55 protein-coding genes, 3 tRNA genes and 1 pseudogene are annotated in these 57671 nt (G+C 41.3%); 30 read left to right on the top strand and 29 right to left on the bottom strand.

What is annotated here, in order from left to right; translation table 11 throughout:
* Window positions 1-734: 734 nt before the first annotated feature.
* The 4 genes from glnA to B2W49_RS06015 all read left to right on the top strand — a co-directional run bounded on the left by glnA (window position 735) and on the right by B2W49_RS06015 (window position 4193).
* Entirely contained in the window at window positions 735-2150 is a 1416-nt protein-coding gene (glnA, locus tag B2W49_RS06030; RefSeq protein ID WP_291335466.1) for a type I glutamate--ammonia ligase, read from the top strand.
* A 205-nt stretch (window positions 2151-2355) separates the two neighbouring features.
* On the top strand, window positions 2356-2844 hold the full coding sequence (locus B2W49_RS06025; RefSeq protein WP_291335464.1) for a chorismate--pyruvate lyase family protein: 489 nt from the start codon (window positions 2356-2358) through the stop codon (window positions 2842-2844).
* Window positions 2845-2858: 14 nt separating this feature from the next.
* Window positions 2859-3737, top strand: a complete 879-nt coding sequence (gene ubiA / locus B2W49_RS06020) for a 4-hydroxybenzoate octaprenyltransferase (protein WP_291335461.1) — start codon at window positions 2859-2861, stop codon at window positions 3735-3737.
* 198 nt (window positions 3738-3935) lie between these two features.
* Window positions 3936-4193 (top strand): hypothetical protein, encoded by a 258-nt coding sequence (locus B2W49_RS06015; RefSeq protein WP_291335459.1) that lies wholly within the window; start codon window positions 3936-3938, stop codon window positions 4191-4193.
* A 37-nt stretch (window positions 4194-4230) separates the two neighbouring features.
* Here the strand turns inward: B2W49_RS06015 and B2W49_RS06010 are convergent, their stop codons facing one another.
* The 7 genes from B2W49_RS06010 to B2W49_RS05980 all read right to left on the bottom strand — a co-directional run bounded on the left by B2W49_RS06010 (window position 4231) and on the right by B2W49_RS05980 (window position 7309).
* Window positions 4231-4653: a DUF2726 domain-containing protein gene (locus B2W49_RS06010; RefSeq protein ID WP_291335457.1), complete on the bottom strand. Its 423-nt coding sequence runs from the start codon at window positions 4651-4653 to the stop codon at window positions 4231-4233.
* Between the two features lie 79 nt (window positions 4654-4732).
* Window positions 4733-4808 (bottom strand) — tRNA-Asn (locus B2W49_RS06005).
* A 116-nt stretch (window positions 4809-4924) separates the two neighbouring features.
* On the bottom strand, window positions 4925-5227 hold the full coding sequence (locus B2W49_RS06000; protein ID WP_291335455.1) for a hypothetical protein: 303 nt from the start codon (window positions 5225-5227) through the stop codon (window positions 4925-4927).
* A gap of 214 nt (window positions 5228-5441) precedes the next feature.
* Window positions 5442-5517: transfer RNA gene (locus B2W49_RS05995), tRNA-Asn, on the bottom strand.
* A gap of 6 nt (window positions 5518-5523) precedes the next feature.
* Window positions 5524-5599: transfer RNA gene (locus B2W49_RS05990), tRNA-Asn, on the bottom strand.
* A gap of 145 nt (window positions 5600-5744) precedes the next feature.
* Entirely contained in the window at window positions 5745-6371 is a 627-nt protein-coding gene (locus tag B2W49_RS05985) for a superoxide dismutase (protein WP_291335453.1), read from the bottom strand.
* Between the two features lie 179 nt (window positions 6372-6550).
* Window positions 6551-7309, bottom strand: a complete 759-nt coding sequence (locus B2W49_RS05980) for a Nif3-like dinuclear metal center hexameric protein (protein ID WP_291335451.1) — start codon at window positions 7307-7309, stop codon at window positions 6551-6553.
* Window positions 7310-7475: 166 nt separating this feature from the next.
* Here B2W49_RS05980 and B2W49_RS05975 point away from each other — a divergent pair, with 166 nt between their 5' ends.
* Window positions 7476-8654: a S1C family serine protease gene (locus B2W49_RS05975; protein WP_291335449.1), complete on the top strand. Its 1179-nt coding sequence runs from the start codon at window positions 7476-7478 to the stop codon at window positions 8652-8654.
* A 344-nt stretch (window positions 8655-8998) separates the two neighbouring features.
* On the opposite strand, the pseudogene B2W49_RS05970 reads toward B2W49_RS05975, so the two are convergent.
* The 3 genes and pseudogenes from B2W49_RS05970 to B2W49_RS05960 form a co-directional block, all read right to left on the bottom strand.
* Window positions 8999-9981 (bottom strand): annotated as a pseudogene (locus B2W49_RS05970) (Tim44 domain-containing protein).
* Window positions 9982-10096: 115 nt separating this feature from the next.
* Entirely contained in the window at window positions 10097-11488 is a 1392-nt protein-coding gene (gene radA, locus B2W49_RS05965) for a DNA repair protein RadA (protein WP_291335447.1), read from the bottom strand.
* A gap of 157 nt (window positions 11489-11645) precedes the next feature.
* On the bottom strand, window positions 11646-13001 hold the full coding sequence (locus B2W49_RS05960) for an alanine/glycine:cation symporter family protein (RefSeq protein ID WP_291335445.1): 1356 nt from the start codon (window positions 12999-13001) through the stop codon (window positions 11646-11648).
* A 331-nt stretch (window positions 13002-13332) separates the two neighbouring features.
* Between B2W49_RS05960 and B2W49_RS05955 the strand changes: the two genes are divergently transcribed.
* The 12 genes from B2W49_RS05955 to serC all read left to right on the top strand — a co-directional run bounded on the left by B2W49_RS05955 (window position 13333) and on the right by serC (window position 27251).
* Window positions 13333-14736: an amino acid permease gene (locus B2W49_RS05955; RefSeq protein ID WP_291335443.1), complete on the top strand. Its 1404-nt coding sequence runs from the start codon at window positions 13333-13335 to the stop codon at window positions 14734-14736.
* A 417-nt stretch (window positions 14737-15153) separates the two neighbouring features.
* The gene (gene lptM / locus B2W49_RS05950) at window positions 15154-15357 is read left to right on the top strand and encodes an LPS translocon maturation chaperone LptM (RefSeq protein WP_291335441.1); all 204 of its coding nucleotides are present in this window, start codon (window positions 15154-15156) and stop codon (window positions 15355-15357) included.
* Between the two features lie 24 nt (window positions 15358-15381).
* Window positions 15382-16626, top strand: a complete 1245-nt coding sequence (lysA, locus tag B2W49_RS05945) for a diaminopimelate decarboxylase (protein WP_291335440.1) — start codon at window positions 15382-15384, stop codon at window positions 16624-16626.
* Between the two features lie 12 nt (window positions 16627-16638).
* Window positions 16639-17484 carry a diaminopimelate epimerase gene (gene dapF, locus B2W49_RS05940; RefSeq protein WP_070154088.1) on the top strand — a complete coding sequence of 282 codons (846 nt, stop codon included), beginning with the start codon at window positions 16639-16641 and terminating at the stop codon, window positions 17482-17484.
* A gap of 131 nt (window positions 17485-17615) precedes the next feature.
* Window positions 17616-18254, top strand: coding sequence for an alpha/beta fold hydrolase (locus tag B2W49_RS05935; RefSeq protein ID WP_291335437.1), 639 nt, complete (start codon window positions 17616-17618; stop codon window positions 18252-18254).
* Window positions 18254-19168, top strand: a complete 915-nt coding sequence (gene xerA, locus B2W49_RS05930) for a site-specific tyrosine recombinase/integron integrase (protein WP_291335435.1) — start codon at window positions 18254-18256, stop codon at window positions 19166-19168. The genes B2W49_RS05935 and xerA overlap by 1 nt, the downstream gene beginning before the upstream one ends.
* 281 nt (window positions 19169-19449) lie before the next feature.
* Window positions 19450-19821 carry a hypothetical protein gene (locus tag B2W49_RS05925; RefSeq protein WP_291335434.1) on the top strand — a complete coding sequence of 124 codons (372 nt, stop codon included), beginning with the start codon at window positions 19450-19452 and terminating at the stop codon, window positions 19819-19821.
* Between the two features lie 544 nt (window positions 19822-20365).
* Window positions 20366-21115: an electron transfer flavoprotein subunit beta/FixA family protein gene (locus B2W49_RS05920; protein ID WP_291335432.1), complete on the top strand. Its 750-nt coding sequence runs from the start codon at window positions 20366-20368 to the stop codon at window positions 21113-21115.
* 18 nt (window positions 21116-21133) lie between these two features.
* On the top strand, window positions 21134-22066 hold the full coding sequence (locus B2W49_RS05915; protein WP_291335430.1) for an electron transfer flavoprotein subunit alpha/FixB family protein: 933 nt from the start codon (window positions 21134-21136) through the stop codon (window positions 22064-22066).
* A gap of 403 nt (window positions 22067-22469) precedes the next feature.
* Window positions 22470-25472: a DNA gyrase subunit A gene (gyrA, locus tag B2W49_RS05910; RefSeq protein ID WP_291335428.1), complete on the top strand. Its 3003-nt coding sequence runs from the start codon at window positions 22470-22472 to the stop codon at window positions 25470-25472.
* Between the two features lie 89 nt (window positions 25473-25561).
* A complete protein-coding gene (locus B2W49_RS05905) occupies window positions 25562-25999 on the top strand; it encodes a DUF3887 domain-containing protein (RefSeq protein ID WP_291335516.1) in 438 nt (145 codons plus the stop codon).
* Between the two features lie 172 nt (window positions 26000-26171).
* Window positions 26172-27251: a 3-phosphoserine/phosphohydroxythreonine transaminase gene (gene serC / locus B2W49_RS05900; protein ID WP_291335426.1), complete on the top strand. Its 1080-nt coding sequence runs from the start codon at window positions 26172-26174 to the stop codon at window positions 27249-27251.
* Window positions 27252-27343: 92 nt separating this feature from the next.
* Here serC and B2W49_RS05895 read toward each other — a convergent pair whose 3' ends face one another.
* Together B2W49_RS05895 and B2W49_RS05890 are read right to left on the bottom strand one after the other, a co-directional pair.
* A complete protein-coding gene (locus B2W49_RS05895; protein ID WP_291335424.1) occupies window positions 27344-27484 on the bottom strand; it encodes a hypothetical protein in 141 nt (46 codons plus the stop codon).
* Window positions 27485-27965: 481 nt separating this feature from the next.
* On the bottom strand, window positions 27966-28898 hold the full coding sequence (locus B2W49_RS05890) for a hypothetical protein (RefSeq protein ID WP_291335423.1): 933 nt from the start codon (window positions 28896-28898) through the stop codon (window positions 27966-27968).
* Between the two features lie 239 nt (window positions 28899-29137).
* Here B2W49_RS05890 and B2W49_RS05885 point away from each other — a divergent pair, with 239 nt between their 5' ends.
* Together B2W49_RS05885 and B2W49_RS05880 are read left to right on the top strand one after the other, a co-directional pair.
* Window positions 29138-29605 (top strand): YaiI/YqxD family protein, encoded by a 468-nt coding sequence (locus B2W49_RS05885; RefSeq protein ID WP_291335422.1) that lies wholly within the window; start codon window positions 29138-29140, stop codon window positions 29603-29605.
* A 12-nt stretch (window positions 29606-29617) separates the two neighbouring features.
* Window positions 29618-30529, top strand: a complete 912-nt coding sequence (locus tag B2W49_RS05880; RefSeq protein WP_291335420.1) for a DMT family transporter — start codon at window positions 29618-29620, stop codon at window positions 30527-30529.
* A 73-nt stretch (window positions 30530-30602) separates the two neighbouring features.
* Here the strand turns inward: B2W49_RS05880 and B2W49_RS05875 are convergent, their stop codons facing one another.
* Complete coding sequence (locus B2W49_RS05875; RefSeq protein WP_291335418.1) at window positions 30603-31166, bottom strand: PilZ domain-containing protein; 564 nt, start codon at window positions 31164-31166, stop codon at window positions 30603-30605.
* A gap of 26 nt (window positions 31167-31192) precedes the next feature.
* On the opposite strand from B2W49_RS05875, the gene B2W49_RS05870 reads away from it, so the two are divergent.
* From B2W49_RS05870 to B2W49_RS05860, 3 genes are all read left to right on the top strand, one after another.
* Window positions 31193-32428 (top strand): lipoprotein-releasing ABC transporter permease subunit, encoded by a 1236-nt coding sequence (locus tag B2W49_RS05870; protein WP_026438219.1) that lies wholly within the window; start codon window positions 31193-31195, stop codon window positions 32426-32428.
* The gene (lolD, locus tag B2W49_RS05865; protein WP_291335415.1) at window positions 32421-33104 is read left to right on the top strand and encodes a lipoprotein-releasing ABC transporter ATP-binding protein LolD; all 684 of its coding nucleotides are present in this window, start codon (window positions 32421-32423) and stop codon (window positions 33102-33104) included. Before B2W49_RS05870 ends, lolD begins: the two co-directional genes overlap by 8 nt.
* A gap of 135 nt (window positions 33105-33239) precedes the next feature.
* On the top strand, window positions 33240-35675 hold the full coding sequence (locus tag B2W49_RS05860) for a DNA internalization-related competence protein ComEC/Rec2 (RefSeq protein ID WP_291335413.1): 2436 nt from the start codon (window positions 33240-33242) through the stop codon (window positions 35673-35675).
* Here B2W49_RS05860 and B2W49_RS05855 read toward each other — a convergent pair.
* Window positions 35632-36630, bottom strand: coding sequence for a lysophospholipid acyltransferase family protein (locus B2W49_RS05855; protein WP_291335412.1), 999 nt, complete (start codon window positions 36628-36630; stop codon window positions 35632-35634). The two genes, B2W49_RS05860 and B2W49_RS05855, sit on opposite strands and share 44 nt — an antisense overlap.
* A 127-nt stretch (window positions 36631-36757) precedes the next feature.
* On the opposite strand from B2W49_RS05855, the gene sppA reads away from it, so the two are divergent.
* Window positions 36758-37780, top strand: a complete 1023-nt coding sequence (gene sppA, locus B2W49_RS05850) for a signal peptide peptidase SppA (RefSeq protein ID WP_291335410.1) — start codon at window positions 36758-36760, stop codon at window positions 37778-37780.
* On the top strand, window positions 37777-38595 hold the full coding sequence (locus tag B2W49_RS05845) for an alpha/beta fold hydrolase (protein WP_291335408.1): 819 nt from the start codon (window positions 37777-37779) through the stop codon (window positions 38593-38595). Before sppA ends, B2W49_RS05845 begins: the two co-directional genes overlap by 4 nt.
* 90 nt (window positions 38596-38685) lie before the next feature.
* Here B2W49_RS05845 and purN read toward each other — a convergent pair whose 3' ends face one another.
* Together purN and purM are read right to left on the bottom strand one after the other, a co-directional pair.
* Window positions 38686-39315, bottom strand: a complete 630-nt coding sequence (gene purN, locus B2W49_RS05840; protein ID WP_291335406.1) for a phosphoribosylglycinamide formyltransferase — start codon at window positions 39313-39315, stop codon at window positions 38686-38688.
* Window positions 39316-39325: 10 nt separating this feature from the next.
* Window positions 39326-40396 carry a phosphoribosylformylglycinamidine cyclo-ligase gene (purM, locus tag B2W49_RS05835; RefSeq protein ID WP_291335404.1) on the bottom strand — a complete coding sequence of 357 codons (1071 nt, stop codon included), beginning with the start codon at window positions 40394-40396 and terminating at the stop codon, window positions 39326-39328.
* A gap of 134 nt (window positions 40397-40530) precedes the next feature.
* Here purM and cxpE point away from each other — a divergent pair, with 134 nt between their 5' ends.
* From cxpE to B2W49_RS05815, 4 genes are all read left to right on the top strand, one after another.
* Entirely contained in the window at window positions 40531-41751 is a 1221-nt protein-coding gene (gene cxpE, locus B2W49_RS05830) for a chloramphenicol efflux transporter CxpE (RefSeq protein ID WP_291335402.1), read from the top strand.
* Between the two features lie 14 nt (window positions 41752-41765).
* A complete protein-coding gene (gene hda / locus B2W49_RS05825; protein WP_004971812.1) occupies window positions 41766-42470 on the top strand; it encodes a DnaA regulatory inactivator Hda in 705 nt (234 codons plus the stop codon).
* Between the two features lie 122 nt (window positions 42471-42592).
* Complete coding sequence (gene rbtA, locus B2W49_RS05820) at window positions 42593-44410, top strand: rhombotarget A (protein WP_291335400.1); 1818 nt, start codon at window positions 42593-42595, stop codon at window positions 44408-44410.
* A 48-nt stretch (window positions 44411-44458) separates the two neighbouring features.
* On the top strand, window positions 44459-46882 hold the full coding sequence (locus tag B2W49_RS05815) for a CSLREA domain-containing protein (protein ID WP_291335398.1): 2424 nt from the start codon (window positions 44459-44461) through the stop codon (window positions 46880-46882).
* Between the two features lie 103 nt (window positions 46883-46985).
* On the opposite strand, the gene B2W49_RS05810 is transcribed toward B2W49_RS05815, so the two are convergent.
* From B2W49_RS05810 to B2W49_RS05790, 5 genes are all read right to left on the bottom strand, one after another.
* A complete protein-coding gene (locus B2W49_RS05810; protein ID WP_236162184.1) occupies window positions 46986-47387 on the bottom strand; it encodes a DUF3106 domain-containing protein in 402 nt (133 codons plus the stop codon).
* Window positions 47377-47697 (bottom strand): hypothetical protein, encoded by a 321-nt coding sequence (locus tag B2W49_RS05805; RefSeq protein WP_291335395.1) that lies wholly within the window; start codon window positions 47695-47697, stop codon window positions 47377-47379. Before B2W49_RS05805 ends, B2W49_RS05810 begins: the two co-directional genes overlap by 11 nt.
* Complete coding sequence (locus tag B2W49_RS05800; RefSeq protein WP_236162309.1) at window positions 47694-48308, bottom strand: RNA polymerase sigma factor; 615 nt, start codon at window positions 48306-48308, stop codon at window positions 47694-47696. The genes B2W49_RS05805 and B2W49_RS05800 overlap by 4 nt, the downstream gene beginning before the upstream one ends.
* Before the next feature lie 156 nt (window positions 48309-48464).
* Window positions 48465-49241, bottom strand: a complete 777-nt coding sequence (locus B2W49_RS05795; protein ID WP_291335393.1) for a TrmH family RNA methyltransferase — start codon at window positions 49239-49241, stop codon at window positions 48465-48467.
* Between the two features lie 50 nt (window positions 49242-49291).
* On the bottom strand, window positions 49292-50266 hold the full coding sequence (locus tag B2W49_RS05790) for a class 1 fructose-bisphosphatase (RefSeq protein ID WP_291335391.1): 975 nt from the start codon (window positions 50264-50266) through the stop codon (window positions 49292-49294).
* A gap of 177 nt (window positions 50267-50443) precedes the next feature.
* Between B2W49_RS05790 and B2W49_RS05785 the strand changes: the two genes are divergently transcribed.
* Complete coding sequence (locus B2W49_RS05785; RefSeq protein ID WP_004971800.1) at window positions 50444-50629, top strand: NF038105 family protein; 186 nt, start codon at window positions 50444-50446, stop codon at window positions 50627-50629.
* A 155-nt stretch (window positions 50630-50784) separates the two neighbouring features.
* Here the strand turns inward: B2W49_RS05785 and pal are convergent, their stop codons facing one another.
* From pal to ybgC, 6 genes are all read right to left on the bottom strand, one after another.
* Window positions 50785-51354: a peptidoglycan-associated lipoprotein Pal gene (gene pal / locus B2W49_RS05780; RefSeq protein ID WP_291335388.1), complete on the bottom strand. Its 570-nt coding sequence runs from the start codon at window positions 51352-51354 to the stop codon at window positions 50785-50787.
* Between the two features lie 69 nt (window positions 51355-51423).
* Window positions 51424-52707 carry a Tol-Pal system beta propeller repeat protein TolB gene (gene tolB, locus B2W49_RS05775; RefSeq protein ID WP_291335513.1) on the bottom strand — a complete coding sequence of 428 codons (1284 nt, stop codon included), beginning with the start codon at window positions 52705-52707 and terminating at the stop codon, window positions 51424-51426.
* A gap of 199 nt (window positions 52708-52906) precedes the next feature.
* Window positions 52907-54196 carry a cell envelope integrity protein TolA gene (gene tolA, locus B2W49_RS05770; RefSeq protein ID WP_291335386.1) on the bottom strand — a complete coding sequence of 430 codons (1290 nt, stop codon included), beginning with the start codon at window positions 54194-54196 and terminating at the stop codon, window positions 52907-52909.
* 3 nt (window positions 54197-54199) lie between these two features.
* A complete protein-coding gene (gene tolR, locus B2W49_RS05765) occupies window positions 54200-54649 on the bottom strand; it encodes a protein TolR (RefSeq protein WP_291335384.1) in 450 nt (149 codons plus the stop codon).
* Window positions 54649-55347, bottom strand: a complete 699-nt coding sequence (gene tolQ / locus B2W49_RS05760; protein WP_230244146.1) for a protein TolQ — start codon at window positions 55345-55347, stop codon at window positions 54649-54651. Before tolQ ends, tolR begins: the two co-directional genes overlap by 1 nt.
* Window positions 55348-55374: 27 nt before the next feature.
* On the bottom strand, window positions 55375-55782 hold the full coding sequence (gene ybgC / locus B2W49_RS05755; RefSeq protein WP_004971791.1) for a tol-pal system-associated acyl-CoA thioesterase: 408 nt from the start codon (window positions 55780-55782) through the stop codon (window positions 55375-55377).
* 228 nt (window positions 55783-56010) lie between these two features.
* Here ybgC and B2W49_RS05750 point away from each other — a divergent pair, with 228 nt between their 5' ends.
* Window positions 56011-56589 (top strand): hypothetical protein, encoded by a 579-nt coding sequence (locus B2W49_RS05750; protein WP_291335379.1) that lies wholly within the window; start codon window positions 56011-56013, stop codon window positions 56587-56589.
* Window positions 56590-56683: 94 nt separating this feature from the next.
* On the opposite strand, the gene B2W49_RS05745 is transcribed toward B2W49_RS05750, so the two are convergent.
* Both B2W49_RS05745 and B2W49_RS05740 read right to left on the bottom strand, forming a co-directional pair.
* The gene (locus B2W49_RS05745) at window positions 56684-57070 is read right to left on the bottom strand and encodes a hypothetical protein (protein WP_168417781.1); all 387 of its coding nucleotides are present in this window, start codon (window positions 57068-57070) and stop codon (window positions 56684-56686) included.
* 76 nt (window positions 57071-57146) lie between these two features.
* On the bottom strand, window positions 57147-57671 hold a 525-nt coding region (locus tag B2W49_RS05740), incomplete at its 5' end, for a Holliday junction DNA helicase RuvB C-terminal domain-containing protein (protein WP_291335375.1).

Genomic DNA, 57671 nt, shown 5'->3' with positions numbered 1-57671 from the left:
AGGTGGAATAAGGAAGCACTGATCATCATAGCAAATAATAAGCATTTTCTGCTGACTATTTATATGATAATCCCTGTTAAAGCTTATCAGCGCATTCATCATTTCAAAGCTTGTTGCGCATTATTCAGGTTTGGTCTGAAAGAAAAGATCATTTGATCAAACTGGGTCATTCAGCAGTCATATTTTAGCTTCACACTTAAGATAGCATTCAAAAATGCGCCAAAAAGTAGCATCCTGACGCATGCTATTGTGGCTCAAGTCGGTTGGTTTGGTTGCAGCGTTTCGATAGAAAATACAAATCCGCAGTATAGGTATTTTTAATCGGGTTGCTCAAAAGAATGCAGATTTAGAATTGTTAAACGATTTTATTATTTTTGCTCAATAAAAAATAAAATGTATTTAATATTGTTGGACCAAGCATAACACCGCAAAAATGGCTGCGTAGTTACAGGTTGAGCTATTTTTTGATCTACAATTCAACAGAAACAAAACATAAATGCACCAAAATAGTGCTATATTTTGCAATTTTAAATCAAATCAAATGAACAGTGTTTGAATATGGTGCAAATCATATTTCTGACAGTATAATAGCGACAAAGCAATTTTTTAAATGATGTATTCTCATACGGAATTCATGGTTTTAGCTTTGCTTTTAAAAGTTGGTACGCTAATTGCTTTATAACTGCCAACTACTAACACGCACTTTCGGGTGCAACAAAAAACATCGGAGCAAAATGAGCATGGCGAACAAGGTCCTTCAACTCATCCAAGAAAGTGGCGCAAAATGGGTAGACTTCCGTTTTACAGACACTAAAGGTAAAGAGCAACACGTGACTTACCCAGCAGACACTATTGATGAAGATACATTTGAAGACGGTAAAATGTTCGATGGTTCTTCAATCTCTGGTTGGAAAGGCATTGAAGCGTCAGACATGATTTTACGCCCAGATGCTGAAACAGGTTTTATCGACCCGTTCTTCGCTGAGCCGACAGTTGTTGTGACTTGTGATGTCATTGAACCTTCAACTGGCCAAGGTTATGACCGTGACCCACGTTCAATCGCTCGCCGTGCAGAAGAATACCTGAAATCTACAGGTATTGGTGATACTGCTTTCTTTGGCCCAGAACCAGAGTTCTTCGTATTTGACGAAGTAAAATGGGACATCGATATGTCTGGCGCGCGCCATACATTAATCGCTGAAGAAGCTGCATGGTCTACAGGTAAAGACTATGAAGCTGGTAACTCTGGTCACCGTCCACGTGTGAAAGGCGGTTATTTCCCAGTACCACCAGTCGATTCTTCTCAAGATATGCGTGCAGATATGTGTGCAAAAATTGAAGAAATCATGGGTCCTGGTCGTGTAGAAGTACATCACCACGAAGTTGCATCTTGCCAGTTAGAAATTGGTGTGAGCTTTAATACCATGGTGCGTAAAGCTGACGAAGTACAACAGTTTAAATACGCAGTTTGGAACGTTGCGCATCAATATGCAAAAACTGCAACCTTTATGCCTAAACCAATGGTAGGCGATAACGGTTCTGGTATGCACGTTCACATGTCGATCTCTAAAGATGGCAAAAACCTGTTTGCTGGTGATGAATATGCAGGCCTTTCAGAAATGGCATTGTACTTCATCGGTGGTGTGATCAAACATGCTCGTTCATTGAATGCGATCACTAACCCATCTACAAACTCGTACAAGCGTTTAGTACCGCACTTTGAAGCACCAATTATGTTGGCTTATTCTGCGCGTAACCGTTCTGCTTCTATTCGTATTCCATACGTTTCTAGCCCGAAAGGCAAACGTATCGAAGCACGTTTCCCTGATCCAATGATGAACCCGTACCTAGGTTTCGCTGCATTATTGATGGCTGGTATTGACGGTATCCAGAACAAGATCCATCCAGGTGAAGCTGCAGACAAGAACTTGTATGACCTTCCACCTGAAGAAGAAGCAAAAATCCCAACTGTGGCACACAACCTAGAAATGGCGCTTGATGCTTTGAAGGAAGATCATGACTATTTGTTAAAAGGTGGTGTATTCACCAAAGACATGCTTGATGCTTATATCGAATTGAAAACTGAAGATGTACGCCGTTTGAACACGACAACTCACCCAGTTGAATTTGATATGTACTACAGCTTGTAATACTCGAAAATTTCAAACTTGAAAACCCGCTTCGGCGGGTTTTTTGTTTTAGATTGGGCAATCATGATTTGAATTGGTATGGATTTTATCAAAATATAAGAAATCGCTTAATTTATTATGGATAATTGCAGGAAATTACGCCCTCGGTCACAAAACTTTGCCTAAATTTGGGCTAAACTAGGCTGTCTTGTTAAGGTGGCAGAACATGCGAACACAGCCTATTTTTCCCAAACAGGCAAATCTGCCTGCTGAATTAAAAACATGGCTCTATGCAGCAGGTTCTTTGACCCAACAACTGACTCAGCTCGCAGCTGGACAATTTAAAGTTGAACCACTGCAGCAATCTTTTCAGCGTTTAAATTTACAAGATGCCCAGTGGATGCAAATGCCACATTGGCACATTTCATGGGTACGTGAAAGCTATTTATATGGCTGTGATGAACAGCCGTGGGTCAAAGCCAAAAGTATTTTTCCGATTCTAAGTTTACAAAGCAAAGCCCGTTTATTTCAGCATATTGGCAATAAACCGATTGGCTGGTTTTTGTTTCAGCGCACCAATCCGCTATGTCAAAGGCGTGTGGTTTTGCTCGATGAAGGCTGGACACGGCAAAGTTGCTATACTTGGCATGGCTGTAAGTTTATTGTGCAAGAAACTTTCTTACCGCGTTTTGAGCAATTTATTCAACAACATTAAGATACGAGATTGGTATGGCATTGGCACAGCAGATCACGTGGCGTGAGCGTTTAGAAGCATATTATTATTTGTGTCGTTTCGATAAACCAATTGGCACAGAACTGGTGTTTTGGCCTACAATGTGGGCCTTGTGGATTGCCAATCAGGGCATGCCATCTATCGGGATATTAATCCCTATGATTCTAGGCACAATTTTTATGCGCGCCGCAGGTTGTGCCATTAATGACTTTGCTGACCGTAATGTAGATGGTCATGTGGAACGTACCAAAACACGTCCTTTAGCGACGGGTGTGATTAGTGCCAAAGAAGCCATTTATGTATTCTTAGATTTAGTTGCACTTAGTGCAGCCATGTTGTTGTTCTTACCGATTGAAACGTTTTATTGGTCGTTTGGGGCATTGTTTTTAGCGTTTATTTATCCATTCATGAAACGCTACACCCATTTGCCACAAGTGTTCTTAGGGGCGGCATTTTCATGGTCTATTCCCATGGCTTATACCGCTGTTGGCGCAACGCCTGATCTCACTTGCTGGTTATTGTATTTTGGCAATTTGGCATGGACTGTGGCGTATGACACCCAATACGCAATTACAGACCGTGAATATGATTTAAAAATTGGAGTGAAATCTACCGCAATTTTATTTGGTCGCTACGACATTCCAATTATTTCATTGTTGCAAGCGGGCAGTGTGCTTTTGATTGGTACGGCATTGTGGTTAGAAAATTTACTGATTCCATTTGGTTTGGCAGCGTTGTTGGTGGTGGTGGCAGACTTTATATATCAATGGCGTAAAACCAAAGATAAAGACCCGCTACGCTGTTTTTGGGCATTTCGTCATAACCGTTGGGTTGGGCTGATTATTTTTGTAGGAATTGTATTGGCTTTAATGTAAATATTTTTGTGCGATAAAAAACTGAGTAAAGCATCTGATGGTATTGTGCGGCGGGTGCTTTTTTATTAGATGGCTGATCAATTTTTTCTGTTAAAAAATAAACTGAGCATTAGAACGTACATACCTGATGTACAAAGCACTATCAGCATTATTCTGATATATTGAGCGTCATTTTGAAGTTAGAATTAGGAAAAGATGATGTCACAGTCTGAACAGCAAGCAGCTGCAAAAAAGCCAAGCCTAAAAAAGATGATTTTTTTGGCAAGCTTAGGTTTATTGATTCCTATTTTCTTGGTCAGTATGGCATTTTTAGCAGTTAATAGTGATGCTAAAAATCAGGAAAAATATAAACAACAGCAGGCAGAAATTATTGCGCGTATTGAAGCGCGTAAAGCTGCAGAACAACAAGCAAAGCAGGCCAGTCAGTTACAAGCCGCTTCAGAAGCTACACCTTAATATCGAGTTGAAGATTTTAGCTCAAATCTGATTGCAATTATCTGATACTTGGAATTTCGGTGTATCGGACAACGCGATAACCTGCCTCGTGAAACATTGCGTCCCGTTCTGCATCTTCCTGTTCTTTGCCAATATGTGAATGATCATCTAACTCTATAATTGCAATAACGTGCATGTCTGCATTTAAGATTACAAAATCAGTCACTTTACGATTAAACAGCGCACGAATTTTGTAGTGGCTATTGGTGATTAATGCGCTAAATGCCACTTGCGCCAAGATGTGATACTCAGGAAAAGCCTGTTTTAAACGCATAAACATTCTGCGTTCAAAAGCCGTCATCATCGGTTTGGGATAAAAATTTTTCTTGGGAAAAAATAATGGCTGAAAAACTAAGATAAACAGGGCAAGGCTCGCCAAGCTGCCAATAAGCAAAAAAGTCGATTGACTGGATTCAAACATAGATGATGCAGTGTCGTTAGACCCTAAGCAGCAGGAATAAAAAACCCACGTCATGCTGCGTGGGTTTTTTTAAGTAATTTGGCTCTCCCACCTGGGCTCGAACCAGGGACCTGCGGATTAACAGTCCGTCGCTCTACCGACTGAGCTATGGGAGAATCTGTCACGCATTCTATGTGGGTATCTGTTTTTGGTCAAGCTGGAATTGAAAAAAAACCGTAATTATTGATTAACTGCTTTAAAAATAATCGTCTAGCTTTGTTGTATAACAGTTTTAGAGTGTTTGAATGGCTTTGATATAATCTTCGCGTGTCGGTTGAGGGTTAGTTTTGCGACATAAATTAATTAATCGCAGCATCTCTTGCTGGGTCAGATCTGATTTCACTTGGCTTTGAATTTGTTTTAATGTTGCTTTTTGCTGCACGTTCAGATCACGACTGCATTGATACAGACGTTCATACATGAGTGTCGCGGCAGTTTTATTGCTTTCAGATTTTTGCGTACATTGAAAAATTGCAAAAATCACCACAATCAGAATTGTCCAAAAAATCAGGGATTTTAACCAAGGCGCTTGCATGGGCTTTCAAGTTTTATTGTTGTTGATGAACTTAAGGTAGCGAAAAAATAGAGGCATCACAAGAAGAGCTCCCCGATCTTCATCGCATTTTTTAATCTTAATTTAAGGGGAGAGTTGGGCATGTTCAATTCGCTTAGAACATCATATCCACTATAAAAACGATAAAAATAGCCAAAAAAATCCCACGTCATGCTGCGTGGGATTTTTTAGAATTTGGCTCTCCCACCTGGGCTCGAACCAGGGACCTGCGGATTAACAGTCCGTCGCTCTACCGACTGAGCTATGGGAGAATAGATTGGCTCTCCAACCTGGGCTCGAACCAGGGACCTGCGGATTAACAGTCCGTCGCTCTACCGACTGAGCTATTGGAGAATCTGTGGGCATTTTAGGGATGAAAGTTTAAGTCGTCAACACGTTCATCATCAGAAATGTATTGTTTGCTTTATAAATATTCATTTCATCTGCAAAAATAAAAAAACTGCCCATAAAGAGCAGTTTTCCTACAGAAAAATAGAAATTATTTTTCTACACCAGCTTCTTGACCTGCGTATTTCGCATTTGCGTAATCCCAGTTTACAAGGCTTTCTAAGAAAGTTTTGATGTAAGCAGGACGTGCATTACGGAAGTCGATGTAGTAAGCGTGTTCCCAAACGTCAATTGTCAATACTGCAACTTTGCCGTGTGCCATTGGTGTGTCAGCATTTGAAGTTTTCATAATAGAAAGTTTGCCATTTACTTCGTCAGCCACTAACCAAGCCCAACCTGAACCGAATTGAGTGGTTGCTGCAGCAGCAAATTCTTCAGCAAATTTTTCGTAAGAACCAAAATCTTCATCAATTTTAGCAGCCAAAGCACCAGTCGCTTTACCACCACCGTTTTTCGCCATACAGTTCCAGTAGAACGTGTGGTTCCAAACTTGTGCAGCGTTGTTGAATACGCCAGCTTTAGCTGCATCACCCGCAGTAGCTTTGATGATTTCGTCTAAAGTTTTACCTTCAAGCTCTGTACCTACGATTAGGTTGTTTAGATTTACCACATAAGTATTGTGGTGTTTGTCGTGGTGGAATTCTAAAGTTTCTTTACTGATGTGTGGAGCAAGATCTTCGTAACCGTATGGTAAAGCTGGTAAAGTAATGGTTGTCATGTTTTCAATTCCTTGCATTTGCTGGGTTTTAACATTAAGTGGCTCTATTGTAATAGATTTCAAGCCAAATTGCGCATTGTGTATAAATAACAATACAGAATAAGTCCTGAATGTATACATCTAAAGACCATGTCAAACACAGATGTCATTTATGTGAAACCGTAGAGTGCAACTAGGCATTAAATCGGATTATTTAATTCCAAATAACTATACTCAATATTAAACTGTTCTGAAATAGCTTTTGCGAGTCTTTGTACGCCATAACGCTCAGTTGCATGGTGTCCGCAAGCGTAATAATGTACGCCTAATTCTTTGGCTTCATAATAGGTGCGTTCACTGACTTCGCCCGAAATAAAGGCATCACAGCCTTGTTCTGCTGCTTTGCTAATAAAATCTTGTGCTGCACCTGTGCAGAACCCGACTTTTTGAATATGACTTTGTTCAGCAGGAAGGTGAATCGCATTAAAACCTAAACGTGCTGTTAAATAGTCGCGAAATTCTGTTGCACTCATGGCGTGCTTTAAAAAACCAATATTGCCAATAGGATGACGTTCACTTGGGTCTAATGCTTGCAGATTTTCTAATTGTAAAAGTTCTGCAATGGCAGCGTTGTTGCCTAGACTTGGATGTGAATCGAGTGGTAAATGATAACCCACCAAAGAAATATCATGCTGGATTAAACTTTTGATGCGTTTACCGCGCATGCCTGTAATTGGGTAAGGTTCGCCTTTCCAAAAATAACCATGATGCACCAATAATAAGTCTGCATTTTGGGCAATCGCGGCCTCAATAGCCTCTTGGGAGGCGGTTACTGCACAAAGAATTTTTTGAACGTCCGACCTGCCTTCAATTTGTAAACCGTTTGGCGCGTAATCTTTAAATTCATGTGTATTTAAAGTTTCATCACACCATTGAATAATCTCTTTTAATTGCGCCATAATTCTCTCAAATTGCTCGTATTTAGCGAATATCAAAACATATGTTGTATTGTAACTAAAGCAAGACAAAACTCTTGGGCTTTTTTATGTTTCTATTTGTGTTTCGTTTTACAATAGCTCATTCAATGAGTGAATCATCAAAAAAATTTATTTAGAGGTACATAACGTGCGCCGGACCTTTACCTGGTTACCTTGGGTGTTACTCATTCTAGTCATTATTGGCTTTGTGACTTGGCAACAACTGCAAAAACCGAAAGCGCCTGTAGCTGCAGATGGGGTCAAAATGCCTGCCGAAAAAGTTGAACCATTAATTGATTCAACACGCATGGGTGGGGTGGTGTCGTATAGTGCTGCGGTTAAAGTGGCAGCGCCTGCGGTGGTGAATATTTTTACTACACAAAAAGTCAAACAACTGGATCACCCATTGCTGAACGATCCAGCGTTTCGCGAGTTTTTTGGTAACCAGTTGCCAGATCAATTTCAGCAAGGTCCAAATGAAAACAGTTTGGGTTCAGGGGTCATTGTCCGTCCAGATGGTTATATTTTAACAAATAATCACGTGATTGCGCAGGCTGAGCAAATTGTGGTGGCTTTGCATGATGGGCGCCGTGCGGTTGCAAAAGTCGTTGGAACTGACCCAGACACAGACTTGGCGGTAATTAAAATTGACCTAGAAAAACTGCCTGTATTGCCATTTAAACTTAGTAGTAATGAAGTGGGCGATGTCGTGCTTGCGATTGGCAACCCATTTGGTGTGGGACAAACCGTGACTCAAGGTATTATTTCTGCGACAGGACGTTCTGACTTGGGCATTAATACCTATGAAGATTTCATTCAAACCGATGCAGCAATTAACCCAGGTAACTCAGGCGGTGCATTGATTGATGTGGCAGGGAATTTGATTGGGGTAAATACCGCAATTTTCTCGCAATCGGGTGGTTCATTGGGTATCGGCTTTGCAATTTCTGCGCGAGTCTGTCAGCAGGTTTTAAACTCGATTTTAAAAGAGGGACGTGTGGTTCGTGGCTGGTTAGGCATTAGTTTATTGCCTGTGCAACAAGACAATATTTTAGAACCAACACAAGGCGGTGTAGTGGTGGCCGATGTACTACGCGGCGGCCCCGCAGCAGAGGCTGGTTTAAAACGTGGCGATAAAATTTTAAAAGTGAATGATGAAGCGATTACTTCAACCTCGCATTTAATTAATTATGTTGCCGCACAAGCACCGGGTACGACGGTGACTGTTTCAGTTGAACGTGGTGAAGAAGCCTTAGAATTGCAAGTCGTAGTCGGTGAGCGCCAAGTTCAAAATACCGATAAGCAATTTATTCCATTGCCTGAATAATAGAGTCATCCACAACAAAAAAGCCCTGCCCGTTTGCAGGGCTTTTTTGTTGGCTAAGTAAATAAAGGTCGACTGTAAATAACCAAAGTGATATGGATAACGTGAATTGATTCATCTCAGGCTAGATAGAAAGGGGACGTGGCTAATAAACTGTATTGATAAATGATGAAACTTTTTGATAGATCTAATCAATCGAGTGCTTGGCGTTGGTGTGGCAGGTGTGGATGTATTCGGTGTTGATGTTATAGAAAAGTTAAACGAGCTGTTTTAAACGGATTGAACTCAACTTAAATAAAGACAAAAAAACAGCAACCGAAGTCGCTGTTTTATTAGATCAACTAAAATCATTGCTCTTGTTGAATGCCTGCTACCAACCAGTCTTGATTAGAACCTGTAAGTTTTACAAAGTGCCAAATTTCTGTAAATGGTTGCGGTAGGCTGTTCAGATCTTCGCTCACTGTACCAGTAAAACGTACGCTTACAATATATTGACCATTTTCAGTTGCAGAATCGATCACCATGGCATTCAAGTTAGAAAACTCAGCCACATCTTGATCTTGGTTCGCCATAATATCTTGATACATCGACTGATATAAATCAGGGGTTAAATAACGCTGAATTTCTGCGATATTACTGGCGGTGTTCATGGACTGAATATGGTTAAAACGCTGACGCGCTAAACGTAAAAATGTTGCAGGCTCTGAACCATCAGGCAATTGATTGCCACTGTTGGTATAAGCTGCACCAATTGGCGCGTTATTGGCAGTTTGACCAAAAGGCGTTTGAGTAGAAGCCGCAGAACCCCCAACAGATTGACCAAAAATATTGGTGTTGTCGTTACGTGGTGCTGCAGCAGGTGGTGTTTGCGCAAACGGTGCTTGATTGGCACCGCTATTTGGCGCATACGGATTAGGCGTTACTTTTTTTTTGCGCCCATCTTACGGAAAATAAAGAAGGCAACAGCAGCAGCGAGTAAAATCCAAATCCAGCTTGGAATACCGCCTTTTTCCTCTTGCGCTTCGGCAGCACTTGCAGCTTGATCATCGGCCAAGGCATTGGCAGCAACCGCACCAATTGCCGCACCTGCAACACCGGCAGCAACCATACCACCTACGCCTGGACCAGATTTTTGCTGTGCTGGTGCAGTTGTTGGTTGTTGCGCTGGCGCTGTTTGACGAGGTTGTTGGTAAGACTGAGTTGGAGCAGCCGAACGACTCACGCCATGGCTTTTACCGCCACCTGCACGTTTTGCTTCTGCTGCTAACGGAGCTACCAATAAAGTCGCTGTGAGTATTGCTGCGATCAAACCACGCTGTCGAACTTCCATCAAATTTTCCTGTATTAAAATAAAGTTAAGCTCTATATTTATGCAGGCATTTGCTGCGAATTTCAATATAAATATGATATTTTTTCTTGAAACTGAAAAAATATTATCCAAGCGTTTAGCTTAAATTTTCACTTAAATTCATGGCTTCGGTTAAGGCCTCATGTAAACGAGCCACCGCAATAATTTGCACATCTGCAATGGCTTTTTGTGGAGCATTGCCACGCGGCACAATAATGTATTTAAATCCGTGTTTAATTGCTTCTTTTAAGCGTTCTTGACCATTCGGCACAGGACGAATTTCACCCGATAAACCGACCTCACCAAATACTGCCAATTGTTGTGGTAGCGCTTTGCCACGCAAGCTAGAGGCACAGGCAAGCAGTACTGCAAGGTCTGAACCTGTTTCGGTAATTTTTAAACCACCCACCACATTCACATATACATCTTGCCCTGAAGTTTGCACGCCACCATGCCGATGCATCACTGCCAATAGCATATTCAGACGGTTTTGTTCCAGACCTAAAGCCACACGTCTAGGCTGAGCATGTGCATCATCTACCAGTGCTTGTACTTCAACTAAAAGTGGTCGCGTTCCTTCGCGGCTAATCATGACAATAGAACCCGGAATTGCCTCATCATAACGGCTTAAAAATATCGCAGATGGATTGGCAACTTCGCGTAAGCCTTTATCGGTCATCCCAAAAACGCCTAGCTCGTTCACTGCACCGAAACGGTTTTTGACTGCTCGAATCATTCGGTAGCGTGAGTCTGACTGTCCTTCAAAATACAAGACGCAATCGACCATGTGTTCAAGGACGCGCGGCCCAGCCAATGCCCCTTCTTTGGTCACATGACCGACAATAAACAGCGCAGTGCCACTATTTTTGGCAAAACGGGTCAGCAAGGCAGCTGATTCACGAATTTGTGAAACACCACCTGGAGCTGACTGTAAGGTTTCGGTATATAAAGTTTGAATTGAGTCAAGAATGGCCACTGCAGGGCGTTCATGTGCCAAAACTTCACAAATTCGTTCAACACAGGTTTCTGCCATGACTTTAAGCTGATCGGTGGGTAAGTCTAAGCGTTGAGCGCGTAACGCCACTTGCGAAAGAGATTCTTCACCTGTGATATATAAAGCGGTGTTATTGGCAGCCGCCATGTGAGTCGCTGTTTGTAGCAAAATGGTCGATTTCCCGATACCAGGATCACCACCAATCAGTACCACAGAGCCCGTAACCAAACCGCCACCCAAAACACGGTCAAACTCCCCAATGCCTGTTGTTAAACGGGTTTCGTGCGATACAGATACTTGATTGAGCGTGGTTATCGCAGCCGCTTGTCCTGCATAGCCACCGCCCATTTTAGGTTGGGCACGATGCGTCACCGTTGGGGCAATACTAACCTCATGGAGTGAGTTCCATTCCCCACATTCTGAACATTGACCTGCCCATTTAGGATGATCTGCACCACATTGTTCACAGCGATAGACACTTTTTACTTTTGCCATAACCCAGTCATTGCATCAATTAAAAATTGACTACAGCATACAGAGGAATGTTCGGGAAATGAATGTTATCTGGATTTTTCATGGAAAATCATACAACCACGTGGGTGATTGTATGATTCACGATTTGAAGGGATTAATTCAATGAATTGGGCTTTTTTTAATACAATTCGCCCGACTTGCGTTTCGCAATAAAGTCTTTGGATTCTTTGGCAATCACACCAGACAGTAACAATAAAGCAATTAAGTTTGGTACAGCCATTAAACCATTAAAGGTGTCGGCAAATAACCAAACTAAATCTAGGGTGGCGATGGTACCAATGAACACCGAAGCAATATAAATTAAGCGGTAAATCAACACGTATTTTTCGCCGAATAAATAAGTACAGCATTTTTCACCATAATAGCTCCAACCGAGAATGGTGGAATAGGCGAAGAAGATGATCCCGAAAGTGACGACCCAACCACCAAAGCCCGGCAATAACTGGTCAAAAACCTGTGTGGTGAGTACTGCGCCTGTTGCACCACCAAAGCTATTGCCTGCCATAATGAAGCCCATCACCAAAACAATCCCCGTGATGCTACAGACAATAATGGTATCAATGAAGGTACCTGTCATAGACACCAAACCTTGACGCGCAGGGTGATCAGTTTTGGCAGCCGCCGCAGCAATTGGGGCAGAACCCATCCCTGCTTCGTTAGAGAATACGCCACGTGCCACCCCGTAACGAATTACTGCACCAATTGCCCCACCTGCAACGGCTTCACCAGTAAAGGCATCACGTAAAATCAGTTCAAATGCAGGAACAACGAGGTGCAGATTGTTTAAAATAATAATCAGGCCGCCTGCGACATACAGAATGGCCATAATTGGAACAATCACCGAAGACGCTTTAGAAATAGAGGTAATTCCACCTAAAATGACGAGCGCTGAAAATACAGTAATCACTATACCTGTCATCCAGGTTTCTACGCCCATACTATTTTGTACAGCCAAAGCTACCGTGTTGGATTGCACCGAACTGCCAATACCAAATGAGGCAACAGTACCAAAGAAAGCAAAGATAATCGCCAGCCATTTCCACTTTAAACCGCGTTCGATGTAATACATCGGGCCACCGTTCATCTCACCTTTTTCGTTTTTAACACGGTATTTGACTGCGAGCACACCTTCACCATACTTGGTGGCCATACCAAATAATGCAGTCATCCACATCCAGAATACGGCGCCTGGGCCACCGAGTACACAGGCTGTTGCAACACCTGCAATGTTACCAGTACCAATGGTGGCTGAAAGTGCAGTCATCAGGGATGCGAAATGTGAAATATCGCCATCGTGTGATTTGGCATGTTCATGTTTACCAAAGACCTGTTTAAAGGCCAAAGGCAACATACGGAACTGCCAAAATAATAAACGGAAGGTAAGGAAGACACCTGTGCCTACAATGAGCACCAACATGTATGGGCCCCAGACCCAACCACTAAGTGTCTCCATGATTTTATGTAAATTTTCCATAGTATCTTTCTTCTTATTCGCCCTGAGTGAATGAATGCTTCGTTTCAGTAAAATGAAGCAATTGACATGCCATTGTTTAAACTTCCATGATTTATCGAGCATGTTTTTATCGTTTGAGAAATATTTTTTACATGAAATTTAGCTTTTTACAAGCAAAATGTTGTTTTATTGATCAACTGAAAAAACGGTTTTTACTGCTGCTTTATATATAAGAAAAATAAATTAATTTTGTAAACTAATTCGAAAATATAGATGGTGATAAATATTTTTGTATTTTCTTAAATTTTTACGTTAATTTGTCGCCATTGGAACGCGAAGTTGAATTAACAATATGTCTAATGAAATTCATGGATCGCCAGAAACAAGTGGTGATTTGAAACGAAGCTTGTCCAACCGACACCTACAATTAATTGCAATTGGTGGTGCGATTGGTACAGGTTTATTTATGGGGTCAGGAAAGACCATCAGTTTAGCTGGCCCTTCCATTTTAATTATTTACATGATTATTGGTTTCATGGTTTTTCTCGTCATGCGTGCATTGGGGGAGTTATTACTATCAAACCTTGCGTATAAATCATTTATCGATTTTGCGACCGATTTAATTGGTCCTTGGGCTGGTTATTTCGTAGGATGGACCTATTGGTTATGTTGGATCACGATTGGTATCGCAGATTTATCAGCCATTATTTATTACTTACAGTTCTTTAATGGAGGTAACCCGTTCTCGCCAGAAGAAGGGGTGATGATCAGTATTGCTGCCATTGTCTTTATCATGGGCTTGAACCTCGTTACTGTGAAACTCTTTGGTGAGCTTGAGTTCTGGTTTGCCTTAATTAAGATCATTGCGATTGTGGTATTGATTGGCGTCGGATTGTGGATGATTTTCACAGGCTTTACATCAACTGTGGGTGATGTTGCATCATTTAATCATTTATGGTCGCATGGCGGGATTTTCCCAACTGGGGTCACAGGCTTCTTGGCTGGCTTCCAGATTGCCATTTTCGCCTTTGTCGGGGTGGAATTGGTAGGTACAACTGCTGCTGAAACTAAAGACCCAGAACATAACTTGCCTAAAGCAGTGAACTCGATTCCAATTCGTATCATTATTTTCTATGTGCTTGCACTGGTGATTGTAATGTCTGTTACGCCTTGGAATAAGATTGATCCAAGCATTTCACCTTTCGTAAATTTGTTTAGCCAAGCGGGTATTGCTGCAGCAGCCATTATTATGAATTTGGTGGTGTTATCTTCAGTAATGTCATCAATGAATAGTGGTGTGTTCTCTACATCACGTATGTTGTTTGGTTTGTCTCGTGAAGAGCAAGGTCCGAAAGCGTTTGGTCACTTAAATAAACGTGCTGTTCCAGCAAATGCATTGTATTTCTCAGCAGTGTGTTTACTACTTGGTGCTGCATTACAGTACTTTGTACCAAACACAGTTGAAGCATTTACTTTGGCAACCACACTTTCAACGATTTTATTTATCTGTGTGTGGCTCATGATTATCTGGAGCTATATCGTTTACTATAAAACACGCCCAGAATTACATGCCAAATCAAAATTTAAACTTCCTGGCGGTTTGTTTACGTGTTGGATTGTGATTATCTTCTTTATTGGTATGATTTACGTGTTATCCCTTGAAGCGGATACCATGAAAGCATTAATGGTCAGCCCAATTTGGTTTGTTATCTTATTGATTGGTTATTTTTGTTTCTATAAGCCGAAGCATAAATAAGTCCAAATGATATTGATGCAATGAAAAACTGCTCCTTTGGGGGCAGTTTTTTTATGTGATTTTTTTACTACAAGGCTGATTTTTTACATGACCCAATGTGACCTTTATAGGTTGAATCCTTGCCACCAATTTTAATGTTGGATGGATAAAAATAGCTGACATGGATTGGTGTTAGAAAACATTGATTAGGCTGTGAATAGTTTGCAAATTGATAAGCGATGTCAGTAAAATCAATGTTTTTAAGGCACTATTTTAAGATAAATTATTTGAGATGAGCGATAAAAATAAAAAAATGCTTAAAATTAGTGCAGGGTGCAAATAAGCCATCTAGGAATTACAGGGCTTTTCTTTTATCCGCGTGTTGATCACGTTATACTCGGAAAAATCTTTTCATTAGGTACAATTATGTATCGCTTTATGAATTATAAAATGATCGTGCTGATCAGCAGTGTTTTATTGACTGCATGTGGACAGTCTGGTGCCTTACATTTGCCTTCTGATGTCAATGCAGATAAACGTGCAAAATATCTGATTTATCCAGATACGCCTGCACAGCAAAAGCAGAATAAGGAAACGACAACTGCACCTGCTGAAGCGTCTAATTCAAACCCAACACCTTAATGCTTTTTTAGAAAGGATACCTCCATGAGTTTCACCCGTATTAATGGGGTATTGCATGCAGAGCAATGTTCATTACAACAACTTGCGCAGCAATACGGCACACCGCTATATGTTTATTCAAAAGCGACTTTTGAAAAGCATTATTTAGATATGGATCGTGCGTTTCACTTTATCGATCATCAAATTTGTTTTGCGGTAAAGTCTAACTCAAATATTGCGGTGTTAAACGTGCTTGCAAAGCAGGGCGCTGGCTTTGATATTGTAACTGGCGGCGAATTAGCGCGTGTTCTCAAAGCAGGTGGTGATGCCTCGAAAATTGTCTTTTCAGGTTTAGGTAAAACTGAAGCCGATATTCAAAAAGCGTTGGACGTTGGGATTGCCTGCTTTAACGTAGAATCACATGCAGAATTAGACCGTATTCAAAAAGTTGCGGCAAGCATGAATGTCAAAGCGCCAATTTCATTAAGGGTTAACCCAGATGTGGATGCCAAAACCCATCCTTATATTTCGACAGGTTTAAAAGAAAATAAATTCGGTATTCCGTCAGATTCGGTGTATAGCACGTATGAATATGCTGCGTCTTTACCGAACTTGGATATCGTCGGGATTGACTGTCACATCGGTTCACAATTGACCGAAACACAACCGTTTGTAGATGCTTTAGATCGCGTGATTGTGATGATTGATACCTTAAAAGAAATGGGTATTCAGCTCAAACACATTGATATTGGCGGCGGTTTAGGGGTGACTTATAAAGATGAAACTCCACCAACGGTTGAAGAGTATGCCAATGCTTTGCGTCCCGCTTTAGAAAAGTTGGGTCTTAAAGTGTATATGGAACCAGGGCGTAGTATCTCTGCCAATGCGGGCGTGTTGCTAACGAAAGTTGATTTACTTAAACCGACCAATCATCGTAACTTCGCGATTATTGATGCTGCGATGAATGACTTAATCCGTCCTGCGTTATATGAAGCATGGATGGATATTCAGCCAGTCACCCCACGTAATGATGTTGAAACGCTAGAGTGGGATGTAGTCGGTGCAATTTGTGAAACAGGTGATTTCTTAGGTAAAGAACGTCAGCTTGCGATCAAAGAAAATGATGTTTTGGCAGTGATGGGTGCGGGCGCATACGGTTTTGTGATGAGTTCTAATTACAACAGTCGTGGTCGTGCAGCTGAAGTCATGGTCGATGCAGATCAAGTACATTTAATTCGTGAGCGTGAAAGCATTGAATCGCTGTGGGAAAGAGAACGTTTATTGCCATAAGGGGAATTCGAGATGTTATTAGAATTTACCAAAATGCATGGTTTGGGCAATGATTTCATGGTGGTTGATCTCATCAGCCAGCGTGCTTATTTGGATGCGCTAACTATTCAGCGCCTTGCGGACCGTCACTTCGGGATTGGATTTGACCAACTGCTAATTGTGGAACCACCCGATTTGCCGAATGTCGATTTTAAATATCGCATTTTCAATGCCGATGGTTCTGAAGTGGAGCAGTGCGGCAATGGTGTGCGTTGTTTTGCGCGTTTTGTGCATGAGCGTCAGCTTACGACTAAAACCAAAATCAAGGTGCAAACTAAGGCAGGCATTGTAGAGCCTGAGCTGGGGCAAAACGGTTGGGTGCGAGTGAATATGGGGTATCCAAAATTCTTGCCGCATGAGATTCCATTCATTGCCGATCAGCCTGATAATTTATATGACATCGTGTTGAAAGATGGTGCTACATTAACCATTGATATCGTGAACATGGGTAATCCACATGCCGTGACCATTGTGCCCGATGTACTGACTGCCGATGTTGCAGGAATTGGCCCACAAGTAGAATCACATGAGCGTTTCCCACAGCGTGTCAATGCAGGTTTTATGCAAATCATTGACGAAAAACATGCGCGTTTGCGTGTATTTGAACGTGGCGTAGGTGAAACCTTGGCCTGTGGTACAGGTGCATGTGCTGCAGCCGTTTCGGGTATGCGCCGTGGCTTATTGTCTAATTCAGTTGAAATTGAACTGGCAGGTGGTAAGTTGCAAATCGAATGGCGTGAAGGTGATGTGGTGTGGATGACAGGGCCAACCGCTAACGTCTATCACGGCCGTTTGGATTTAAACTATTTTCAGGGTTGATGCTTCGTTCTAACATGAACAGCCCTTATCTTACTTAAAAGCACCATTCAAAACGAATGGTGCTTTTTTGTATCTTGCAGCGTGGATCAGGTATGCTGTACCGAACGTCATTCTAAAAAATTCTACTCATTATGCCGCAATTGATTTTTTTACCTGGCGCTTCAGGCAATACCGCATTTTTTGATCCTCTAATCGAAAAGGTTGAAAAACTGCCGTGGCAGAGTGCTGTAAAAATTGTGGCTTATCCTGAATTTAATCATCAACCTCCACACTCACAGGTACATGATTTTGCAAGTTTGCAGGCTTATGTGCTGGCGAATATCCCAAATGATTGCATTATCATTGCACAGTCGATGGGCGGTATTTTTGCAGTTGCTGCCACGTTGCAATATCCAGAAAAAGTGAAAGGATTAGTATTGGCTGCAACATCAGGTGGCATGGATTTAAGTGGTTTTCAGGTGCAAGATTGGCGACAAGACTATCAAGCAAGTGATTCAAATTATCCTGACTGGTTTGTAGAGGCAAAGGCCAATTACACAGCAGACTTTGCTAAAATCAACATGCCTATTTTGTTGTTATGGGGCGATCAAGACCCGATAAGTCCACTGGCTGTAGGTGAGTTTTTACAACAACAATTTCCACACGCCGTATTAAAAATTGTGCATGGTGGTGATCATTTGTTTTTAGATACACATGCAGATCAGGCAGCGGAATACATTGCTACTTATTTAGAGCAGTTTTCAGCAGTTCAGCAATCGGAGCGTGACTAATGTACGATCCGCAACAATTATTAAAGATGTGGCTCAAAGAACGCGAAATACAACAGCAATCACCACATACATTAAAAGCCTACGCGCGCGATTTAAATGATTTTTTTAGCTTTTGTGAGCAACAACAGCTTGCCTTATATGATGTAGAAGCGGCAGATTTGCGCCATTATTTGGCACAGAAGATAGAACAGCAGCAGCTGAATAGCAGTAGTTTACAGCGTATGCTGTCAGCGATTCGTCAGTTTATGAAATGGGCTGAGCAAGGGCAGTATTTACAATTTAATCCAATTGATGATTTTCAGTTAAAACGTCAGCCACGACCTTTGCCTGGTTTGATTGATATTGAAACGATTCATCAAATTTTGGATCAGTCTGAACCAGAAACTGAAGTACAACAACAAATGTGGCGACGTGATAAAGCGATTTTAGAATTGTTATATTCGAGTGGTTTACGTCTAGCAGAAGTACAAAATTTGCGTATCCGCGATTTAGATTTTAATCGACAATTGCTGCGCATTACGGGTAAAGGCAATAAAACCCGTATTGTGCCCTTTGGTCGTAAAGCCAAAGATGCAGTGATGCAATGGTTACAGATTTATCCTCTATGGCAGGGCGATTTTGTACCCGATGCAGCATTGTTTATTACTCAAAAAGGTGAACCTTTAAAAGCACGCCAAATTGAAAATCGGGTGAAGTTTCAGGCACAACGCGCAGGAGTGAATGTCGATTTGCATCCGCACTTATTGCGACATTGTTTTGCCACTCACATGCTGTCGAATAGTGGCGATATACGAGCGGTCCAAGAAATGCTTGGGCATAGCAATTTAAGTACCACGCAAATTTATACCCATGTCGATTTTGATCAGTTAGCGCGGGTTTATGATCAGGCACATCCACGTGCGAGTAAAAAGTAAAGCTTTTGCTTAAAGTAGGCATTATTTTTGCTAGTTAAAATATAGCTATTTCATACTGCAAATATTTTTTCACAGTCAATTGCAAAGTCTTGGTGCAGTACTTAATGTTTTAAGCAAAGCGCTTTCACTTAGATGTCATTGCAACTATTGTAGAATAATAAAAATGTGAGTTATGCAGTATAAAGATGCAGAAAGAGTGGGTCACACGAATAATAGACATGGAAGACATTATTTTTTGTTCCACTGCATAACACTTTGGATATCAAATGATAGGCAAAACCATGATTTCAAATCTTCAAGATAAATATGAACAATTAAGCCCAAGCCAAAAAGAAATTTTTGCAGGTTATGGCTTGCGTCAAGTGAAACATTTTGTCGAAATAAGCTTGCCGATGATTGAGCAAGAATTACCTGCCGATTGTGTGGTGCAGGGCATTAATGCCGAAGGTAAAATGCAGGCGATTCATCTACAAACACAACAAAGCTATGTGTGGATTTCAGATCAACAGTGGCAAGCACACCCAAATGCAAGCAGTAAAATAGATTTGAAAAAAGATTTTATTGCAGTCTGGGAAATTTTTAATTTACAGGCGTATGAATTGATTGATCTGAGTCATATCCACCGTGACTTCTTAGAAACTCAGCAAGTTTAAGCTGAGTTTTTTATCTCCCTTACCAGGAAGATGGTGTAGTGAATGTACATAAATATCCATCAAAATAAAATAGATTGTTTAATTCATACCCAATCAATTGCTACATACGGATTTGTGAACCAACAGTCACATTTTAAAAGCGCATTTATATCTAAAAAAACCGTAAAAAATAAAGTTTTCTATCTTAAATGACAGTCAGATTATAGGGTTTTATGTAAGGAAATTTACCTAAGTTGTAGAGGGAACTGAATTTAAATTGCATTTCAATTAATCTTGTTGATGATGTGGATAAATAAAAAAACATAATATAAATCAAAGTTTAAAATTGATTATATAATCGTTGCTTGGTTTGTTAATTTTTAAAAATAAAAAAGTATGAACGCATCGTTCAGTTAATTTTTGGCATTTTTAGCCTTGTTTAGACAATTCTGACTTGACCGAAATGCCGATCACATAGCAAGATAGGACACCTAAAAAATTTAAAGCGAAGAGTTATTATTAACTTTTCTCAATATTTACTTTTGCTAAAACAGCCGAGGATTACATGAAGGCTCTTGTTGCTGTAAAACGTGTGGTAGATGCCAACGTTAAAGTTCGCGTTAAGCCGGATAATAGTGGAGTTGACCTGACTAACGTTAAGATGTCAATTAACCCATTCTGTGAAATCGCAGTGGAAGAAGCGGTTCGTTTAAAAGAAAAAGGAACTGTTTCAGAAATCGTGGTGGTATCCATTGGTCCTAAAGAAGCGCAGGAACAAATCCGTTCTGCAATGGCGCTTGGTGCAGACCGTGGTATTTTGGTTGAAACAGCCGATGAGATTGGTGCACTTGAAGTGGCTAAAATCTTAAAAGGTGTTGTTGAACAAGAACAACCACAACTTATTCTATTGGGTAAACAAGCCATTGATGACGACTCTAACCAAGTTGGTCAAATGCTAGGCGCTTTACTTGGTGCAGGTCAGGGTACTTTTGCTTCAGAAGTAAAAGTAGAGGGCGATAAAGTTCAGGTTACACGTGAAATTGACGGTGGTTTACAAACTGTTGAGCTTACACTTCCTGCAATCATCACCACTGACTTACGTTTGAATGAGCCACGTTATGCGGCACTTCCAAACATTATGAAAGCACGTAAAAAACCGCTAGACATTAAATCTCCTGCAGATTATGGCGTTGCAACAGGTTCTAAGTTGAAAACTATAAAAGTTGAAGCACCTGCTGAGCGTAAAGCGGGCGTACAAGTGAAATCTGTAGACGAACTTGTAGAAAAATTGAAAAACGAAGCGAAAGTGATCTAATACAGAAGGATAAAAATCATGAGTATTTTAGTTATCGCTGAGCACGACAATAAAGCACTTAATGGTGCAACATTAAACGTTGTTGCTGCAGCTCAAAAAATCGGTGGTGATATCACTGTATTGGTTGCGGGTTCTGGTGCGCAAGCAGTTGCAGACCAAGCAGCTAAAGTTGCAGGCGTAAGTAAAGTATTACTTGCTGACGATGCGGCTTATGCAAACCAATTGGCTGAAAACGTAGCAAAACTTGTTGCAGAATTAGGTAAAGGTTATAGCCATATCCTTGCTGCTTCTACAACCACAGGCAAAAACATTCTGCCACGTGTGGCGGCTCTTCTTGATGTGAGCATGATTACAGACATCATTGCTGTTGAATCTGCGAATACGTTCAAGCGTCCAATCTATGCAGGTAACGCGATTGCAACAGTTCAGTCTGATGAAGCAATCATTGTTGGTACTGTACGTGGTACAGCATTTGACCCTGTCGCTGCTGAAGGTGGTTCTGCTGCGGTTGAAGCTGTAAGTGAAGCAAAAGATGCTGGTATTTCTAAGTTTGTTTCTGAAGAAATTGTGAAATCAGAGCGTCCGGAATTAACAGCTGCACGTATTGTGGTTTCTGGTGGTCGTGGTGTAGGTTCTGGTGAGAATTATCACAAAGTACTTGACCCATTAGCAGACAAACTTGGTGCAGCACAAGGTGCATCTCGTGCAGCAGTTGATGCGGGCTTCGTGCCAAACGACATGCAAGTTGGTCAAACAGGTAAAATTGTTGCACCTGATTTGTATATCGCTGTGGGTATCTCGGGTGCGATTCAACACTTGGCAGGTATGAAAGACTCTAAAGTGATCGTTGCGATCAATAAAGACGAAGAAGCGCCAATCAACGCAGTAGCTGACTACTGGTTAGTGGGTGACTTGAACACTGTTGTTCCAGAATTGGTTTCTAAAATCTAATTGCTGAACACAGTTCAAAACGCCTCTATGTGAATAACATAGAGGCGTTTTTTATTGTCTTATTTTTTAATATGGATGCAGCAATTGGTTTTAAGTACATTCTGTGAGTTTTTGGTATATGGGGTATATAGTGAGCATGCGGAAGCTGAAGATATTTTGAACTTACTCTTCAAAATATGACGCACTATTATTTCTTGGGCGTGAATATAATTTGCTAAAAACTCACCATTAAATTTAAGTAAATTAACAAGATTAAGATCATCTCTAAAGCACAAAAACACAGGCGTATATGCTATAATTTTTCGCTGTATTTTATTTTTAGCCTGCATTTCAGGCTAATCATTTGCAAGTTTTACGACATATAAAATGCAAGCAAAATTTGTTTGCAGAATAAGGAGTATGCATGAGCGTATCGGAAATTAGACCGATTGCCATTGAGGATGAACTCAAGCACTCGTATTTAGACTATGCGATGAGTGTGATTGTGTCACGTGCGCTGCCAGATGTACGAGATGGTCTAAAACCTGTGCATCGACGTGTGCTATTCGCAATGCACGAATTGGGCAATGACTACAACAAAGCTTACAAAAAGTCTGCCCGTGTAGTCGGTGACGTCATCGGTAAATATCACCCACATGGTGATTCTGCAGTTTACGAAACGATTGTTCGCATGGCGCAAGATTTCAGTTTGCGTTATCAATTGGTCGATGGTCAGGGTAACTTCGGTTCGATTGATGGCGATAGTGCTGCAGCTATGCGTTATACCGAAGTCCGTATGCGCAAACTTACCCACGAATTGCTGGCCGATTTAGAAAAGGACACCGTCGATTGGGAAGATAACTACGACGGCTCTGAGCGTATTCCTCAAGTAATGCCAACTCGTATTCCAAACCTATTGGTCAATGGTGCTGCAGGTATTGCGGTGGGTATGGCGACCAATATGGCACCGCATAACATGACTGAAGTGGTGCATGCATGTTTGGCTTATGCAGACAACCCAAATATTTCAATTGAAGGGCTAATGGAACATATTACTGGTCCAGACTTCCCTACAGGTGGCATCATCTACGGTAAATCAGGCATTGTCGATGCTTACCGTACAGGTAAAGGCCGTTTGCATATTCGTGGTAAGTATCATTTTGAAGAAGATCAAAAGTCTGGTCGTACCACCATCGTCTTTACTGAAATCCCTTATCAGGTCAATAAAGCCAAAACCATTGAGCGTATTGCTGAACTGGTAAAAGAGAAGAAACTCGAAGGTATTTCAGAACTACGTGATGAGTCTGATAAAGAAGGGATGCGTATTGCAATTGATCTGAAGCGTGGTGAAAACGCTGAAGTGATTGTGAATAACCTATTCTTGAATACACAATTAGAAAACTCATTCAGCATCAACATGGTTTGCCTAGACAATGGTCAGCCAAAATTGATGAATCTGAAGGATATTATTGCGGCATTTATTCGTCACCGCCAAGAAGTGGTGACCCGCCGTACCATGTTCGAGTTGCGTAAAGCACGTGAACGTGGGCACATTTTAGAAGGCTTAACCGTCGCGTTGGCCAATATTGATGCCATCATCGAAACCATTAAATCTTCTGCCAACCCAGCGGAAGCGCGTGAGCGTTTACAGGTAGGCGAATGGGCAGCAGGCGGTGTAGTCGCATTATTAGAAAAAGCTGGTTCAGTTTCTGTACGTCCAGACGAAATTGAAGGTGAAGATCCTAACCGCCCATTTGGTTTAGATGGTCAGGTGTATCGTTTATCACCTGCGCAAGTGACCGCAATTTTAGAATTACGTTTGCATCGTTTAACAGGTCTAGAACAAGACAAATTACATGCAGAATATTCTGAAATTTTGGCACAAATTGCTGAATTAACTGCAATTTTGAATGACTTTAATTTGCTAATGGGCGTGATTCGTGAAGAATTGGCGCAAGTTTTACAGCAATATGGCGATGCACGTCGTACTGAAATTGTAGAATCTCGCATTGATTTCTCGCGTGAAGATTTAATCCCAGAAGAACAAGTGGTACTGACAGTTTCACAAACAGGTTATGCAAAAACCCAACCATTGTCAGATTACGCAGCACAGCGTCGTGGTGGTCGTGGTAAATCTGCAACGTCGATGAAAGAAGACGATTATGTGCAGCATTTAATTGTGACCTCTAACCATGCAACGGTGTTGTGCTTTACCGATGTGGGTAAAGTGTACCGTCTGAAAGTGTTTGAAGTGCCGCAAGCATCGCGTGGTGCTAAAGGTCGTCCAATGGTGAACTTGTTGCCGTTAGAAGCTAATGAAACCATCACTGCAATTTTACCTGTCATTGATGCACCGAAGAAATTTACTGAGCGTTTGGCAGACTTCCGTAGCTATGTGAAAGCCAATGCGGCACATCTGCAAACTAATGCTATCATTGCCGCACATTATGCAGAATTAGAAGCAGCATTTGCTGAATTAGCAGATGGTGATGATTTATCTGACGCATTACGTGTGCAATTGAAACAATTGGGTGTTGAGCTTTCTGCAACCGATTTAGATGATGAGATCATTGCAGAGTTTGCATCACAAGCTGAAGCCTTGCGTAAAAACTACTATGTCTTTATGGCAACGGCATCAGGTACAGTGAAACGTGTTGAATTGGAGCAATTCAGTAATGTGCGCTCGAATGGTTTACGTGCTATTGAATTGAATGAAGAAGATACTTTAATTGGTGTGGCGATTACCGATGGCGAACAGCAAATTATGTTGTTCTCCAATGAAGGTAAAGCGATTCGTTTTGCTGAAACCGATGTACGTTCAATGGGTCGTGCAGCCAAAGGTGTACGCGGTATGCGTGTTAGCTTCGGTTCAGCGCAAGTCGAAGATGTTGAAGATGCAGAAGTAGATAGTGATGATGAAGACAGTTCAGATTCAGCGTTGACCAGCCGTGTTGTATCGCTAGTCGTAGTACCAGAAACAGGCGAAGTTTTGTGTGCTTCGGCGAATGGTTATGGTAAGCGTACACCTGTAGATGACTTCCCAACCAAAAAACGTGGTGGTAAAGGTGTGATTGCCATTAAGACCTCTGAACGTAACGGTGAATTGGTCGGTGCAGTTGCGATTGATGAAAGCAAAGAGCTGATGTTGATCTCTGATGGCGGTACATTAGTACGTACTCGCGCTTCTGAAGTGGCACAAACAGGTCGTAATGCACAAGGTGTACGTTTAATCCGCTTGGGTGAAAACGAAACACTGGTGGGTGTAGAAGCGATTGAAGCTGTGGAAGAAGAGGATGATTTACTGGACGAAGAGCTAAATGCAGAATCTTCAGAAACTCCTGCCGCGGCTGATGTGCAAGCCGAAGATGCACCAATAGAAGATAATCAAACTGATGCTGCTTCAGGTGATCAAAATTCAACTGACTAAAGTGTGAGTGCAAGATACTCGCATTGCATGAATTAAGGACGCTTCGGCGTCCTTCTTCTTATACTGCATAAATGGAAGTAAACATGACCATGAAAATACAATGTGCAATATGCGCTACAATTTTAAGTTTAGCAGGCTGTAGTCGGGTACAAGACAATGTACCTGAACCGACAGCAGCACAACAACAGGTTGCATTTGCAGCATATACCGAGCTGAAAGAGGGGCAATACGAGCAATTTTTGACGCATTTAGAACCTGAGTTACAACAGTATTTTCAGGATAATCAGCGGGTCATGAAAAAATTCTCCAGTGCAATTCCTAAAGATGCAGAGCGTTCCCGCACTTTGATGACCAAGAAAATTGAGCAGCAAGCGAATCACAGACAGCAATACAAAGTCAGCTATGAAATTGCCTATCCTAAAAACTTGGTGCAATACGATGTCAGTTTTGATGAGGGAACAAATGCGCTAACCGCAACGAATCAACCTAAAATTCGGAATTTAAATATTCAGGTATTTGGTGAGTAAGCTAGCTCATTCTGCATAACTGATGTCGAAATGCACATTGTGCAAAAAATGATTAAAGATTGATTTTATGACTGCATCTGCCACTTGGCATTGAAATAATTTTATGCAAGTCAGGTCAAGATGTGGTTAAATGCCATCATTTTATTGTGTTTCACATAGATAAGGAAAAATCATGCGCGCGTACAATTTCTGTGCTGGTCCTGCTGCATTACCTACAGCCGTTTTAGAAAAAGCCCAAGCTGAAATGCTAGATTGGCATGGCAAGGGACTTTCCATTATGGAAATGAGCCATCGTAGCAAAGACTATGTGGCAGTTGCAGAAAAGGCAGAAGCAGATTTACGCACTTTAATGAATATTCCTGATAATTACAAAGTATTGTTCTTGCAAGGTGGTGCATCGTTACAATTTTCTGCAATTCCATTGAATTTATTGGGTAAAAACAATAAGGCAGATTATATTCATACTGGTATTTGGTCTGAAAAAGCTTTAAAAGAAGCACAGCGCTATGGCGATATTCATGTCGTTGAAGCAGGTATTCAGATTGAAGGTAAGCATGCCATTAGTGAACAAAGCCAATGGAACTTATCTCGCGATGCTGCCTATGTGCATTATGCAGATAATGAAACCATTGGTGGTTTACAGTTTGCCAATATTCCTGAAACGGACAAGCCGTTGGTATGTGATTTCTCGTCAAGCATTTTATCTGCGCCTTTAGATGTCTCTAAATTTGGTCTGATTTATGCAGGTGCGCAAAAAAATATTGGCCCAGCAGGCTTAACCATCGTGATTGTACGCGAAGATTTACTTGATCAAGCCAAGCCTGAAATTCCAAGCATTTTGAAATATTCAGCACAGGCGAAAAACGATTCAATGGTGAATACGCCTGCAACTTATGCATGGTATTTGTCTGGTTTAGTATTTGAGTGGTTATTGCAAAATGGTGGTGTAGATGCGATTCATCAAGCTAACCTAGATAAAGCGAAACTGTTATACGGTTATATCGATTCAAGCGATTTCTACGCGAATCCAATTTATAGCGCAAACCGTTCAATTATGAACGTTCCGTTTACTTTGGCTGATGCTGCACTGGAAAAACTATTCTTGCAAGAAGCTGAGGACAATCGTTTGTTGAACTTGGCAGGCCACCGTTCTGTAGGCGGTATGCGCGCAAGTATTTATAATGCAGTGCCATTAGAAGGCGTACAAGCTTTGGTTAACTTTATGGATGACTTTGCAAAACGTCACGGTTAATCGAAAGTAGTGAAAGCAAAAACCCAGCTGAATTAGCTGGGTTTTTTATAGAAATCGGTGAGACGACATAGAGGCTTGCGAATGAGTAAAACTCAGAACACAAAATAGTGTAAGCCGTAGACGGAGAGCAGCATGCCTAATGCAAAAAATAGACAAGACATCGGCTCGAGCTGATAGCGTTGTTCAAGTTGATGTTCAACATGTTGTAAGTTTTCTTCTTGCACGATTTTCATAGATATTATTTTCCGATGATCTATTTATCGTTAAATATTTAAATAAGGCTATATTTTTAGCATAAAAAATTGATTAAATAAAGTACTAATTTTATTTTAAATATAATATCAAGCAATAATAAATTAATTTTGTGCTGATTTTCAAAATCTGCGCCATTCAAGGCTTTCAGATTATCTACGGTATTGGGCTGAGATGTTTAGTTTTTAAAAACTTATCCACATATTCGATTTAAAATATGGCTGATTTTGAATCTATAATAAATTTAAAACTGTGGGTAACTGCGTTTTTTGAATTTAAAATGCTTAAATAACCATCAATATATCCACAATATCAATAGTCGTGTTTCATAAACAAAAAACTGATCATAAGCCATCAGTAAAATAAGTGTTGAAAGTTCCTTCTCCCTAGGGAGAAGGTTAGGATGAGGGGGGTGAATATAAGTTTATTCGTTTGATAGCATTTTTAATATTTTTTTATAAACTACTGTTTTATATTATGAATGTTGGCTTGTATCCAAATGTTGCCACGAATGTATTGTCCAATTTCAAAGTTTTGATGCGCAGGATTTCTAGTTGCAAGACGAATTAAAATCGCAGGCTGATTTTCATCATGAATTAGGGTGACATCATAAACGGAATAGGCTTGGTTCATGAATTCAAAACTGGTTTTACCAACAACATTGCCTTGAAACCATGCTTCATCTTCCTGACCGATATTTTCACCGTATAAATATGCGACCATTTTAGAAAAATCCACCGTTACGGGTGCTTTATCATCTTCAGACTTAGGTTGCCATGCATCAATTTGTTCTTGCAGGTTGGCAGGAGCAACACCATCATTGGCCGCTAAAATATCATTCAGCGCACGGTGATGTTTAATTGAAGCAGGATCATCGACTACCAATTGCTCACCTTCAGTGACAGCTTCTAGTTCATACGCCCATGCGTTTAAGTTCATCCAATAGCTTTGATCTTTTTGGTAATGTTGATGGTTGACACTGTATAAACTATCAAAAGCATAGACAATGCTATTGTTACCTAAATTGAGTCGAAGCACCGCTTGAGTATTAGATTTGCAACTAATGATACGTTCAATTTTAGCTTCAACTTTGTAAGGGCTTTCAAAACAAGGGAAGGCAGTTTTTACAGCTTGCGGTTTGTTATTTTCAACCGCAATCACTTGCGTCAATTGAATAGATTGTTTGCTTGGGCCTTGAATTAGCCAGGTGCTTTGATCCATTTCTGCTTCATGACGGCATAAACCCATTGGCATAATTGGTGCATCTAGAGCCAGCCCTAACCATTTTGGAACTTCGGTGCAGGGTTCATCCGTGAGTAAATTCCAATGTTCAACATGGCTGCCGAAGTTCTGATCTTCAATGTGGATGATTTCTGGTCTATTCTGATTGTTCATAAGCACTTTGAGATGTTAGGTTCTTTTGTTTACTCTTAGATCGAGGGTTATTTCGATTTTTCAAGTCTTTGGCTAAAATTTCATGTTTTGCCATTGCATTTGCACAAGTTGTGCATAGCGATACAGCAGAAACAAAATCACATTCATCTACACTTTAACATGCAATTCTGAGCATTTTAAACATACTGCAATTTAATGAGTTTGATACACTAGTCGCATATTATTATCAGGGTTGCACAGTGTTGCCATTTAAACTTTGGGTTGATGCTGATGCATTGCCTAAAATTCTAAGAGAAGTCATTTTACGTGCTTCAGATCGTTATCAACTTGAAGTCACTTTTGTTGCCAATCAATCCGTGGGGATTACGCCTTCGGTACGGATTAACTCTATTCAAGTCATGCATGGTGCCGATGCTGCTGATCAGGAAATTGTAGATCGCATGAAGGAACACGATATTGTGATCACGCAGGATATTCCATTGGCAGCACAAGTGATTGAAAAGGGTGGAATTGCGATTCATCCGCGTGGTGAAATTTATACAGTTGCCAATGTGAAAGCGCGTCTGCATTTGCGTGATTTTATGGATACGTTGCGTGGCGCAGGCGTACAAACAGGCGGGCCAGCGCCTATTTCAGAACGTGATAAACGCGAATTTTCAAGTAGCTTAGACCAAACCATTCAAAAGCAAAAACGTAAAACCGTTTAATACGAGTCGTGTATGCCTTCTAAAACCAATATTATGATGACTTATGCCTTATTGGTTTTCATTTGGGCAACGACGCCTTTAGCAATTGTTTGGAGCGTGTCAGATTTACACATGCTTTGGGCTTTGGTGCTGCGTTTTTTCATTGCTTTGCCTTTAGCTATTATTTTACTGCTGCTGTTAAAAGTGAAATTTCCAAATCATCTACAAGCGTGGCATAGTTATTTGGCAGGTTCATTTAGTTTGATTGGGTCGCAAATTTTCACCTACATTGCCACCGCTTATTTAAGTTCAGGTATTATCGCCCTGATGTTTGGTCTAACTCCTATTATGGCGGGGTTGATTGGTCGTTTTGTGTTTCAGTTGCATTTGGCACGTATTCAATGGATCGGGATGACAGTGTCCATTTTGGGGCTTGGTATTATCTGCTTTGGCGGCGAAACTCAGCACGTGCACCCTCTGGGTATTATTTTAATGTTGTTTAGTGTACTGACCTACACCATGTCTATTTTCTGGGTGAAAAAAGTCAATACACAGGTTGAACCTGTAGCACAGGCAACTGGCTCAATTTTGGTGTCGACCATTGCGGCTTTATGTATTGTGCCATTTATTTGGTCATATGTGCCGACTAGCTTGCCAAGTCTTAAATCTATCGCAGCTTTGCTCTATACCGTGATCATGGCTTCTTTGATTGCGATGTTCTGTTATTTTAAATTGGTACAGAATATTCAGGCGACCACTTTATCTTTAACCACCGTGATGACGCCGATGATTGCCTTGTTGATTGGTGCGCTACTAAATCAAGAGGCTTTGTCGGTCATGGTCTTTGTGGGCGCTTTGGTTTTATTGTTAGGCTTGGTGCTGTATTTTTATCGTGATCTTAAAGCGAGTCGGACATTGGCACAAAAAATCAAAACACCACCTTAACGTGATGCAAAGATGTTGTTATCCATGTGATTTCACATGCGCAAGCGAGCTGAATAGTTTGATTCTATCTAGATTACGCTTGTTTTATAGCAACGGCTTCTGCAAGTTTGACGCGGTCTTGTGGGTGTAAAGTAATAAAATATGCCCCGGTACGATACTGCCCATTTTCTTCTTCACGGCTATAAACCACTTGCGCGGTTGCAGCGATGTGAAAAAAGTTTTCAGGATGGCTGATCGTGACATGAATATAACTGCCAGTGTTTAATTCATGTACACTATAAAAACTTAAACCACTTTCTGAAAAATTGACCTGTTCAGGGATAGGTAACATGCTTTGTACAATTGCATCATATAAAGACCCTGTAATAAGGTTTAATTTTTGGTTGAATAAGGATAAGATTCGAGCAATTTGTTGATCTTTTTCAGTTAATTGTTCTAATTCGTAGTTTAATGCATGATCAAATTGATCTAATTCTGCAAGTAGTAGAAAATAACGCGGTAAAACAAAATTAGCATCGTAAGGGTCGTTCAGCGCAACATCGTCAGAAATGATCTGGTAATTGATTCTCAGCGCAGCATCAATTCGTGACATGACACGACGTTCAGACGCGACGCTTTGATGCTGTAAATTTTCCATAATGTATTACCTCGGACTTTGATGGTATGTTTAAACCAATCTCGCTATATATAGGGTTGAGATATACGCGTGCTCGGCGCAGTAACCACTTTATTTCTTTTATTGCCTTAGTTTCGATGATCGGTCTAACTTTGGGTGTTGCCGTCCTCATTACCGTACTTTCGGTGATGAATGGTTTTGATCGCGAATTAAAAAATCGTGTCTTGGGTATGATACCTCAAGCCACTGTTTCATCAACGCAAATTTTAACAAATTGGCCAGAACTTGCAACGAAAGTTGAGCAACATAAGCATGTTGTTGGTGCTGCGCCATTCACGCAATTGCAAGGCATGTTGACCGCACAAGGGCAAGTGTCGGGCATTATGGTCACGGGAATTGAACCCGAATACGAAAAGAAAGTATCGATTATTCAAAACCACATGGTTGCAGGCAGTATCGACAATCTGAAAAAGGGCGAATTTGGTATTGTTTTGGGTAAACAAATGACCGATGCCTTGGGGTTGGGCTTAAATGACAGCATCACCTTGGTTTTACCTGAAGCGACGCCATCACCTGCAGGAGTTGTACCGCGTTTTAAACGCTTTAAAGTAGTTGGTATTTTTAGTATTGGTGCAGAAGTTGATTCAATGATGGGATATATCGCCCTGAATGATGCTTCGACTTTGCTGCGTTTACCCGATGGTGCGCAAGGTGTACGTCTAAAACTGGATGATATTTTTGCTGCACCACAAGTATCTCGAGATATTGTGCAAGAGTTACCTGCTAACTTTTATGCTTCAGACTGGACGTATACTCACGGCAACTTGTTTAGCGCCATCCAAATGGAAAAGGCGATGGTGAGCCTATTGTTATTCCTGATTGTTTTGGTGGCTGCATTTAATATTGTGTCGTCTTTGGTGATGGTCGTGACCGATAAAAAATCAGATATTGCGATTTTAAGAACCTTGGGCGCATCACCAAGCACGATTACCAAAATTTTTATGGTGCAAGGTACGGTCATTGGGGTTATTGGTACAGTTTCAGGTGCAATTTTGGGAATTATTTTTGCGTCCAGTATTAGTGGTTTTATTGCATGGTTGAACAATGCATTAGGGCTAAATTTATTTGATGCTTACTTTATCAACTACTTACCTTCATATTTAAGATGGCAAGATGTGGTGGTGATTGTGAGCTTGTCGTTAATTTTAAGTTTTTTGGCGACCATTTACCCTGCGTTACGTGCCGCGAAAATTCAACCAGCAGAGGCATTGCGTTATGAGTAATATTGTTCTGGAAGCCAAGCAAGTTTCTAAACACTTTACCGATGGCAAAACCACTGTTGAAGTGATTCGAGGTTTAGATTTACAAGTTCAGCAAGGACAGTTTGTATCGATTGTTGGAGCAAGTGGTTCGGGTAAAAGTACCTTGTTGCATGTTTTGGGTGGCTTAGACCGCCCAAGTACAGGCGAAGTATTTTTAAATGGGCAGCGTTTTGACAAATTAGGCGAAGCTGAGCGTGGTTATTTGCGTAATCAATACCTCGGTTTTGTTTATCAGTTTCACCATTTATTGCCTGAGTTTAGTGCGCTTGAAAATGTCGCGATGCCGTTAATGTTACGTACGGGCACAAATTATAAAGAAGTGAAGGCACAGGCTGAGTATCTGCTTGAGCGTGTCGGTTTATCGCATCGTTTAACCCACAAACCAGGTGAGCTTTCTGGGGGAGAACGTCAGCGAGTCGCATTGGCACGTGCGTTGGTAGCGAAACCCGCACTCATGCTTGCCGATGAACCGACTGGAAACTTGGACCGTAAAACTGCAGTTAAAATTTTTGAATTGCTGCGTGAATTACGCAGTGAATTTAACATGGCCATGCTGATTGTGACCCATGATGAGGAGTTGGCAAAATCTGCCGATACAATATTGCACATGCAAGATGGTATTTGGGTAGATGCTTAGTGGCAGCGTAGTTTGTAAACACATGCAAAATTGACTGCGTTTACAATAGCAATTGCTGGAATAAGATTGTTTTGTTGAAGCCCACTTCGGTGGGCTTTATGATACATGTTAATAAAAATAATAAGTCTAATATTCATGCTGCAATTGATGGGATTGGCTTGGGTGATTGGGATCGCCTGTGTCGGAATACGTTCTTCTTCTTTTCCAATAGATCTTCTGACTGCCATGCCTAGCGCAATGGTTTTACTAGTTCTATGCTGTGCCGTCGCGCAGTATTTGTTGCAAGCTCGCATATCTTCAATTTATTGGAAATGCTTGAATGTTGGTGTAGCAGGTGTTTTGAGTTTTGCTCTCGGTTTGATCTATGCCGATACGCAGATGCAGCAGCGTTTACAATGGCGCGAGCAAAAACCTGAATTTACCGAAGTTGTAGTTTATGTCAGACAGTTAAATCAACTCAATGACAACGGCATTTCACAAGCGGTTGAAGTGTTAAACCGACATCCTCAAACCGTGACATGGTTAGCGACTTTAGCTCAGACTCAAGTAGATCATGGGCAAAATTTAGAACTTGGACACTATTACAAATTAAGTGGAAAAATCCGCCCTCCACATAGTTATGCCACAGCAGGTGCATTTGATGTAGAGCGATGGTATTTACAACAAAATATCATGAGTGGTTTTCGGGTGGAGCAGGTTCAGCCCATCCCGTCAGAACAAATCTATGCCATGGGCTTTACACAACATTGGCGTGCCCAACAGACGCTATGGGCAAAATTTCGTTTATGGATTGAACAGCAGCGTTATCAAATTCGAGCGTTTATTCAGCAGCAACCTTTGCAGCACCAAGGTTTAATTCTTGCATTACTCACAGGAGATAAAAGCTTATTAGATGCAGAAACTGAAGCGCAGTTTCAGCGTTTTGGAATTAGTCACTTATTGGCAATTTCAGGACCGCATGTGCTGATTTTTGCAGGCATGCTCTGTTGGGCGTTGCATCAGCTGATTCGCTATTACCGTCCGCATTGGTATTTGTGGATGCCTAAACAATACTTATTGCTGTTGCCATTTTTAAGTTGTGTATTGCTGTATACAGCCTTTGTCGGTTTTGAAATTCCTGCTTTAAGAACCTTGCTCATGTGCAGTCTAGTTACAGCAATGCTAGTGATGAAGCAGCAGCTTCAAGGCTTTGCCTTGCTGATCTATAGTGCTGCCTTATTGCTATGGTTTGATCCTTTAAGTGTGCTGTCTGCTGCTTTTTGGCTGTCGTATGGTGCGTGTTTTATTCTGCTGCGTATTTATCAGAGCTTGGGTGCGCAACCACGCATAGACCTGAATCGTGGGCAGCAACTGAAACATGCCATCAAAATTCTAATCGAATCGCAGTGGAAAATTTTTATTGCCTTATTTCCTTTGGTGATTGTGTTTTTTAAACAAGTGGCGTGGATTGCACCGCTGAGCAATATTATTGCAATTCCATTGATTGGTATGCTGATTGTGCCTTTAGATATTTTGGCAGGAATTTGTTTTTTTATTTTTGAACCCTTGGCTTCAATGCTGTTCCAATTAAATGATCTGGTCTTGGCTTTATTAAGCTTGATTTTTCAGGGGATGGAAACGATTTTTGCACCACGGTTACACACTTTGTCGATGTCTTTAGCGGTATATGGCTGTCTGTGTCTAGGCTTATTTCTGCTATTTTTACCACGAGCGGTATTACCTAAAACTTGGGCTATCTTGTGTTTTGTTCCACTAGTTGTGGTAGATAGCCAACGGCAACCATTTGAATTGACTGTATTGGATGTGGGGCAGGGGCAAGCGCTGTTTTTACGTTCAGGTCATTACAACATGATGATTGATGTGGGTGGTTCTTATAATGAAAGTAAGTTTAGTATAGGACAGCAAATTTTACGCCCATTTTTAGCGGTAAATGGTATCAAGCAACTGGATCAGGTGGTTTTAAGCCATTTAGACCAAGACCACAGCGGAGCATTTCCTTATCTACAAAATGAAATCAAGATTCAGCATGTCTTTGCCAATCAGGCAGTAGATGTGAGTGCAAAGACCAAATTCGATTTGTGTCAGCAAGGGCAGCAGTGGTCTTTACCGCATCAGGTACAGATACAGGTTTTATCTCCCAAATTGAGTCAATTACCCTATGCCGCACATCAACAAAATGAGTTGTCATGTGTACTGTATATTTCAGTGCCATCCGCACAGCCTTATCAGCATTTTTTAGTGATGGGCGATGCAGGTTGGGCAACTGAATATCAGTTATTGCAGCAATACCCTGATTTAAAAGTGGATGTGTTAATTTTGGGGCATCATGGGAGTAAGCACAGCTCTGCCTACGATTTTTTAGCACATTTTAAACCTAAATTAGCCGTGGCATCTGCGGGTTTTGATAATCGTTATGGACATCCTAGTCCTTTAGTGCAGCAACGCTTGGCTGAGCTCAATATTCCGTTCATCAACACCATACAACAGGGCAGCATACGTTTTTCTGTAGATGCACAACAGCGTATGCTTATACAGCCGTATCGGCAGCAGAAGTTGTGGTTGCAGCGTTAGCTAGGTTATGTACGTTATGTACTTGAGTGCGTATAGTCTGCACGTCAGCCAAAGCTTCTTGTACAGGTTTATGATAGACCCCGCGTAAATCTGGATGGGCTTTGTAGCGTTTATAACTCCAGTGATAATGCGCAGGATAACGACGGATCAAGTTTTCGATGGCATTGTGAATGATCGCTGTTCCTGCATTGGCATCACACTGATATATCTGTTCATCTACCGCTTCGATATACATATCAAAGCCTTGATCTGTATTTCTTAACGCATATAAGAACAAGGCCTTTGCTTTGGTTTTCTGAATCAGTTTGGCGCTTAAATTACTCGATTCCAACGGAATACCAAAAAAAGGAATCATCTCACCACCTACATTTGGGGTATGGTCTGGCAAAATGACAGTGGTTCCGCCTTGTTTAAGTGCTTTAAAAATTTGACGCACCCCAGATTCATCTGTCGGAACCAAATGTGCCTGTTCACGACTCCGTGCTTGGCGCACAAAATCATCAGCCGCAGGATTTTTTACAGGTTTATACATGATGGTCATTTGCGTATATTGAGCGATCCACGTATTCATAATTTCCCAAGTGCCAAAATGCGGCACAATCAAGACCAAACCCTTTTGTGCAGCCAGTGCATTTTGTAATAGTTCTAAACCATGTACCTGATGGATTCTTTGAATATTTTTTTGATTGCTTGATCCCCAAATATGAAAAAACTCAAAATAAGAGGTCAGTTCGTTACGAATTGCTTGTTGGGTAATTTGTTCGCGTTGTTGCGAATTCAGCTCAGGAAGTGCAATTTGTAGATTAAGGTCAATGGTTTGAGAGGTCTTACTCAAATGCAGTGTATTAACCAAACAAGCTAAAGATTTTGCAAAAAAACGCGCAACAGTTAGAGGTTGTCGACTGACAAAATTCAGCAAGCGCGATAAAGCCGTTGTTGGTGCGGGTTGAGTCATAACGACAGCATCAATGGATAAAAAAGATAAAGATATAAAATATTATAGGAGAAAATACAGGCTTTAGACAGTTTTTGCCAATTCCGTGTATATAATGGAGCAAATTTACTATTTTTTGGATCGTTTCATGTCCGATTGGCCACCAAAACCACAAAATGAATCACATCAAATATCTCCACAAGCCCAGCAACCAACAGGCAATGAGTGGAAACTATTAGAAAAAGCTGTTTTGGCTTCAGTTGAAGAACAACGTCGTGCACGTCGTTGGGGAATTTTCTTTAAGTTTTTAACTTTTGCTTACGTGTTTTTATTGTTGGTGATTATGGGCAAAGGGTGCAGTACAACGACCACGAATACATCGGCAGCGGGTCCACATATCGCGGTGGTGGATATTGTCGGAACAATTGCATCTGACAAGCAAAGTGTGAATAGTAATGACACCATAAAGTCACTGAAAAAGGCCTATGAAAATAGCAACAGTCAGGCGGTGGTGCTAAATATTAATTCTCCGGGTGGCTCACCTGTGCAGTCCGATGAAATTTGGCAAGAAATTCAATATTTGAAAAAGCAGCATCAGGGTAAAAAACTCTATGCTGTGATTGGCGATACTGGCGCTTCAGGTGCGTATTACATTGCTTCCGCTGCAGATGAAATTATTGTCAATCCATCAAGTTTGGTGGGTTCAATTGGCGTAATTATGCCAAATTATGGTCTGAGCGGTTTAATGCAGAAGATGGGTGTAGAAGATCGCACCATGACTTCAGGTGAAAATAAAGCTTTATTGTCCATGACACAACCGGTTGATCCTGCACAGAGAAAACACGTGCAAGCCGTATTGGATAATGTGCATGGTCACTTTATTCAAGCAGTGAAAGACGGACGTGGTGCAAAACTGAAATCACAAGACCCTGCGATTTTCTCAGGTCTGTTCTGGACAGGTGAGCAAGCTGTGACTTTAGGCATTGCCGATAAGGTGGGCAGTTTAAATAGCCTGAAGCGTGATCTAAACCTAGATAAAACAGTGAACTATACCATTGAATACAATCCTTTAGACTCTGTGTTAGGTCGTATGGGTGCAGCAGTGGGAGAGGGTTTTGCCACTTCTTTATCTCAATACATTCAGACTGAACAAAACGCGAAATTACAATGAAACCACTTATACATTTTGCGCATGCCAATGGCGTGCCATCGAAGGTTTATCAAAAACTGTTTGATTTACTCAAAGATGACTACGATGTGATTTATGTCCCTATGTTGGGGCCAGATAAGCGTTATCCTATTGATAATCATTGGCATAGCTTAACCCAACAAGTGATTGATAGTATTGTACGTCAAGCACAGGGGCGTAAAGTAATTGCATTGGGGCATTCTTTAGGTGCAGTTTTGTCTTTTCAAGCCTCGTTACAACGCCCTGAATTATTTGAACAAGTGATCATGCTCGATCCACCTTTAATTATGGGCAAAGCATCAGTGTTTTTACATTTTGCTAAAATGTTTAAGCTTAAAGCAGTAGATCAACTGTCGCCTGCGTCTTTGTCTTTGCGCCGTCGTGATCATTGGGAAAGTCGTGAGCAAGCAGCAAACTTACTGCGTCCGAAAGGTTTTTATCAAGATTTTGATGCCGACTGTTTTCAGGCTTATATCGAGCATGCTTTGACAGATGATCATGTGCGAGGCGGAGTACAATTGACGATTCCAAAAATGGACGAAGTTAATATTTTTAGAACCAATCCATCGCTTTGGTGGTTGCCGCAAGCACAACTGCAAGTGCCGACAGAATTGATAATTGCAAAACAAGGGCCGTTCTTAAAAGCAGGTTTTCCACAAATTGCCGCCAAGAAATTCAACATTGTTTATCAGGTGGTTGAGGGAGGACATATGTTCCCTTTAGAAAAGCCTGAAGCTACGGTGCAGTTGATTAAAAACTTGATTCAGGCACAGCAGAGCAAAGCTGCCTCTGTTTGATGCAGTCTGAACCAAGTACGAACCATAAAAAAACGCCTGATCAACTGGCGTTTTTTCGTATATAGCAAAAGCTATATGCTTAAAAAATATTTAAAAATGGCAAAACTGTACAGGTTGTTGTAACAGTTGTTGGCGGTAGATCACGCCCTGCGCAGTGTGCTGAATGGTTCCGTTACAAATCCATTCAACCACTTGCGGATAAATCAAATGCTCCAACACATGCACACGGTTCGCCAAGCTTTCGGCATCATCATGGATATTTACTTGCAACACACCTTGTGCAAGTGCCTGACCTGCATCTAATTCAGCAGTAACATAATGCACAGTACAGCCATGTAAGGTATCGCCAGTATTGAGCACACGTTGATGAGTGTGCATGCCTTTATAATGCGGCAAGAGTGAAGGATGAATGTTGAGCATTTTACCTTCCCAAGCTTGTACAAATTGGGCACTTAAAATACGCATAAAGCCCGCAAGCACTACCAAATCAACATCCCAATCAAGTAATTGTTGATGCATGACGTCATCAAATAATTCACGATTCGGATATTGTTTGTGCTCAATCACGGCAGTTTGAATCCCTGCTTGTTGAGCGCGTTGTAAAGCATAGGCATCAGGCTTATTGGAAATAACCCCAACAATTTGCCCTGAAAGATTGGCATCTATCAGGGCTTGTAAGTTACTTCCGCTGCCTGAAACGAGGACAGCTATTTTGATCATCTGAGTCAAATCATGCAAAAATTACGCGAATTTTTTCATCTGCGCCTTCAACAGATTCAGCGTTATCTTGAATACGACCCATCACCCACGCTTTTTCGCCAAGGCTGTTGAGGAGCTCTACTGTTTTGTCTGCATCGTTGGCATCTACAGCAACAACCATACCAACACCACAGTTAAAGGTACGATACATTTCAAATTGTTCTACACCGCCTTCACGTTGTAATAATTTGAACAGTTCTGGCCATTCCCAAGATGATTCGTCAATCACTGCTTGCGCACCATTTGGCAATACACGTGGTAAGTTACCTGGTAAACCGCCACCTGTAATGTGCGCCATAGCATGTACATCAACTTGTTTGCACAGTTCAAGCATCGATTTAACATAAATGCGAGTTGGTTCCATCGCAACGTCAGCGAGTGGACGACCATCAACCAGTTGAGTTAAATCAACATTTTTTACGTCTAAAATTTTACGAAGTAAAGAGTAACCATTTGAGTGTGCACCTGAAGATGCTACACCAATTAGAACGTCACCAGCTTTTACTTTAGAGCCATCAATAATTTTGCTTTGCTCAACCACGCCCACACAGAAGCCTGCAAGATCGTAATCTTCACCTTCATACATGCCTGGCATTTCTGCAGTTTCACCACCAACAAGCGCACAGCCTGCAAGCTCACAGCCTTTACCAATTCCTGTTACAACATTGGCTGCAACGTCTACATTTAAGTGACCTGTTGCATAGTAGTCTAAGAAGAATAAAGGTTCAGCACCGCACACCAGCAAGTCATTTACACACATTGCCACCAAATCTTGACCAATTGTGTCATGGCGGTTTAGGTTCAACGCTAAACGTAATTTAGTTCCTACACCGTCTGTGCCAGATACGAGCACAGGTTCTTCATAACCTTTCGGAATTTTACAAAGTGCGCCAAAGCCGCCTAATCCACCCATCACTTCAGGACGAGTCGTGCGTTTAGCGACAGATTTGATACGATCGACTAACGCGTCGCCCGCTTCAATATCGACACCAGCATCTTTATAGCTTAAACCAGTGGTTGGGTTAGAAGTTGAGTTGCTCATAATGAAGTCTCCGCATTCGCGGGGCGATTATACCTGAATATACGAAACTCTTATGTTATTTATGCGCTAAAATGCTATCTTTATTCAAATATTTTAACTTCTATAACGAATAAACTGAAAAAAGGCGAATTTCTATGGTCGATCGTACCTTACGTCGCATTTTTATCCTGTCTGGGATAGTTCTGCTCCTTTGGGTGCTGTACTTATTAAAACCAGTTGTCATTCCTTTTGTCGTTGCATTTTTCATGGCTTATTTATTTAGCCCATTGGTTGAACAATTTTGCAAAGTCGGTTTGCCACGTTGGTTGTCTATCAGTTTAGTTTTTATTGGGATTGGCATCGCGCTGACCTTGGCTGTTTGGTACATCATTCCTTTGGTTTGGAAACAGTTGATTATTGCACGTGACAGCATTCCTGTTGGTATTAATTGGATCAATTCGACCTTCTTGCCGTGGGTATCGGCTACTTTCAATATTGAAGAAATGGAAATTGATACTACGCACATGAGCAGTATAGTCATGGATTATGTGCAAACCAATTATAGCGCTGATAGTATTCAAGCCATGTTATTGCGTGTCGCACAGTCTGGTTTGAATTTTATTCAAATTGGTGGCACCGTGGTGCTGATTCCAATTATTGCTTTCTATTTCCTACTCGACTGGCAGCGTATGCTGGACAGTCTACGTCGCTTAATTCCGCGTCCTTATGAGCAAAGTACTTTGGCTGTGGTACAAGAATGTCACAGTGTTCTAGGTGCTTTCGTTAAAGGTCAGTTTTTGGTGATGATCTTGTTGGGCGTGGTTTATGCGACTGGATTGCAACTGATTGGTTTAGAAGTCGGCTTAATTATTGGAATGATTGCCGGACTTGCCAGTATTATTCCGTATTTAGGTTTTGCTGTAGGGATTGTTGCAGCAATCATTGCCACTTTCTTACAATTTGGCATTGACTGGATGCAATTGGTTTTAGTCCTCGTGGTCTTTATGATTGGACAGGCAGTGGAAGGCTATATTCTACAGCCATTTTTATTGGGTGATAAAATCGGACTTTCTCCAGTCGCAGTGGTGTTTGCAGTTTTAGCGGGTGCACAACTGGCTGGATTCATGGGTATGTTGATTGCTTTACCTGTGGCTGCGGTGATTGTGGTGTTGCTGCGTCATTTGCGTGATTATTACGAAAAAAGCTACTTGTATGGACAGCCTGTGGTGGTGTCTGAAGATGCAATGTCGGGTGACATCAGTATTGATACAGCACAAGTTCATATTGATATTGAGCTTGATCCTCCGTCCGCAAATTCACAGCAACAGACTGAAAACTCAAGTAAGATAAAACCTTCAGATCAGCAAAACTACTAGGTGATTACAATTCTATGCGCCAACTGCAGTTAGATATCGAGCCTCAATTAGATGCACGGATCAGTGATTTTTCTGGGCCAGGTTGGGGGCATGTGATTGATGCAGTTCGACAGCTACATGCAGGATTGGTTAATCGCTTTTATGTCTATGGTGGTGCGGGCACAGGCAAAAGTCATTTATTGTCCGCGATTTGCGATTCCTATTTAGAAATTGGCAAATCTGCCATTAAAGTATCTTTACTTGAATTATTGGATGCCCCCACTGAAGCGATTACCTCTTTAGATCGTTATGATTTGGTCGCGTTAGATGATATTGAGGCGATTAGTGGTGTACCACATTGGCAACGTGCGGTGTTTCATTTAATCAATTACAGCAATGAAGTTGGCGGTCAGTTGGTGTTTTCATCACGTTTTGCACCCATTGAATTAAAGCTCGAATTGCCCGATTTACAATCACGTTTGACGCAGGCAGTGAGTGTCAAAGTGCCTTCAGGCAGTTTGTATGCAGATCGACAAGCTTTAGTGAGTTCCGTGTTAGAGCGTCGCGGTATTATTATCGATCCGCAAATTATCGATTATTTATTGTTGCACGGTCCACAGCAGACCTCGATTTTGCTGCAAAGCCTTGAGCAGTTGGTGCAATTACTTAAAGGAGAGAAAACGAAATTAAGTGGCGCAAACCTGCGTCAGATTTATGCTTTAATTGACGAATATCGGTAAAGATTAAAATTGCTTGAGAATTTGAGCAAGTTATGCCAAATTACACGGAAAATAATTCGAAGTTGCAGGGAATTTGCAACTAAAGAAGAAAAAAAACAAAGAAAATTACAAGGAGTTCGCTTATGCTCAAGCAGAGCATTGGCATTGGTATGCTGTTTATCGCAGGTCATGCATATAGTAGTAATATCATTGTCACCACCACTTCTGACACCAAAGCAGATGATCAACAATGTTCTTTGCGTGAAGCCATCGAGTATATTAATTTAGGCATGCCTGAAGAAGGCTATTTGGGCTGTGGCGGCAAAAATGCCTCAAGTGTGATTTTATTAGAAAAGAAAGCCGTCTATCAAATTGATACTCAAATTAAAATTACAGAAAACCTTGAAATTAAAACAACCTATGACAGTAGTCTGAATGATAAAACTGCTCCAGGTTTAAATAACGCCACGATTCAAATGCGCGGTAATGAGCGAATTTTCCACATTGAAGACAGCAAGGATCGTTTCTTAAAAGTTTCTTTAAAAGAATTAACTTTACAGGGTTGCGGTGAGGAACGCTGTCGTCAGCAACAAGGTGGTCTGATTTATAATAACGAACATTTAATTTTAGATTATGTAAAATTGAGTAAGGGGCTAGCCAATCAAGGTGGGGCAATTTATAACCCTGCACAAGTGACTGGCGAAAAGATTCCTGCAGGTTTTATTGAGATCAAAAATAGCTTGCTTGAAGCCAACCAAGCGCAGGAAGGTGGCGTCATTTATACGCAATTTCCGCGCTTTGTGATTACAACTTCAGTATTTAAAGGTAACAAGACTACATCGACCACTTCAGCCAATCTCTATTCTGCAACAAGTTTGGCAGAGGAAGAAATCAAAGCCTTTCCTAGCATGGGGAATATGATCGTGAGCAGTACTTTTACTGCAAATGAAGGCTATGTCATGAATGTGTTGGATGATATTGGTGTCAATAACATTAGCTTGATTGGTAACAGTCGTGGTGTGTATCTCAATGCACCTCTAGGTAAAGCCTATATTGCGAATAGTGTGATTTTAGGCAATCCGCATCCTGTCAGTGTGAGTACTGCAGCGAACTGTGTGCAAGCAGGTTCAGATGCAACAAGATTACAAAATAATTTAGTCGGTGCAGGCTGTGGAGCAGGCGATAGCAACTATCCAAATACTGTATGGACTGCAAATTCGGTACTTGCTGGTAATCTGCTTGAAGGTGCATGCCAAACCCTCAGTCAAGATAAAACGGCATTGTTTTGTCCATATCAAGTTCCTGAAAACGCATTCTTGGGCTTTATGCGCCCACGCGTATTGCTCAGTTACAACACCCTAAAAGACTCTGAGGTGTTAAACCGTGGGCAATTACAACTGGGGGATCATACGGTTGTTGGTTGTACTGCTTCAGATCAACGCGGTAAAAACCGTCAGTCAGATATTACCTTATGTGATCGTGGGGCAATTGAGGTGGTGGTTCCTGAAACTATGAGCCTCATTGGTCAAAATATTTTGGCAGGTCAAATTGCTAAAATGTCGGTGAGTGATTTGTTGGGTGATAGTGATTTGGTACCTAAAGAGTTTTGTGATCAAGTTTATCCAAATAATCCGACAGGCCAAGCATGGCAAGCAGGCTGTGTACAAATTGAGCAACTTGATACACGCTCTAAAGGAAAATTGACTGTAGATGAGCTGGGTAATTTGGTATATACCCCAGATTCTGCTTGGCATGGTGCAGATGTCTTTAAAATTAAATTAGTCACCAGCACTACACGTTTTAACAGCACGACACCTTATATGGAAGTGAAAGTCCAAGTTATTCAAGAACATGAAAATCGTATGGAAAGCGATAAAATAAATGTTTCTGGCGGTGCATGGGGGGCTTATGGATTAATGGCGTTATTGGGCTTGTTGGGTTTACGCCGTAGAAAAGCATAAAGGATGAATATGAAAAATAATAAAAAAACACTATTAGGGATAATGGTGATGTCTGCAATGTCGCTCATGGCAGCAGATAATTCTATGATTCAGGTGACGACCTTTGAAGATCAAAATGGTGAAGACTTAAGCAAATGTTCATTACGTGAAGCTTTGGTTGCGGCCAAGCAGAATATTGCGTTTGGTGGTTGTAGCGCAGGCAATACCAACCGTGGTGTAACAGATATGATTCAGTTGCAGGCTGGGGAATATATCTTAAACTCAGAATTACGCCCGCAATCTATGGTGCGTATTTATGGGGCGACAGCGGTTGACTATAACCAGGTAGATCCAATTACGCATCGTTATCCTTCAATTGCACCGTTAAAAACCAGTATTAATGCACAGGGTAATAGCCGCATTATCAATACTTCAGATACCCAAGCCAGCGTAGCACTATACGATGTCATCCTAAAAAATGGGAATGCCAATGGCGGTGGTAATGCGAACTCTGCAGATGCAGGCAAAGGTGGCGCATTATTTGTGGCAGGCCCATTGGCTACGAACAATGTCGAGATTCAAAATTCACATGCAGAACAAGGTGGCGCAATTTATGTTGTTGCTCATCAAGCGGAGCGTCAAGTCAATTTAGAAAATGCTTATATCCATGCGAACCAAGCCAAAGTAGGCAGTGTGTTAGCAATGGATTGTAGTGCCAACTTGGTCAATACACGCTCTATGGTGAAAATTGACCGCAGTAGTATTGTAAAAAACGGTGCTGCAAATAGTCTTAGTACTTTTGATCTTTGTGGTCAACCTGATCTTGAGTTGACCGCCAGTACGATTGCACAAAACCAAGCTGATGCAAGTAAAGGTCATATCTTTAACTTGAGCAATACGGCAAATCATTCCCTTAGCACTTTGTCACAGGTGTATTTGCAAAGTAATACCATTGTTGAAAATAAAGCATGGAGTACTTTGTTTTATGACAATTATCCACGCATTGTCCTCGCTTTTAATATCTTGGCCTTTAACCAAGGTAAATCTTGTCGTTATGCATTCCCTGCGAGCTTAGAGCAGGCGCGCAACATCAACTCGATTCGTAATGCCTTATTCGCAATGGGATCAGCGACAGAGCAAGGGCAGTGTGATTTACCTGAAACAGCAAATAATTCTTATGACGGAGCCAAAAATTTGGATTTGACAGGGCTTAGCTTTGATCAAGTTTTGCAGCCGTTGCAAGAACCATCTGCTTATAATTTATTCCTGCCGTTGTATTATCCAAAACTGGGTTCAGACCCTGCAAAAGATTTGATTGATGTAAACAGCATGGGTTGTAGTGATTATGAACAACGTGGTTTGGCGCGAGTGAGTAATGCAACTTTAACTTTAAATCCTGATGCAAAAAATACCTGTGAAATTGGCTCGGTAGAAGTGATGCGCTTAAACGCAGCCGATATTCAAAGCTTGCGTAATGTCTCTTATGAAAGTTTATTTGCTAATTATCAGCAACAAATTGACCGTATTCAGTCTGCGATAGACCAAAGTAAAGACGCAGCGTCTTCGGTCGTTTCTCAATCGCGTGCTGATTTGAAAACGATGCAAGATTTGTTGGCCAATACTAAAGCCAAGCAGCAATATCGTGCCATTTATGTTGATCCATTTGCGATGGCATTAAAGCAAGATGAACCAACTGCAGATGGGAAATTTGTTCAGTTAAGACAGCTTAATTCTGACAACTTTAGCATTAGCACTGAAGCATTGGGGATTGGTGCAATTTCGGGTTCAGGTACAACATTTAGCACAGATAAATTGACCCAAGACCCACTATTAAAATGTGAATGGGATGCACAGTTGCAACGGATTGTGATGTATCGATTGAATGATAAAGTCACAGAAGCAACCGATTCAGCGTATTGCAAATACACCATTAGGTCAAAATTAGACAGCAATTTGCATTCTTCGGGCTTGCTTGAAGGTAAATTTAGCAATATTGCCCCAATTGCAAAAGATGATCGTGTACGACTTGAATATGGCACAGACCTCAAAGTGAGTTTTAATCCATTATCGAATGATAGCGATGCAGGCGATGGTTCTATCAGCACTCTGAAAGAAAATACCAATAAGCCTGCATTCTATAAAGATAGTACAGGACAAGAACTGGCAATTCGTTTTACGCAAGTGCCTTCAGGTGTGGTGCTTACAGCAGATCGTCAAGCGGCTTGTCCTGGGGATTATGCACGTGAAATTTGTTATGGTGGCAATATTCAGGTTCAAGTACGAAATAGCTTTAGCCCATTTGATTATGAGCTGAAATACACGATTTTCGACCATGAACTGGAATTATCGCCTGAAGCGACCATTACTTTAGAAAACACTGCGAAAAATACCAATTATGAAGCTAGTGGTGGTGGCGGAGGAAGCTTAGGTTTCTGGGGGGTATTGGGTTTACTCGGATTGGCATTTTATCGTCAACGTCCAAGAAAATCATAATTTACCGAGTCGTTATTTCAAAAGCCTCATCGTGTAAAACAGATGAGGCTTTTGTTATTGGTGACTTCAAGCACTTTCTAGATTATCCATGAAGAGATAAAAATTAGTGACTCATTGCAGGCTGCTGATATTTAAGAATGTATTCCTGACGAATCAAGGGGCGTTCTTCAGGTGTTGCTCGTTGCAAGCGTTGTCCTAATTCACGACGTTCCTGTGTACTCATTTTTTGCCAAGTTTCACGCATTTTTTGTTTTTCGCTATCAGGCAATTGAGTAAACCAATCCATCCGCTGCTGTAAAGCCACGCTTTTCTCAGCAGGAATTTCTTTTAAGTTTTGATAGCGCTTAATTAATGCCAATTGTTCTTCTTCAGAAAGGGTTTCCCAAGTTTCTGAAATTTGCGTATCTGCATCTTTGGAAAAAATCCAAAAACGTTCAAACCCTGCAAAACTGGTTTGTAAAAAACTGAGCGCACAACACGCAATCACAATTCGTTTAGCTGCCATGTGGAACTTTGTCCTCACCCAATACCATTAACATTTCTAAATCTTCCACCATTTGTGGAGAAAGTTTAGGAACAGACACTGCCTGATTCTGTGGCTGAGTGGTCATTTCCATTGAGTTTGGTAAGACCACAAAACCTGCAATTGCTGCAGCCAAGGCAAAACCTGACATTTTCCAAAGCCCATAGCGTGATGTTTTCTTGTCTTGAATATTGTCCAAGACATGGTTCATGACTGCGGCTTTGTCTTGATGGTGGCTAGCCAATCTATCAAGTTTGGATGTCACTTGTTTTAAGAAATCATCTTGTTTCATTCTGATGATCCTCCTAGATACGGATTCATATGTGCCAAACTGTTGCGTAAAGCTTGAATAGCACGGTGATAATGCGTTTTTACACTGCCTTCAGTGCAGTTCATAATTTGCGCGGTGGTTTGCGTATCAAAACCTTCCCAAGCACGTAACATAAAAGCTTGTTGTTGCCGAACTGGAAGCCCCGCAATTGCTGCCTGAATTTCTTCTACAGTCACAGCTTGATCTAAAAATTCTGCAGGATTGAGTGCTTGCTCATCGACAATATCGAGTTGTTCAACATCATCATCATCTAAACTGACTTTTTTAAATAATGAAAAGGGTTGAGCGCGGCGGGCTTCTTTACGACGCCAATCTTGTAATTTGTTATTTAAAATGGTGTAAAACAGGGGATACCACTCATCTGTGGCTTTGTCGGCATAAGATTTATGCAAGGAAATAAAGGCTTCTTGCACCAAATCCATTGCTATGCCGTGCTGTCCTTGCGTTGCACTTTCCATCATTACTAAGGCACGCCCCGTTACGTCTTGCATGAAATTCTTCAGACGTTGCTCAGCCGTACTCTTAACAGCACTCAAATTTTCCGAATGTGACGACTTCGGGTTTAAATCCATAGAGATGGAAAATCCTGTCATTGGATACCCACCATTATTTTTAACATCATACTTTTATAACGCTAAAAACAATGGTTTGGTTGACATTGCAAGTTATTATTTTCAGTCTAATCTATTTTTTTTGCAGGGCTAGTCTTTTTAAAATAAATTAACCATTTACAGACGCTGGCGTACCATTTCAAAGAAACAGATAGAACCTGCAATTGCCACATTCAAAGATTCCTGTCCACCCGGTTGTGGAATACTTACCGCTTCTGCATGCTGTAAGGCATAGTCGGACACGCCTTGACCTTCATTGCCTAGAATCCAGACGCAAGCTTTGCGCAGATTTTTGGAATAGAGGCTTTCTGCACGGTGTGAACTGGTCACATATACAGGGATCTGGAATTGTGCCAAGACATCCTCAAGATCAATATTTTCAAAGGTATGCAAGCTAAAGTGTGCACCCATGCCTGCACGTAATACCCGTGGTGACCAAAGCGAGGCAGAACCTTTGGTACAAATAATTTGTTCAATACCTGCTGCTGCTGCAGAGCGCAATAAGGTGCCGACATTACCTGGATCTTGCACATTTTCTAAAATCAGCGTGTCTGCTTTAAAGTCTAAAGCTTGGCTCGAACTTGGCACATCGACAATGGCTAAACAGGCAAGGGAAGTGCCTAAAGTGCTTAAATCTTTATATAAAGATTCGCCAATGACAAAGACCACGCCTGTGTATTTAGCCAAAATGCGTTCATAGTCAGGATGGCTCAGTGCATGTTCAGTGGTAAAAATCGAATTGATTTTTTTATTTTCATGTAACCATGCCAAACACAAATGTGTACCTTCGAGTACCGTTTGTCCCTGTTTTTTGCGATAGTTATTTTGTTCAATTAAACCACGTAAGTGTTTAATTTTCGGGTTATCTTTTGATTCTAAAAAAATCGTAGGCATGCGATAAAATCCACAGCAGTCAGCAAATGTCTGACTGCTGTTGTTAAAAATTATTGATGGTAGCTGCTGACCAAATCGACTTCATTTTTTGAGCCAATAATGACAGGCACACGTTGATGCAGGTCTGTAGGTTGGATATCTAAAATACGCACACGACCAGTGGTTGCCGCGCCGCATGCTTGCTCCATGAGCATGCTCATTGGGTTGGCTTCATACATTAAACGTAAACGACCTGCTTTTTTAGGGTCTTTTAAATCGTACGGATACATGAAAATTCCGCTACGGCAAAGAATACGGTGAATATCCCCCACCATACATGCAACCCAGCGCATGTTAAAGTCTTTTTCACGCGGACCAGTTTTACCAGCTAAAAGTTCATCAATATAGCGTTTTACAGGCGCTTCCCAGTGACGTTGGTTAGATGCATTAATGGCGTATTCTTTGGTGTCTGCTGCAACTTGAATATTATCTGCAGTCACTAAAAATTCTTGGCTTTCCGGATCAAAGGTAAAGAACACCACACCTGCACCAACAGTGAGCGCCATCATGGTAGATGGACCATAAAGAACATAACCTGCAGCGACTTGTTGTGTACCTGCTTGCATAAAGTCTGCAGCCTGAGTCACGGTATTTTTTGCAGGTAAAATTGAGAAAATTGTACCCACACACATATTGATGTCGATGTTGCTTGAACCATCCAGTGGGTCAAATAACACTAAATATTGACCATTTTCCTGAGCAGGGGTGAATTCGTCTAATTCTTCAGATGCCAAACCACCCACATTTGGGTGCTTTTGTAACGCTTCAATTAAATAATCATTTGAAATAACATCTAATTTCTTTTGCTCTTCACCTTGTACGTTTTCATTTTGCGCACTGCCTAATACACCCGCTAAGGCACCTTTTTGTAATGTTTGGTCAATTATCTTGCAAGTATTAGCAATGGTTTCAATTACTTGAGCAAGTTCGGGTGTTAGATTTCCAGTTTGTTGTTGTAAAAATTGGGAAAGGGTGCGGTATGACATGACTGGAAAACTCCGAATGACTGCAAAAATGAGGATAACAATATGCTGCAATAGTTTAGATGAGAACGCGTTAAAAGAAAAATTAAACTCGACTATTTGCTGTGATTTTACCCTTGCAAGTCCTGCAGAAAGTGCTATGTTGATGTAAAGGATTTAATTTGAGATAGGAGCACAGATATGACAACGTTAAAGTTTGATGCGACTCCAACGCCAAGCGAAGGGATTAGTTTAGACGATATTTCTGAGGACAAGATGAAAGCTGCTTGGAAGGATTACGAGTCTAAACCTGAATACAAAAAGTTTAATAAGCATGATTTGATTGAATCTATGCAAACTGCAAAAGCTGATGCCGAGTCAGAATAACTGTAGCAAAGCTGTAATTTTGCGTATGTTTATTAGTTTTTAAAATATTCATCTTTTATTTTTTAGGTCATAAAAAAGCGCCCTTCTAATAAAGAGCGCTTTTTTCGTATTAAGGAACACGTTCTAAACGTATTTTCCCAAAACACAGCAAAAGGTTATTTCAATAATGGCGGAACAGCTTCGTAATTAATTTCTACGCGACGATTTTCTTTCCATGCATTTTCATCATGTCCAGGGTTAACAGGCATTTCTTTACCATAGCTCACTGCTTCAAGCTGACCTGCGTTAACGCCGTTGGTGATTAAAAAGCTTTCAACCGCCTTGGCACGACGCTCGCCTAAAGCCATATTGTATTCACGTGTGCCTCGCTCATCGGTGTGACCTGTAAGCGCCACTTTAGAGTTAGCATTCGCCATTAAAAATTGTGCATGCGCTTGTAGAGTCTGGTAATCATCATTAGATAATTCGCTACTGTCGTAGTCAAAATGTACCACACGCTTTGCCAAGAAAGCTTTGTTGGCTTCGGTTACACCTTTGGCAGATGCACCAGCAAGGTTTTGCGCATTTAAAGCTGCATCTTCACTCAAACCTTGAGTGTTGACTGTCGTTGCACCGTTTGGCGTTTGACCTGCTTGTAAGTCAGTTGTTGGTTTTCGGTTAGCACAACCTGTCATCACTAAAGCCGATGCCAAAACAGGGAGTACCAATAATTTAACTGCGTTCATCCTCATCTCCATGAAGCTTGATTTTTGGTTTTAAAACAGAACTGAAAAAGTATTTTTTGCGGGTGCTCATTATTTTGGTGCCCACGTAGGTTCACGCACTTCACCTTGTTCACTTGGTAAGTTCATGCGGAAGCGACCGTCTAAAGACATAATAGACAATAAACCACGAGTGCCTTCACGTGTCGCATATACCACCATTTGCCCATTTGGTGAGAAGCTTGGCGACTCATCTAAACTGGTTGGGGTTAAAATATTGGTGATATTGGTGTTAATGTCTTGAATTGCGACTTTGTAGTTACTGCCACTTGGACGATGTACCAATGCTAGTTTACGGCCATCGGCACTGAGCGTACCGCGTGCGTTAAATGCGCCGCGGAAGGTTAGGCGTTTGCTGCTGCCTGTAGCAAAGTCATAACGATAAATTTGTGCTGAACCACCACGATCTGAAGTGTAAATAAATGATTTACCATCTGGTGCATAACGTGCTTCGGTATCAATCGCACTATCATTGGTCATGCGTCGCAGTTCACGGGTGCTTAAATTCATTTGATAAATTTCTGGATTGCCATGCATAGATGCGGTAAATAGCATGCTTTGCCCATCTGGCGAGAAGCTTGGAGCACCATTTAAACCACGGAAACTGGCTAATTTTTCACGCTGACCTGTCGCCAAGTCTTGCACATAAATAGCAGGACGTTTGGTTTCAAATGATACATAGGCAATTTTTTTGGCGTCTGGTGTCCACGCAGGCGATAAAATAGGATCACGTGAAGTCAAAATGGTTTTTGGCTGTTCACCATCAGTATCGGCAATTTGCAGGGTATAGCGTTGCTCAGGTGTTGCAGGGTTACGCAGTACATAGGCAATGCGTCCGCTGAAGTCACCTTTAATGCCGGTGAGTGCTTCATAAATTGCATCACTGATCATGTGTGCAGCAGAACGCACTCGTGAAGCAGGCACGCTTAATAATTCATTCAACAAATATTGCTGTTTTTGCACATCATAAAGTTGGTAATGAACTTCATAACCGCCTTCTGCAGTGGCTTTGACATTTCCCGTGACTACATAAGGTACACCTGCAGCTTGCCATGCTGCTGCATTTGGATTGTTCATGCTTGCAGTAGCCGCAAGGTTTTTGGATGAACTGGTAAATTTGCCTGAACGGTTTAAGTCGTTTTCTACAATAGGATAAATACTTTGATCATTGCCAAACGGCACAATGGCAATTTTAGGTGCTTCTTCTGGTGCTTTGGCAATTTCTAAATACAATTGTGCAAAAGATTGTGTGCTTAAAACTGGACTTAGCGCAGTTAAAATAGCAAGACAAAGTAAGTGTTTACGCGTTGTTTCCATCATTCGCTATTTTCTCAAATCAAGATAACTTTTTTGGATGTAATTGTGGTACATAATGACATGCTTTAGCGGGAATGAAAGCATGAATTTATAATAAAACTGTTATAACACTGTGAAAATTTAAATTTATTTTAATTCATGGTTGGATTGCGTGTTGCGTGGTGTTGCTCTAGAAAATAATTTTCTAGAGCAACTTTAATTATTTCGCAGTAAACGTTGATGTAACAACTTTGGCTAAATCTCTAGCCTCTGGATCAGATGGCATAGGAAATGGAGCGGCATCGTTGATAGCAGCTCGAATACTTGCATCAAGGTCACTGTCACCACTAGAACGTGTAATAACCAATGATTGGACTTGTCCTGAGTTGGTCAGCGTAAAACGAACAGTGACTTTTTTACCTGAACTTCCTTGAGGTACTCGCCAAGCAGCAAAAACTTTATTTTCAAAATCACGTTTAGCAGTGGATGCAATGCGTCTTACTTCGGCCTTTTTCTGCGCGGCTTCTTCTGCAGCTTGTTTGGCAGCTGAAGCTTTGGCTTCAGCATCGGCACGCGCCTTCGCTTCGGCATCAGCTTTGGCTTTTTCATCTGCGTCAGCCTTACGTTTTGCATCGGCATCCGCTTTGGCTTTTGCATCTGCAGCAGCTTTACGTTTTGCGTCGGCATCCGCTTTGGCTTTTGCATCTGCGTCAGCTTTACGTTTTGCATCGGTATCTGCCTTGGCTTTTGCATCTGCAGCAGCTTTACGTTTTGCCTCGGCATCAGCTTTGGCTTTTGCGTCTGCAGCAGCTTTACGTTTTGCGTCGGCATCAGCTTTGGCTTTTGCATCAGCTGCAGCTTTACGTTTTGCATCGGCATCTGCCTTGGCTTTTGCATCTGCTTCAACTTTGCGTTTTGCTGCTGCATTGGCTTCGAGTTGACGTCTTTCTGCCGCTTCTGCTTTTTTCAGGGCCTCGGCTTCTTTACGACGTACAGCATCTGCTTCAGCACGTGCTTTGGCATCGGCTTGGGCTTTTGCTTTGGCGTCAGCTTCGCGTTGAGCACGTTCTTCAGCGTGTGCTTGTTGTGCTTTTAAGCGTTCAGCTTCTAATTTTTGTCGCTCGGCAATTTGTTTGGCTTCAGCAGCTTGTCGTTCTACACGTGCTTGAGCCTCTGCTGCTTGTGCAGCTTGTTGTGTATCAACTTGAGGTGCGGGTGGTGTAGGGACTGCTGCAGGTGTCGGAATGACAGGGGCAGGTTCAAGAGCAGGCTCAGCAGTTTGAGTAATTTGCTCTGCTACATTTTCATGTGTGGTTTCAGCCGATTCAGTTTCTAATAAGGGTTTTAAATCTTCTGGTTTAATTAGTACGGTTTTAATGGGCTTAGGTGGCTCAGGTGCTTTACTCATGCCCAAATAAAGCAAGCCAACCACTGCGATAAGGTGGACACCTACGGTGAATCCAATCGCAATGGCTTTTTGTTGAAAAGGTGGCTTTTTAAAATCTTTCATAAATTACTTTAAAGGCTCGGTCAGCAATCCAACTTGGGTTAAACCCGCATCTTGTAAGTCAGACATTAACGCAATCACATCACCATAAGGGCGTGTATTATGACCACGAATAACAACCTGAAACTCTTTATTTTCAGCTTTGGCTTGAATTTGAGCATCGGTCAAGATTTGTTTCAGTTGGGCTAGCTCCAAAGGCTCGGCTTTGTGTTCTTTATATTCTAAAAAATATTGCCCATCTTGATCTAAAGTTACCCGAGCAAAGGCACTTTTTGATTCAATTGGATTGCCATTGGCTTGAGGTAAATCGACTTGAATCCCACTGGTAATCATCGGCGCAGTGACCATAAAAATCACCAATAACACCAACATGACATCAATATAAGGCACTACATTCATGTCACTTTTGAGTGGTTTTTTTATGCGCTCGAAGCGTCCAGAGCGTTGAATAGCCATTAGTCGTGATCCTGAGTATTGCCTAAAGATTGACGTTGTAATAAAGCCACCATTTCTTCGGCAAATAACGCACGATCAGAATAAACCGCTTCACCTTTGGCGGTGTAATGGTTAAAGGCAAGTACCGCAGGAATGGCGGCAAATAAACCAATGGCTGTGGCAATGAGGGCTTCGGCAATCCCTGGGGCGACTGTTGCCAGTGTGACTTGATCGACATCTGCTAACCCAATAAAGGCATTCATAATGCCCCAGACGGTACCAAATAAACCCACGTATGGTGCAACTGAACCAATGCTGGCCAATGCACCTAAGCCTTGTTCAAGTTGAGCTTGGTCACGGCTTAAACCGACACGTAAAATTCGTTCTGTGCCTTCAATAGTTTGTGGAGCAGGCGCTTGGCGCTTTTTCAGTTTTAAAAACTCACCTAAGCCTTGATAGAAAATATCTTCCAAACCGACACGTTTTGAATTGAGCTGTGCGTTGTTGTAAAGCGTATTTAATTCTGCACCAGACCAGAAGATTTTTTGAAAATGCTGATCATCTGCCTGTGCTTTTTTATAGCTCATGTGTAACTTGGCAATTAGATACCAACTGTATAATGATGCTAAAAGCAGCGAGAGCATCACTAGCTGAACAACAGGACTTGCTTGTAAAATAAGATCTGATACTTGAAGAGATGATTCGAGTTGTGTTGCCATAGTTACTACATGTGCCAATTCATTTTTTTAATCTTGTCCTAATTCTTTCAGAATAAGGCTACGAATTTCATCTGGTAGACGGCGTGGTTTCATATCTGAACCCAGACAGGCCAATTCAACCTCACCAGATGCAAGCATGATTTCACCACGATAAATATTTTGTTGCAATACAAATGATGATGCTTTACACGAAACTACACTTGCTGTAACAGTAATTAGGTCATCCATTAAGATTGGACGTGAATATTTCACGTTAATTTTATGCACGACAAAGTTGTAATCTTGTTGATGCCAATAGTGATCAACACCCGATGCACGAAGCCATTCGGTACGGGTACGTTCCATAAAGCGAATATGGTTGGCGTGGTAAACAATGCCGCCTGCATCAGTATCTTCCATATAGATACGAATTTTAAATTCAAATTTATTCGCCATGATGATGTTCCGCTTCAATGTTGCAAAGTTGTTTGATAAGCAATACTTATAGCTTAAGTCATTTCTATGAAATTGACGTGAATCGGGGCTATAAGTCAAGCTGTGTATAGCGTGGCAGTTTATCATTCTCAACGCTCGGTCCAATGGCACAAGATTTCAAACATGCTTTTAAGTTAAAATTAGCTGTTTGCTTTACACATGCAGATGATTCCTCTCAATGAGTAGCACATGAGCCGTTCAGTTAAATTTTTTGTGGTAATTGCCATATTGTATTTGTTGTGGAGGACGCTGTTCCAGTCAGATGGAGGAATTGCGGATAGCACAACCTATCAGTCATCGCAGCAAGTGTATCAGTTTAAAGACTATACCATTCAAGCTTTGGAAACCTATGAAGGTGAGTTTCGGGTATTGTCACGTGAAAATTATAATTTTGGACGTGAAGCCGAACTTAGCCCTGTCGATTTTGCTTTGGGATGGGGCCAAATGGCCAAGCCTGAAGTGTATAAACAGTTGTCTATTCGTCAAAGTAATCGGTGGTATCATTGGCGTTATGAACATGCACCGCCAATTCCTGTGCAAGAGATTGCAAGTTTGAGCGCTAATACGCATTTAATTCCTGCAACGCCCGCGATTGCGACACAGTTAAAGCAGATTGATGAAGATGATTTGATTTATTTGAAAGGTAAATTGGTGGAAGTTACTGCCGCAGATGGGTGGCAGTGGCGCAGTTCTTTAAGCCGTCATGATACAGGAGCGGGCGCGTGTGAGTTAATGCTGGTTGAAGATGTGCGTGTGATTGCAAATTAAATGGTTTAAAACCATTAAACAATGGTGATGAAACTGATATTTCTCTGCAATATCAATTGGATTTGGCTACGACTAATTTTTAAATCTATAAGGCTTAATCCGTATGGCATTTTAAGGGTAGTGCATAACCATATCCCAACAGCACACCTATTTTATTTTGGGTATCAATATTGACTATAAACTTTTCGGATGTTTGCTGAATTCCATTCCATTGTAATTGCTGGGTAGTATAACTGTTTAATGCGCTGTATTGTTGTTGTGATACCTCTCCAGACCAGCATCCAGAGTAGGCACAAATGCTGATATTTTTTTGATTTTCTATATGGATTCGGAATGGCGTGAAGTGTTCGGTTTCAAATTGGCAATGTTCTGCATGGCATGAAATTTCAGCCCAAGTATTTTGACAAGACCATGTCGAGGTATTTCCCGCATAGCTGTTGACGTATAATAAACAGAGGAATAAAGAAAAAATACTTTTCATTCTAATCGAATCTTATTGTGGTAATTAAGCATTATCAGTGGCTTGTACAATATTCAAGCCACGATGAAATGTTGTTTTAACTTTTCGGCTCAGGCGGTGTCATCCCAAATTGCAAATACGCCATATTGGTGGCAATACGTCCGCGCGCGGTTCGCATTACATAACCTTGCTGAATGAGGTATGGCTCAATGACATCTTCCAGTGTGCCTGAATCTTCAGCCATAGCAGCTGCCAGTGCCTCTACGCCTGCAGGGCCACCATCAAAACGCTCTAACAGCATAGACAAATAACGACGGTCTAAGGTGTCTAAACCATCTTTATCCACATTCAGCATATCTAGCGCACGTTGTGCCATCTCTTGCGTGACTTCACCTGTGCCTTTGACCTGTGCATAGTCACGAACGCGACGCAATAAACGGTTGGCAATACGCGGTGTACCACGCGAACGACGAGCGACTTCATTGGCTCCTGCATCGGTCATTGGCACATCCATTAGATTCGCCGAGCGTTTGACAATATGGGTCAAATCTTCAACCGAATAAAATTCTAAACGCTGCACAATGCCAAAACGATCCCGCAATGGAGAGGTCAGTAAACCTGC

The sequence above is a fragment of the Acinetobacter sp. UBA801 genome (genome assembly GCA_002296655.1).
In the GTDB taxonomy this organism is placed as follows: domain Bacteria; phylum Pseudomonadota; class Gammaproteobacteria; order Pseudomonadales; family Moraxellaceae; genus Acinetobacter.
Note: the sequence above shows the minus strand (reverse complement) of the source record. Positions and strands in the feature narration are given on the sequence as shown.

What these genes read in the sequence shown, in the direction of transcription:
- ubiA (WP_291335461.1), top strand. Translation starts at nt 2,859, where the DNA reads ATGGCATTGGCACAGCAGATCACGTGGCGTGAGCGTTTAGAAGCATAT.
- B2W49_RS05855 (WP_291335412.1), bottom strand. Translation starts at nt 36,630, where the DNA reads ATGACTCAACCCGCACCAACAACGGCTTTATCGCGCTTGCTGAATTTT.
- hda (WP_004971812.1), top strand. Translation starts at nt 41,766, where the DNA reads ATGCGCCAACTGCAGTTAGATATCGAGCCTCAATTAGATGCACGGATC.
- B2W49_RS05750 (WP_291335379.1), top strand. Translation starts at nt 56,011, where the DNA reads ATGAGCCGTTCAGTTAAATTTTTTGTGGTAATTGCCATATTGTATTTG.
- xerA (WP_291335435.1), top strand. Translation starts at nt 18,254, where the DNA reads ATGTACGATCCGCAACAATTATTAAAGATGTGGCTCAAAGAACGCGAA.
- tolQ (WP_230244146.1), bottom strand. Translation starts at nt 55,347, where the DNA reads ATGGCAACACAACTCGAATCATCTCTTCAAGTATCAGATCTTATTTTA.
- tolR (WP_291335384.1), bottom strand. Translation starts at nt 54,649, where the DNA reads ATGGCTATTCAACGCTCTGGACGCTTCGAGCGCATAAAAAAACCACTC.
- B2W49_RS06015 (WP_291335459.1), top strand. Translation starts at nt 3,936, where the DNA reads ATGTCACAGTCTGAACAGCAAGCAGCTGCAAAAAAGCCAAGCCTAAAA.
- B2W49_RS05985 (WP_291335453.1), bottom strand. Translation starts at nt 6,371, where the DNA reads ATGACAACCATTACTTTACCAGCTTTACCATACGGTTACGAAGATCTT.
- B2W49_RS06000 (WP_291335455.1), bottom strand. Translation starts at nt 5,227, where the DNA reads ATGCAAGCGCCTTGGTTAAAATCCCTGATTTTTTGGACAATTCTGATT.
- B2W49_RS05925 (WP_291335434.1), top strand. Translation starts at nt 19,450, where the DNA reads ATGATTTCAAATCTTCAAGATAAATATGAACAATTAAGCCCAAGCCAA.
- B2W49_RS05895 (WP_291335424.1), bottom strand. Translation starts at nt 27,484, where the DNA reads ATGAAAATCGTGCAAGAAGAAAACTTACAACATGTTGAACATCAACTT.
- B2W49_RS05920 (WP_291335432.1), top strand. Translation starts at nt 20,366, where the DNA reads ATGAAGGCTCTTGTTGCTGTAAAACGTGTGGTAGATGCCAACGTTAAA.
- lolD (WP_291335415.1), top strand. Translation starts at nt 32,421, where the DNA reads ATGAGTAATATTGTTCTGGAAGCCAAGCAAGTTTCTAAACACTTTACC.
- tolB (WP_291335513.1), bottom strand. Translation starts at nt 52,707, where the DNA reads ATGGAAACAACGCGTAAACACTTACTTTGTCTTGCTATTTTAACTGCG.
- B2W49_RS05890 (WP_291335423.1), bottom strand. Translation starts at nt 28,898, where the DNA reads ATGAACAATCAGAATAGACCAGAAATCATCCACATTGAAGATCAGAAC.
- B2W49_RS05860 (WP_291335413.1), top strand. Translation starts at nt 33,240, where the DNA reads ATGCTGCAATTGATGGGATTGGCTTGGGTGATTGGGATCGCCTGTGTC.
- glnA (WP_291335466.1), top strand. Translation starts at nt 735, where the DNA reads ATGAGCATGGCGAACAAGGTCCTTCAACTCATCCAAGAAAGTGGCGCA.
- purN (WP_291335406.1), bottom strand. Translation starts at nt 39,315, where the DNA reads ATGATCAAAATAGCTGTCCTCGTTTCAGGCAGCGGAAGTAACTTACAA.
- B2W49_RS05980 (WP_291335451.1), bottom strand. Translation starts at nt 7,309, where the DNA reads ATGGCGCAATTAAAAGAGATTATTCAATGGTGTGATGAAACTTTAAAT.
- B2W49_RS05955 (WP_291335443.1), top strand. Translation starts at nt 13,333, where the DNA reads ATGTCTAATGAAATTCATGGATCGCCAGAAACAAGTGGTGATTTGAAA.
- B2W49_RS05800 (WP_236162309.1), bottom strand. Translation starts at nt 48,308, where the DNA reads ATGGATTTAAACCCGAAGTCGTCACATTCGGAAAATTTGAGTGCTGTT.
- tolA (WP_291335386.1), bottom strand. Translation starts at nt 54,196, where the DNA reads ATGAAAGATTTTAAAAAGCCACCTTTTCAACAAAAAGCCATTGCGATT.
- B2W49_RS05790 (WP_291335391.1), bottom strand. Translation starts at nt 50,266, where the DNA reads ATGTCATACCGCACCCTTTCCCAATTTTTACAACAACAAACTGGAAAT.
- B2W49_RS05785 (WP_004971800.1), top strand. Translation starts at nt 50,444, where the DNA reads ATGACAACGTTAAAGTTTGATGCGACTCCAACGCCAAGCGAAGGGATT.
- B2W49_RS05805 (WP_291335395.1), bottom strand. Translation starts at nt 47,697, where the DNA reads ATGAAACAAGATGATTTCTTAAAACAAGTGACATCCAAACTTGATAGA.
- rbtA (WP_291335400.1), top strand. Translation starts at nt 42,593, where the DNA reads ATGCTCAAGCAGAGCATTGGCATTGGTATGCTGTTTATCGCAGGTCAT.
- lptM (WP_291335441.1), top strand. Translation starts at nt 15,154, where the DNA reads ATGAATTATAAAATGATCGTGCTGATCAGCAGTGTTTTATTGACTGCA.
- B2W49_RS05795 (WP_291335393.1), bottom strand. Translation starts at nt 49,241, where the DNA reads ATGCCTACGATTTTTTTAGAATCAAAAGATAACCCGAAAATTAAACAC.
- B2W49_RS05915 (WP_291335430.1), top strand. Translation starts at nt 21,134, where the DNA reads ATGAGTATTTTAGTTATCGCTGAGCACGACAATAAAGCACTTAATGGT.
- B2W49_RS05815 (WP_291335398.1), top strand. Translation starts at nt 44,459, where the DNA reads ATGTCTGCAATGTCGCTCATGGCAGCAGATAATTCTATGATTCAGGTG.
- lysA (WP_291335440.1), top strand. Translation starts at nt 15,382, where the DNA reads ATGAGTTTCACCCGTATTAATGGGGTATTGCATGCAGAGCAATGTTCA.
- B2W49_RS05880 (WP_291335420.1), top strand. Translation starts at nt 29,618, where the DNA reads ATGCCTTCTAAAACCAATATTATGATGACTTATGCCTTATTGGTTTTC.
- cxpE (WP_291335402.1), top strand. Translation starts at nt 40,531, where the DNA reads ATGGTCGATCGTACCTTACGTCGCATTTTTATCCTGTCTGGGATAGTT.
- purM (WP_291335404.1), bottom strand. Translation starts at nt 40,396, where the DNA reads ATGAGCAACTCAACTTCTAACCCAACCACTGGTTTAAGCTATAAAGAT.
- B2W49_RS05875 (WP_291335418.1), bottom strand. Translation starts at nt 31,166, where the DNA reads ATGGAAAATTTACAGCATCAAAGCGTCGCGTCTGAACGTCGTGTCATG.
- radA (WP_291335447.1), bottom strand. Translation starts at nt 11,488, where the DNA reads ATGGCAAAAGTAAAAAGTGTCTATCGCTGTGAACAATGTGGTGCAGAT.
- pal (WP_291335388.1), bottom strand. Translation starts at nt 51,354, where the DNA reads ATGAACGCAGTTAAATTATTGGTACTCCCTGTTTTGGCATCGGCTTTA.
- B2W49_RS05905 (WP_291335516.1), top strand. Translation starts at nt 25,562, where the DNA reads ATGAAAATACAATGTGCAATATGCGCTACAATTTTAAGTTTAGCAGGC.
- B2W49_RS05745 (WP_168417781.1), bottom strand. Translation starts at nt 57,070, where the DNA reads ATGAAAAGTATTTTTTCTTTATTCCTCTGTTTATTATACGTCAACAGC.
- serC (WP_291335426.1), top strand. Translation starts at nt 26,172, where the DNA reads ATGCGCGCGTACAATTTCTGTGCTGGTCCTGCTGCATTACCTACAGCC.
- B2W49_RS06010 (WP_291335457.1), bottom strand. Translation starts at nt 4,653, where the DNA reads ATGTTTGAATCCAGTCAATCGACTTTTTTGCTTATTGGCAGCTTGGCG.
- ybgC (WP_004971791.1), bottom strand. Translation starts at nt 55,782, where the DNA reads ATGGCGAATAAATTTGAATTTAAAATTCGTATCTATATGGAAGATACT.
- B2W49_RS05810 (WP_236162184.1), bottom strand. Translation starts at nt 47,387, where the DNA reads ATGGCAGCTAAACGAATTGTGATTGCGTGTTGTGCGCTCAGTTTTTTA.
- B2W49_RS06025 (WP_291335464.1), top strand. Translation starts at nt 2,356, where the DNA reads ATGCGAACACAGCCTATTTTTCCCAAACAGGCAAATCTGCCTGCTGAA.
- gyrA (WP_291335428.1), top strand. Translation starts at nt 22,470, where the DNA reads ATGAGCGTATCGGAAATTAGACCGATTGCCATTGAGGATGAACTCAAG.
- dapF (WP_070154088.1), top strand. Translation starts at nt 16,639, where the DNA reads ATGTTATTAGAATTTACCAAAATGCATGGTTTGGGCAATGATTTCATG.
- B2W49_RS05960 (WP_291335445.1), bottom strand. Translation starts at nt 13,001, where the DNA reads ATGGAAAATTTACATAAAATCATGGAGACACTTAGTGGTTGGGTCTGG.
- B2W49_RS05935 (WP_291335437.1), top strand. Translation starts at nt 17,616, where the DNA reads ATGCCGCAATTGATTTTTTTACCTGGCGCTTCAGGCAATACCGCATTT.
- B2W49_RS05870 (WP_026438219.1), top strand. Translation starts at nt 31,193, where the DNA reads ATGTTTAAACCAATCTCGCTATATATAGGGTTGAGATATACGCGTGCT.
- sppA (WP_291335410.1), top strand. Translation starts at nt 36,758, where the DNA reads ATGTCCGATTGGCCACCAAAACCACAAAATGAATCACATCAAATATCT.
- B2W49_RS05845 (WP_291335408.1), top strand. Translation starts at nt 37,777, where the DNA reads ATGAAACCACTTATACATTTTGCGCATGCCAATGGCGTGCCATCGAAG.